Source organism: Mucilaginibacter sp. P2_A5 (assembly GCF_056404995.1).
The window spans coordinates 57,672-115,342 of sequence record NZ_JBFUCY010000021.1 but is presented as its reverse complement, the minus strand read 5'-3'; the positions used below and the strand labels follow the sequence as shown (position 1 = coordinate 115,342).

Sequence of the window (57,671 nt, the reverse complement as noted above, 5' to 3'; positions counted from 1 at the left end):
GCCGGTACCAATGGGGCAACGCAAAACTACAAATCGTTCACCAGTTTGTATATCAGCAAAAAGTTTAATCAAACCAAAATGTCCATATTGTTTTTGAACGACAACTTCGGTAAATACCGCCTCGATTCTGTAGGCAGCGCAACTGCCGGGTATGTATATGGCAGGCGGTTTGTGCCAAATGGCGCAGCTGATACTTATAATTATGGTATTAATAAACGCTATACCTATGGGTTAATGCTGAGCCCTACTATTGGCAATGCCTCGGGTTTTGGCAAAATAGCTATCCAGGCAGCTTATTACCGTCAATCGGGTAAAGACAGGGATGGCAAAACCATGGGTGCTTACCACTATACTGTTGCGGCAACTTACCAAAAAGATCTTTTCAGCGTAACACCAGGTTATGATGTATTATCCGGTACAACCGTTGCCGATCAGGCATTAGGGAAAAACAATTCGTTTGATCCGTTGTACGGCACTCCTCATAAGTTTTGGGGCTATATGGATTATTTTTATGCTGGCACCGGATCGCCTAAAGGTGGTTTAAGCAACCCTTACATCAAATTTAAATATACCGCCAACTCCTTTGCTTTAGGCCTCGATCTGCATTCCTTTTCATTGAACCAGGATATGAAAAAAGCAGACGGCACAACTATTAAAAGAAACCTGGGTAAAGAAGCTGATTTACAGTTTAGCTATAACATGAACAAGTTTACCAATATTGAATTGGCTTACTCGTTGATGAAAGCTACAGACAGTATGCCGTTTGCCAAAGCACAAGCCGTAAACGATGCTACTGCTGCAACCTTTAATAAAACAGGTACCTGGGCTTATGTAATGTTAAAATTTACCCCCGACTTTTTTTACAGCAAACCGGTAGCTATTAAACAATAACTAAATCATTAAAACTTAAAATGCCTGCAATGAATATACACATACAAAAATATTACAAGCCCATACTATTATGGTGTTTGTGCGCTTTACTTTTGGTAAGTGGCGCTGCTGCCAAACCACCAAAAAGAGTAGTTAAGCTGGGCTTTATCCCGTTAACAGACTGTGCCCCGCTGGTAATTGCAAAAGAAATGGGCTTTTTTGCCAAATATGGTGTTGATGTGCAATTATCAAAAGAAGCATCATGGGCGGTTATTCGCGATAAAATATTAAATGGCGAACTGGATGCTGCGCACTGCCTGTTTTCGATGCCGTTTTCGGTTTACACCGGTATTGGTGGTAAAGCAGGATCGGAAATGAAAATTGCCATGATCCTTAATAACAACGGCCAGGCCATTACCTTATCGAAAGATTTTTGCGGGCTGGTTGGTTTCCGCGACTTGAAAAAGGTAGCCGGCGCAATTAAAGAAGTAAAAGCCCGTAAGGAAGTAACTTTTGCTATGACGTTTCCGGGCGGCACGCACGATATATGGTTGCGTAACTGGCTGGCAGCTTGCGGTGTAAATTCAAAATCGGTGGGTATTATCACCATACCGCCGCCGCAAATGGTAGCCAACATGAAAGTTGACAATATGGAAGGCTTTAGCGTAGGCGAACCATGGAATGGTGTAGCCGCAACACAGGGAATTGGGTTTACCCAAATATCCAGCCAGGACATCTGGAAAAATCATCCGGAAAAAGCGCTGGTAGCCAACAAGGCTTTTGCCGAAGGCGATAAAGAGGACCTTAAAAATGTAATGAAAGCCCTTATTGAGGCCTGTAAATGGCTTGATGTAATGAGCAACCGCAAAAAGGCAGCGCTTTTATTAAGCAAACCCAATTATGTGAATGCCCCGGTACAGGTTATTGAGGCCCGGTTAATGGGTTCAACAGAAATTGGTTGCGACCTGGGTGTGCAAAAATACAAGGATGATTATATGTTGTTTTACAACAATGGCGCTGTAAATACACCAAAACTATCATACGGTATTTGGTTTATGGCCCAGTACATGCGTTTTGGAATGATCAGCAGCGCTCCGGATTATTCGGGAGTAGCGCAAAAATTAATCCTGGATGATTTATACGCCGAGGTTGCTAAAAGCATGGGAGTACCTGTGCAGGAGGATATGAAACCTTTTAAAACCAACCTGGAAACCATTGTTTTTGATCCGAAGAACCCGGCGCCATATATAGCCGGTTCAAAAAAATAGTTTGAATAGTTATTTAACATGGAAAAAACCTGCCGGGCTTATATGGCCCGGCAGGTTTTACCAAAACATTAAAATGATATGAAGCAATTATTTTCAGTAAAAACGGCCCTGTCGGTAGGCTATTTCCTGGCAGGCATGATCATTATGGGCGGTATATGGGCTTTAATAGCTAAGCTCACTAAAAACGAAATTCCTGCGCCATCGGCTACCTGGACTGTTTTTAAGGAGGTAATACAGCATCCATTTCAAAACGATGCCGACCAGAAAGGGATAGGCACCAAACTGCTAAGTTCGCTTAGCCGGGTAAGCATTGGTTTTGGTTTGGGCAGTTTATTTGCAATACCCATTGGCTTAATTATGGGGAGCAGCAAAATAGCTATGCGGGTTATTAACCCGATGGTGCAAATTTTAAAACCTGTTTCGCCCCTGGCCTGGTTCCCATTAGGGCTGGCCATTTTCCAGGACTCGCCAAAGGCCAGCATTTTTATGATTTTTATATGCTGTTTGTGGCCCACTTTAATCAATGCGGCTTTCGGCGCCGCGCACATTCCGCAGGATCATAAAAATGTGAGCAAGGCCTTCGGTTTTTCAAAGTGGAAATACCTTACCAAAATATTATTGCCTTTTAGTTTGCCCCATATTGTTACCGGCTTAAGGCTATCAATAGGTATTGCCTGGATGGTAATTGTTGCCGGCGAAATGCTTTCGGGAGGAATTGGCCTGGGCAACTTTGTTTGGGAAGAGGGATTTAACGGAGGAAGCGTAGCAAAAATTTTAGTAGCTATTATAATAATAGGAGTAGTTGGGTCATTGCTGGATAAGTGTTTTACCTGGTTACAGCAAAAATTCTCGTACGCGGTTTAAAAATTAATTATCATTTATTAAAAACTTAATTTTATGAGTAACACGTCAATAATTGCACCACCAGAGGATGACATTACTGCAACTGCTGAAATTATTTTGGAACAAGCCGCCAATGCGCCGGTCAGCATCCAGATAAATAATGTGACAGTTAGTTTTAAAACGCCCAAAGGAATATATACCGCTGTTAAAGAAATTGATTTAACGGTAAAAAAAGGCGAAATAGTAGCGCTGATAGGCCACTCCGGCTGTGGCAAATCAACCCTGATGAGCACCATAAGCGGCATGGTTAAACCAACAAGCGGCGAGGTGTATGCCAATGGCAAAAAAGTAAACTCGCCGGGGCCCGACAGAGGAATTGTGTTTCAAAATTATTCCCTGCTTCCGTGGCTTACGGTTTATAAAAATATTGAAGTAGCAGTTGGCGCCGCCCTAAAAGAGGTGCCTGCTGCAGAGCGGGTTAAATTAGTGGAAACTAATTTAAGAATGGTAAATCTTTGGGAGCATAAAGATAAGTTGCCCGGCCAGCTTTCGGGCGGTATGAAGCAACGGGTGGCTATAGCCCGCGCTTTTGCTATCAATCCCAAAATATTATTACTTGATGAGCCTTTTGGTGCGCTTGATGCCTTGACCAAAAGTGCCATGCACGTTGAACTGCTGAAACTATGGAACCTTGATCATCGCGAAAAAACCATTGTAATGGTTACGCATGATATTGAAGAAGCCATTTTTTTGGCAGACAGGGTAGTGGTTATGAACAATGGCCCTGCGGCTACTATAAAAGAAATTGTAGATGTACCATTGCCAAGGCCGCGTAATAAAAAATTTATAGTACACGATCCTATGTATATGGAAATTCACGACCGCTTATTGAATTTACTGATTGATAAGTTTTCTATAGATGACGAAGAACATTAATAATATACCAACCCCCAAAAAACGATAGCATGAATACTACAACAATGAAGCAACTTACCAAACTGAATATATTTTCGTTAAAGGGCGTGCAGATGCGCACCTTCCACACCACATGGCTCATGTTTTTTGTGTGCTTTTTTGGCTGGTTTGGCCTGGCGCCACTGATGCCAACCATCCGTGCCGAACTGCACTTAAGCAAAGGGCAGGTAGGTAATACTATTATAGCATCTGTAGCTGCTACTATTATAGCTCGCCTTATTATCGGTAAGCTTTGTGATACCTGGGGACCACGCAAAACAGCAGTAAGGTTATTGCTTATAGGTTCATTGCCCGTTTTTTTAGTGGGATTGGCGCATGATTACACTTCGTTCCTGTTGTTCCGCCTTGCTATTGGCGTAATAGGTTCGTCATTTGTGATTACACAGTTTCATACCTCTATGATGTTTGCACCTAATATAAAGGGTACAGCCAATGCTGTAACAGGTGGTTGGGGTAACCTGGGTGGTGGTATAACTAATATGGTAATGCCGTTAATATTTGCCGCCATAGTTGGTGCAGGTTTTACCAAAGCCGAAGCATGGCGTTACGCCATGATAGTACCGGGTGTATTGATGCTGATCATGGCATTTATATATAATAAATATACCAAGGATACGCCCAACGGTAACTATGACGAAATAGGGCATACCAAAACCAGTTCTTCAAAAACGGATTGGTCTATTTTGGCCGACTGGCGCGTTTGGGCCTTAACCTTATCATACGCCATGTGCTTTGGAATGGAAATCACCTTTGATAACGTAGCCTCGTTGCACTTTGTCGATACGTTTCATTTGTCGCAAAGCTCGGCTGGTTTTTGGGCGGGTATTTTTGGCTTCATGAACATTTTTGCCCGTGCGTTGGGTGGTATCGTATCTGATAAGGTTGGCGGTAAATTCGGCATGCGCGGTAAAGGCTTATTGCTTGCCGGTGTATTGCTATTAGAAGGTGCAGGGCTTGTGCTGTTTGCCAGTTCTGGCAACCTAACGACTGCTATAATTTCCATGCTTTCATTCGCGCTGTTCCTTAAAATGTCAAATGGCGCTACTTATGGTATTGTGCCGTTTATCAACAGTAAAAATGTAGGTATGGTAAGTGGTATAGTTGGCGCCGGCGGTAACTTGGGTGGCATGCTGTTTGGCTTCTTGTTTAAATCCAGTACCATCACTTATGTACAGGCATTTACCTATATCGGCATCGCGGTTATGGTAGTTGCTGTAATTGTATTGATCACCCGTTTTCAAAAACAAACCGCATCAAAAGAAGTTGAAGAGCCGATGGTTGCGGTAGCTTAATTAAGCTCAAAGCAGAAAGCTAAAAGCCAAAAGCTTTTTAGCTTCAATTACAAATAAAAGCAGAATCGCTTAAAGCCTTTGGCCTTAAGCCTTCTGCTTTCAGCACAAAAAAAATGTCGATAAATAAACGCTCTGTTAATACATTAAAAAGTACCTGCTGTTATTGCGGGGTGGGTTGCGGCGTTGTTATTAATAAAGAGAAAAATGGCAGCATCACTTTAGAAGGGGATAAAGATTATCCTGTAAATAAAGGGATGTTATGTAGTAAAGGGCTTAACCTGCACTACACCGCCAATGATAAAACCGACAGACTATTGTACCCGCAAATGCGCTATAACAAAAGCATGCCCATGCAAAGGGTAAGCTGGGATGATGCACTGGAGCGTACAGCAGCCGTTTTTAAAACTTTCATCAACAAATACGGACCCGATTCGGTTGCGTTTTATGCTTCGGGGCAATGCCTTACCGAGGAGTATTATGTGATAAACAAGCTGATGAAGGGTTTTATAGGCAGTAATAATATCGACACCAATTCGCGCCTGTGTATGAGCAGCGCGGTAGTGGCTTACAAAGTAGCGCTGGGCGAAGACAGCGTACCGGTTTGTTATGACGATATTGAACTGGCCGATTGTTTTTACGTTACCGGCGCCAACCCGGCCTGGTGCCACCCTATTTTATGGCGACGGGTTGAGGCACACAAAGCTGCCAATCCCAATGTTAAAATTATAGTGGTTGATCCGCGGGCTACTGATACCTGCAGCATTGCCGATTTGCACCTGCAGCTAAATCCCGGTACGGATATTACACTTAACCACGCCATTGGCCGGGTATTGATAGAAAATGGAGACATTGACGTTGATTTTGTAACCAAACATGCCGATGGTTTTGAACAATACAGCAAAATAGTATTTGAACGTACACTGGCCGAATCGGCGCAGATTTGCGGCATAAGCGAAAGCGATATTAGACTGGCTGCCAAATATATCGGCGAAGCCAAAGGTTTTATTACCATGTGGACGATGGGCTTAAACCAAAGCTCCATAGGCGTGAACAAAAATTTAAGCCTGATAAACCTCAATTTAATAACGGGGCATATTGGTAAACCAGGTTCGGGCCCGTTATCATTAACCGGGCAGCCAAACGCTATGGGCGGGCGCGAAGTAGGTGGCCTGGCCAACTTGTTGCCTGCGCATCGTAACCTGGCCAATCCTTTGCATAGGGAAGAGGTACAAAAGTTTTGGGGAGGTGCCCAAATAGCCGCCAAACCCGGCCTTACCGCCACCGAAATGTTTGAGGCACTGAATGATGGCCGCTTAAAAGCCATCTGGATCATGTGCACCAACCCGCTAACCAGTTTGCCAAACGTGCGCCTGGCCGAAGAAGCGCTTAAAAAAGCGAAATTTGTAGTGGTACAGGAGATCAGCAGCAAGCCCGAAACTTTGGCGTATGCCGATGTGATACTCCCCGCCGCCGCCTGGGCCGAAAAGGAAGGCACCATGACCAATTCTGAAAGGCGCATCAGCTATTTGAGTAAGGTGCTTGATCCCCCCGGCGAAGCCATTCCGGATAGCGAGATTATTTGTCGCTTTGCCAAAAAAATGGGTTATAAGGGTTTTGATTTTAAAAACGCCGCCGAAATTTATACCGAGCACGCGAAACTAACCACTAAAACCAATATCGACATCAGTGGACTAACCTACGAGATCATCAAACAGCAGGGATCGGTACAGTGGCCTTATAAAAAACGGAATGTAACTATAGGTACCCCCCGCCTGTTCACCGATAAAAAATTTTATACCGAAAACGGGAACGCCCAAATCAGCGCTGTTCCGGATACCCTCACCAGCGAAATGCCTGATGAGGATTTTCCATTTATACTCACCACCGGCCGTATCCGCGATCATTGGCATACCATGAGCAAAACGGGTAAGGTGAACAAGCTTAACCAGCACATTAAGCAATCGTTTATGGAGATAAACCCGCTTGATGCTGTTGCGTTAAACATACAGGACGGTGACGTTACCATCATTAAATCTCGCAGGGGCGAGGTGAGTGTGAAGGCAAAAATATCCCCGGAAATAAAACAAGGTGTTGTTTTTGTGCCCATGCACTGGGGCAAAATACTCAATAACGATTTGCACCGCATCAATAACGTTACCAATGATGCGGTTGACCCGATGTCGAAAGAGCCGGATTTTAAATATTGCGCGGTAAGCGTTCAAAAATATAAAAAGCCTTTTCAGCGTATAGTAGTGGTAGGCGCGGGCGCAGGTGCGCATGGCTTTGTACGGTCATACCGGGAATTGAATAAGGATGATGAGATAACCATTTTTAGTAAAGAAGAATATCCTTTTTATAACCGCGTAATGCTGCCCGACTACATAAGCGGCGAACAAAGCTGGGAGCAGCTGATAAAAATGACCGATGAGGAGGAGCCTGAATTTAAGATAAGATTATTACGCGGTGTTAGCATCGAAAAAATAGACCGTGCAAATAAGTATGTGCTGGATAGCCGTGGGGTAAAAACCTATTATGACGTGTTGTTGCTGGCTACAGGCAGCCGGGCGGCCATCCCTAAAAACGTACCATCCTTGCAGGGTATTTTCAGCATGCGCAGCCGTAATGATGCCGACAACTTTAAAAAGCATATGCCAAAAAACGGGCATGTGGTTATTGTAGGTGGTGGTTTGCTGGGTTTGGAGATGGCTGCTTCCCTGCGCGAAATGGGGATCACGATCACCATTATTCAGCGTACATCACGGTTTTTGAACCGCCAGCTGGATGAGTTGGGCAGCCGTTTGCTGCATGAGGAAATGGCCGACCAGGGCTGCGATATTTTTTATGATGACGAGGTGCAGCTGTTTTACGGCCGTAATAAACTAACCGGTATCGGCCTTAAAAGCGGTCGCAAAATTGATTGCGACGCCATGATATTGGCTATCGGTACAACCCCCAACCTGGAGATTGCTAAAGACTGCGGGCTTGACATTAAACGAGGTGTTATTGTAAACGAGCGGTTACTCACCAGCGACCCTAACATATATGCCATTGGCGAAATAGCCGAATTTAATGGCACGCTGTATGGCATTACCGCCGCTGCCGAGCAACAGGCTGCTGTAGTTGCCGGCTACATGAATGGCGATATTGGCAGCTACTATAAAGGCAGCCTGTTCATGAATATTATTAAAATTCATGGCTTTGATTTATGCAGTATTGGCTTATCAGAGTGCCCGGATGATAGGGAGTACGAAGAGATAGTATTTATTGATAAAGCCAAACGCTATTATAAAAAATGCATTATTCACCAGGATAAACTGGTAGGCACTATTTTAATTGGCGATAAAGGCGAATTCCAGGAATTTAAGGAGTTGATAGCCAACAAAACTGAACTGAGCGACAAGCGCCTCAAACTGCTGCGCAGTGGCAAAACCGCCGAGCCTGTTTTAGGTAAACTGGTATGCAGCTGCAATAATGTGGGTGCCGATAACATACGCAATAAAGTGGCCGCCGGCTGCACCCAACTGGCCGATGTTTGCAGCCAAACCGGGGCAGGAACAGGCTGTGGGTCATGCAGGCCGGAAGTAAAGCGGCTGTTAGAAGAGGTTTTGCAACAGCAATTAATAAAGGTGTAAGCAGATGGAAAAAAAGCAACTGATTAAAATAAACCTGCCGGGTGGCGTAGCTTCTGCCGGCGATTTTTACGAAATGCTTATCATTGCGCAAAATGCGGGTGCCGGGCAAATTCGCTTTGGTAACAGGCAACAACTTTATTTTGAGGTAGATGCCGAGCAACTGGAAGACCTGGAGTTTGATATGCTGGGCGCCGGGATTGATCATGAAATTAATAGCGATCAGTTTCCCAATATCACCAGTTCCTATATCGCGGATGGGATTTTTAATCATGAAAACTGGCTGAAGGAAGGGGTTTATAAAGATATTTTCGACTTGTTTGATTATCAGCCTGAGTTAAAAATAAACCTGGTTGATAGTAACCAAACCTTTGCCCCTTTTTTTACCGGCAATTTTAATTTTATCTCTTCGCCGGTAAGTAATTACTGGTATTTGTATATCAGGTTTCCTAAAACCAATATCCTGTATTGCTGGCCTGTGCTGGTTTATTCGGATGATATCCCGGCCATGTGCAAGGCCGTACAACAGGTAATATTTGCCAATAAGCCACTGTTTTATGACCAGGGCGAAGTTAATGCCGATTTGTTGTATCAACTGGTGGCTGCCAATAACCAGTTTGTTATCCAGCAGATAGATCAGCCACTAAATATTCCAGATTTTCAACTGCCGTATTATGAAGGCTTTAATAAACAAGGTAATAAACACTGGCTGGGAATTTACAGGCGCAATGAATTATTTGATATCGAGTTTTTAAAGGAGATTTGTAACCTGTGTATGCAAACCAGGGTTGGGCAGTTGTATATCAGCCCATGGAAATCGTTGCTTGTTAAAAACATCGAGGCCAAACACAGGCCGCTGTGGGGCAACCTTTTGAACAAATACCGGGTAAACATACGCCATGCCTCAAATGAATTGAACTGGCAGGTAGAAGACCTGTGCAGCCAATGCCTCGATCTGAAACAACAGCTGGTACGCGAATTTGAGGAAGCTGACCTGCGCACATATCGACTCAGTTTCGCTATTAAGCGGTCGCCAAAATCGGGAATCTACGGCTCCATCATGATCCGCGAGCGCAAGCCCGATGAATTTGAAATTGTGCACACCCGCGATTTTAACCATAATACCCGCGAATTTGTAGTGTATAAGCAAGGCGTAACCAAAGCCGACCTGGGCCGCTATTTGATTGCGCTTTGCGATTTGTTTTATGAGCAGCAGAACAGCATTGTTCAATCGGCCACAGTAGTAGGCAGGGAAGACATTAATAAGCCGGTTAATCAAAAAGTAGTGCACCAGTGTAAAAACTGCTTCACTATTTACGACGAAGCATACGGCGACGAACTAAACGGACTTGCGCCTGGCGTGCCCTTCACCGGGTTAAAAAGTTTTGAATGTCCTATCTGCGGCGCCGGTAAAGAGGATTACAAGGAGCTGGTTTGCGTGGCGTAGCTTATGGTATATTTATCTCAAAAGCCCCATTAATATATTATCGATCACTCACTATTCACCCCTCACCATTCACTATTTAACTACCAATCAGGTAGATTATCTAAAAAAATGTGCATATTTGGGGTTCAAAATTTATTATCTAACAAATTAACACGCGATGAAGCATCCGAAAGGGGTTTCATTACAATTAAAAACAATTAAACAATGAAAGTCGCAGTAGTAGGTGCTACTGGCTTAGTAGGCACCAAAATGTTGCAGGTTCTGGCAGAACGCAACTTCCCCGTTACAGAATTAATTCCCGTAGCTTCCGCAAAAAGTATTGGTAAAGAAATCACTTTTAAGGGTAAGCAGTTTAAGGTAGTTTCTGTTGAGGATGCGATTAAGATGAAGCCGGACGTTGCAATTTTCAGCGCCGGCGGCAGTACTTCATTGGAGCAGGCACCGCTTTTTGCGGCAGCAGGCACTACAGTTATTGATAACTCATCGGCCTGGCGCATGGACCCAACTAAAAAACTGGTTGTACCCGAGGTAAATGCCGATGTATTAACCGCAGACGACAAAATTATTGCCAACCCAAATTGCTCAACTATTCAAATGGTAGTGGCGTTAAAACCATTGCACGATAAATATAAAATTAAACGCGTAGTTGTATCTACCTACCAATCGGTAACCGGTACCGGCGTAAAAGCTGTTGACCAGCTGTTTAACGAGCGTAAAGGTATTGATGGACCAAAGGTTTACCCTTACACTATCGACCTGAACGTGATCCCTCAAATTGACGTGTTTACCGACAACGGTTACACCAAGGAGGAAATGAAAATGATCCTTGAAACCAAGAAGATCATGGGCGATGACAGCATTAAGGTAACTGCTACCACCGTTCGCATCCCGGTTATGGGTGGTCACTCGGAGTCTGTAAACATTGAATTTTTACATGATTTTGATCTGGGCGAAGTACGTGAGTTGTTAGCCAATTCGCCGGGTATTGTGGTGGTTGATGATACCGCCAACCTGAAATACCCAATGCCGCTTGACGCGCACGATAAAGACGACGTTTTTGTTGGCCGCCTGCGCCGCGATGAAAGCCAGGACAATACATTAAATTGCTGGATAGTATCAGATAACCTGCGCAAGGGCGCTGCTACCAATGCCGTGCAAATTGCAGAATATTTAGCGGCTAAGCATTTGATTGGTGCGCCGGTTGAAGCGTAATTATTAGTGAGTGGTTGATTGGGTTGATTAGGTGAGTGGTTTTAATCGCTGTTAACCAATCAACCATGCTCTTAATCAACTTAAAACATAAAAAAAGGGATAGTCGGTTGGCTATCCCTTTTTTTATGTAAAAGCTGCCACTAATACGGCCAACCCTGCCCGTTAAGTAACCGCTGCCTCATAATTAAGTAAAAAGATGTTTATTAACATAATTTAACGGGCGATCTACGTTAACTTATTACGTTTAATAGCGTCATTTGTATTTGAATTACATTATTTTATTTCACAATGAAAACTAAGATAATTATAGCAGCCGTTGCCGTTTTGGGTGGTTTGTACAGCGGTGCGGTTAGCGCGCAGCAAACCGCCTTACTTGCCGATCAAAATCCGCGATATAAAGAAAGCCAGGCTAAATATGCCCGTGGAGCTGATAGCCAAACCAGCTTACAAGGCACAACCATACAGGATACCTACAAAGCTTATGACTGGTATGAAGCCAAGCTGGAGCGCCGCCGTCAGAACCGCGAATGGAGGCACCAGGAACGCATGAATGGTTACTTTGATTATACACCATCATGGGGATTTTACGATAACTACTATTCGCCATCAATTAACTTTGGCTTTGGCAACCGCTGGGGGCGCGGGTACCGGGGAGGCCGGTCTAATATCGGAATTGGTTTCGGCTGGTAATAAACAGCAATCGCACAATCTAACTATCATAATTTAACAACATACTATCAATGAAATTTAATAGCATTTTAACAATTGCTGCGCTTGCAGTATCAACACTTTTTGCTGCCTCATGCTCAAGGCAGGTGACACGCGTTAGCACCGATCAAACTATAGATGTAAGTGGCAACTGGAATAACAGTGATTCAAGAATGGCCGCCGAAGAACTTACCGGCAAAATATTAGGCGCAAGCTGGATAGAAACCCATCAAACCGAGCACCAGGGCAAAAAACCGGTGGTTATTGTGGGCTTTGTGCAAAACAAAAGCCATGAACATATTGATGCCGAAACGTTTTTAAAGGATATTGAAAGCTCATTTATTCAAACCCAAAAAGTACGTTTGGTACAGGGTGGCAAAAAACGCGAACAGCTGCGTGCCGAAAAAGCCGACCAGCAAACTAATGCCACAGTATCAACCATGAAACAGTTTGGTTTGGAAAATGGCGCCGACTACATACTGCAAGGTTCTATCAATTCAATAGTCGACTCGCATAAACGTCAAAAGGTTGTTTACTACCAGGTAAACCTCGAGCTTACCAATATTCAAACTAATGAAGTGGTTTGGATAGGTGAGAAAAAAATAGCCAAATACGTAAAAAACTAAAGCAAGTTGCCCCTTAATATGCTCCGGCATATTAAAGGGCCTGCATTTTATAATGATAAACATACGCAGGTATTTTTTTAGTGCATCATCTGTTATCGGGATGATGTTTTTTTTATTGGGTTGTACAACCTATAACCAAAGCCTTACGCCCTATTACAAAAATGTGTATGCAGGTAACTATGCCCAGGCCGAAAAAGACCTTGATAATAATGGCCTTATCCAAAAGCCACGCAACAAGCTCCTGTACCTGATGGAAAAGGGCCGGGTAGCACACCTTAACGGCCAATATGAATTAAGCAACAGATACTTTAACAATGCCGATCAACTGCTTGATAGCGGCTTAAACGGTGTGGCCGATGCGGCTGTTGGTTTGCTGGTTAACTCCATGTCGCAAACCTACAAGGGCGAGGATTTTGAAAAATTCATGGTCCACTATTACAAAGCGCTGAATTACCTGTATCTGAATAATATTGAAGATGCTATTGTTGAGGCGCGCCGCATTACCCTGCAGGCGCAGGAACAGGGCGATAAATTTAACAATAAGGACAGCCGCTACTCCAACGATGCTTTCGCATTGATGTTCCAGGGCATGCTTTATGAACGTAATAATGACGTTAACAACGCCTTTATATCATACCGCAACGCCGCCGAGATCTATTTAAAAAGTCCCGATCAAACTTATTATGGCACCCCAATGCCGCAGGGATTAAAGGAGGACGTGATCAGGACGGCCATGCTGAATGGCTTTACAACCGAGGCCGACCAGTTTGAGAAAACATTTGGTATTCAATATGCCGCTAATAAACCCACCGAAGGCGGGGAGTTGATCCTGTTTTGGGAAAACGGCCTTGCGCCGGTTAAAACCCAGGCCGATTTGTTTTTTAGCCTGGTGAGACACAGTGACGGCGGTTTGTTTTTTGTAAACGGGGCTGGGTTAGAGATTCCTTTTAATTACAGCGGCGACAGGAATGGAGTAAACCTAAAATCGGTGGAAAGCCTGCACGTGGCATATCCTAAGTATGTTGCCCAAATGCCTTATTATTCAAACGGCAGCGTGACAGTTAATGATCAACAGGTAACTTTTGAAAAAGCCGAAGATATTAATGAGCTTGCTTTTAAAACGCTGCAACAGCGCAGTTTAAAAGAGTTGGGTAAGATACTATCCAGGCTTGCCGTAAAAAAAATGGCCGAATATGGCTTACGTGCCGCAGCCACAAGCGATGGTAAAACAAATGGCCTTTTAGAAGGGCTTGGATATGGCGTACAACTTTACAGCCTGTTGTCTGAAAAGGCCGATACCCGTAACTGGCAATCGCTTCCTTCATCTATTTCTTATGCTCGCGTGCCATTACAAAAGGGTGTTAACAAAGTAAGTATCGCCCTGAAAAACGCCCAGGGCGTTACCGAAACCAAAACAATTGAGATACAAGGCAACGGAACAACGCAGTTTTATAATTATGCAACGCTGAGATAGGCCACGTATTTATAACTATATTATTTAAGCCGACAAATGGCAAGGGAATCGCTTTTAAAGAGGAGGCACCTACGGAGCCCTGATTTTTAGGTTTTTTCATGCTATAAACACGCGACTCCTACGGAGTCAATGGCACACATTATTTCCAACTCCAGCGGAGTTACGTGTTTATAGCACGATAAATATTCATTGTTTGGCTCCGTAGGGGCCTCCTCTTTAAAAGCGATTCCTGCGAAAAATGGGGATGAATGACAATTATCCCTATTTTTATTTACGATAGTTTGATTGCTCTGGCGTTCTCAATCCATCTGCTGAGTTTGAGTTATATTTAAAAATGGAAAACATAAACTTTTCTGACTTAACACGAAGTATTATTCAATCATCGGGAAGGTTAGCCGTTCAATTTAGATATAGTTTCGTTGAACCCGAACATTTGCTCTTAGCTATCATAGATGAATGCATAAAAATCCGGATAAAAATGTCGTACTTAAAATCTTTAAGCACTTCAAGGTTAATTTATTTGAATTAATTGAAGATGTCGAGCGTACTTTTGATTCGCCTAATATCCCTATTGCGGATAGAAAAATACCTTTCACAAAAAAGACGGAGTATATTTTAAAACTTACACATGTAGAAGCTAATAGATGTCATAGCATTAAGATAGAAGCAGAACATGTTTTTCTCTCGTACTTGCGAGCTGAAACCGCTTTTTCTGAAAAGACATTGAACCACAAGTATAATTTGATTTATGAACCTGTTAAAGATTATGTAAAAAATATAGTTTAACATAGCGCCTGGAAAGGCAGAACCAAGTAATAGTTATAATTTTCAACTATTATTTATAATTGCACGCTATTTTTTACTAACTTGTTACCAATGAAAGCCTTTAAGCTCGTCGTTGTTTTTTGCTGCTGTTTTATCACAGCCAATCTATCTGCACAAACTATCAGCAGTCCCAAGGCTATTGAGGCCGATCTGCTCCGTATTTTTAACCGGGTAAATTATTATGGCAACCACAAAAAGGAATGGAAGGCTGTTGATTCGCTCAAAAAGATGAACAGCATTTTTGCCTTCAAGCTTAAATATTACACATCCAAATACCCTTTTACTATCGATATAAAATTCACTTCGCTGGTAAAAGCGCGCCTGGTTATCGCCACTTCGGCAGATGGTATGTTCCGTACTTATTCCTGGGATACCAGGCTGGGCAACAGTAGGTATGATTTTGATAACATATTGCAATACAAGGTTAACGGCAAAACATTATCGCTGTTAAAAATGGATACGCCGGGCAAGGAAGCTTACTGGTTTCCGAAGATTTATACCTTTACGGCCAATAACAAAACCATGTACCTGGCCGTGTACAATTCGGTAATATCGGCAAATAAAGCCGGGCAGGGCATCCGGGCTTATGCCATTGAAAAAGGTGTATTGAATGGCCGCGTACCTATGGTAAAAACCCCTACAGCTGTATTAAGCCGCCTGTATTATGAATACAACCTGCAATCGGTAGCCGACTGGGATACTTTCCCGAGTATCACATTTGATAAGGCCACACAAACTATCCATACCCCGCTGGTTGATTACAAAGGCAATATGACCCGTAAGTTTATCACCTATAAATTTACCGGAAGGTTTTTTGAGAAAGTAAAGAGTTAGCGCCGGGGCCTTTTACTATCTTTGAGATGTAAATTATGATCTCATTCGCCCACCGTGTTTTTATGGAAGTTGCTGCCAATTTGAGTTTCTCAAAGGCTGCACAGGTGCTGTTTGTAACACAGCCCGCTATAAGCAAGCATATTAAGGCTTTAGAAGATCAGTATAAGGTGCCCTTGTTTGAGCGCAAAGGCAACAGCATCCTGCTTACCGAAGCAGGCAATAAACTGAACGAATACCTGCAGCAAGCTACCGAAATTGAGCGCAAAATTGAATATGATTTGTCGGTACTCAGTAACCTTTCGCAAGCGGCGGGCCATTTGCGCTTAGGTGCCAGTACTACCATAGCGCTCTACATTTTACCATCTATACTGTCGGGTTTTCAGCGGGAGTATGCTAATGTGGATGTACAGTTGGTAAACCGTAATTCCGAATATATCCTGAACGCCCTGCTAAACCACGAGGTTGATATAGGCATCATCGAGGTTGATAATAAGCTCACCACGGTATCCTACAAGCCCTTTATGAGCGATGAGGTGATCCCGGTATGCTCGGCAAAGAGCCCGCTGGCCGGTAAATCGTTAACTTTAAAGCAGTTTGTAAAAACACCCCTGGCCGTACGCGAGCGGGGTTCTGGTACGCTAAACGCGGTTTTAAAGTCGCTGTCGGCGCTGCATATAAAACCGGCCGATCTATCGGTAAAAATCCGCCTTGGCGGCACCGAAGCACTTAAAAACTTTTTACTGGCCGATCAGTGCCTGGGCTTTATGCCCCGCCCCTCCATCATTCGCCAGCTGGCCGAAGGCGACCTGGTTGAAGTGCCCATCGAGGGCCTGAAAATTACCCGCGATTTCTTTTTCATCCGAAGAAAAGGAACGGAAGATTATGGGTTGACGAGTAATTTTATCAATTATGCGTTGGGGCATATAGCTGATAAATAGCACCTTAAAACTTTCCTTTTTATTATTTAAAAATATCTGAAACCATCAGCTTGTTGGCCTGTAGTTATAGTTGTACTTAATTTAATTTATTAATAATTAAAAATGCAATTATGGCAAGTTTAAATGATCGTAAGGTAGCTATCCTTACCGAAGAAGGATTTGAGCAGGTTGAATTAACAAGCCCAAAAGCAGCCCTGGAAGCGGCCGGGGCAACAGTGCACGTAATATCGCCAAAAGGAGGCAAAATAAAAGCCTGGGACAAAACCAATTGGGGTATTGAAATTAATGTAGATAAACAACTGAGCGAAGTAAGTCCCGATGATTATGATGCATTGGTTTTGCCCGGCGGCGTATTAAACCCGGATAAATTAAGGCAAAATAAAGATGCGGTGGCATTTGTATCGGCATTTTTAGACGAAGGCAAACCGGTAGCAGCTATTTGCCACGGTCCTCAATTGCTGATTGAAACAGGGTTGATCAGCGGTCGCCGCCTTACTTCGTACCCATCCTTAAAAATCGACCTGATAAATGCCGGAGCGGATTGGGTTGATGAAGCAGTCGTGGTCGACAATGGCCTGGTAACCAGCCGTACCCCTGCCGATCTGGATGCCTTTAACCGCAAAGCCATTGAAGAAATTGGCGAAGGCGTGCATCACGGGGCTTAAACCCGATATGATTAAGATAAGCACAAATAATATCGAATAATGAATGTTGAATCTCCAATACCGAGGTTTTACTTCATTATTCGATATTGGACATTCAGTGTTCGATATTTAAATCGTTTATAATTCCTTGATACTTTAATGTTTGTTGCCAAAACCAAATTCGCGGTAAGTATCAGGCATGGAGCCGTTATTGGTAAAAGCGAAGGTATAGGTGGTTCCCCAGCTTTCAAAATCGGCGTTTTTATCTTTTGATGCCTCAATGTGAACCGAGCTGAGCATATAAATGCCTTCGCGGCTTAGTTTGAAAAAGATAAGCCCGTTACTATCGGCACTTAGTTTTTGAGGGTAAACGTTACCATTTATGGTTTTTACGTATAAAATTACAACGGCTTCCTTTAACGGCTTACCATGGAAAAGAACTTCGGCCGTTACGTCATCGCCATAGTCGGATTTATAAGGATTTTGTTTGATAACAATTTCGTAATCCTCGTTCAGGGGTTTATCAAAGTCCCGGTCGTTTGGTTTATCAACAGATACCAGCGTTTTTAAAAAACGGGTTGTTTTTTCTACAAAATATTGCTGGTTGTTGGCTTTTGCTTCTTCGGCAATCTGGTCAAGGCCTTCGCTGCTCAGGTATTTCAAAAATTTGTTCCTTTCCGATTCAACATTCTCGCTTTTAATAACCTCAATGGTGGCCAATCCCGGGCTTTCCAGCTTATAGTTTAATATGTTGGATGCTGTATCTTTGGGCAATTTGCTCAAGTCGGTCTGTTTCTTTCCTTCGTACAATACAAATTTTGAGATCTTGGCGCCATCATATTTGTATTCTCCCTCTTTTGCAAATTCGTTGCCGCTTAATAGGTGCAGGTTAATGTTATCGCCTTTTTTCATATAGAAGCTGCCTGGCAATAAAAAGAAATCTTGCGCGTAGGCCGTAAAACTAATGATCAACAACACCGCCAATATTAAATATACAAATCGTTTCATCGTTTTTAGTTAGGAATTACCAAACATACAAAGTTTAAGTCGAAAATATTGTTTTTTGGCCTCGTTGATGGCTTAGCCATTTAAAAACTTCAGTAGTTTTACCATATGATTTTTGATCGTAAAAACCTTGATAACGACACGTTACTGTCTTTTTACAGAAAACTGTTGCTGCCACGCATGGTCGAGGAGAAGATGCTCATCCTGTTAAGGCAGGGCCGTATTGGCAAATGGTTTTCGGGTATAGGGCAGGAGGCCATTGCCGTGGGCAGTACCCTGGCCATGGCCGATGATGAATATATTTTGCCCATGCACCGCAACCTGGGTGTTTTTACAACACGCAATATCCCGCTTTCGCGCTTAATGGCGCAATGGCAGGGCAAACCCTCGGGCTTTACCAAGGGGCGCGACAGGTCTTTTCATTTTGGCACGCAGGAGTACAAAATCATCGGGATGATATCGCACCTGGGGCCACAGCTTGCACTGGCCGATGGCATAGCGCTGGCCGATGTATTGTCCAATCAGCATAAAGCCACCCTGGTTTACACCGGCGAAGGCGCTACCAGCGAAGGCGATTTTCATGAGGCCTTAAACATTGCCGCGGTGTGGAACTTACCGGTTATTTTCCTTATAGAGAACAACGGTTACGGCTTATCAACCCCAACCAACGAGCAATACCATTGTAACCAGCTGGTTGATAAAGCCATAGGTTATGGCATGGAAGGCCGCCGCATTGATGGCAACAATATTTTAGAGGTTTACCACACCATAACGAACATTAAAAACAGTATCCGCGAAAATCCGCGCCCGGTTTTGCTGGAGTGCATGACCTTTAGGATGCGTGGCCACGAAGAAGCTTCGGGAACTAAATACGTGCCGCAAAACTTGTTTGAGTGGTGGGGCGCAAAGGATCCGCTGGCCAATTTCGAGAAATATTTATTAAATGAGCGCGTACTGTTGCCCGAGTGGATCCCGGTGATCAGGAAAGAGTTCACCGCACTTATCGAGTCGGAATTTGAAAAGGTTTACAGCGAAGCTGATATAGTGCCGGATATAGAAACTGAGGTAAACGATATGTACCGGCCTTACCGTTTCCCGGCAGATCAGCCACCAACAATCCCGGCAACCAATAAACGATATATAGATGCCATTAGCGACGGCCTGCGCCAGGGGATGCGCAAATACCCCAACCTGGTAATTATGGGGCAGGATATTGCCGAGTACGGCGGCGCTTTTAAAATAACCCAGGGCTTTGTGGAAGAGTTTGGCAAGGGACGGGTGCGTAATACGCCCATTTGCGAATCGGGCATTGTGGGCGCTGGGATGGGGCTGGCGCTTAACGGCTACAAGGCCATTGTTGAAATGCAGTTTGCCGATTTTGTTACCTGCGGATTTAACCAGGTTATTAATAACCTGGCCAAAACCCATTACCGCTGGGCGCAGGCCGTTGATATGGTAGTGCGCATGCCTACCGGTGCGGGTACGGGTGCAGGCCCCTTTCACTCGCAAAGTAACGAGGCCTGGTTTACAAAAACTCCGGGGCTGAAAGTGGTTTACCCCGCCTTCCCGACCGATGCCAAGGGCCTGCTGCTGGCCGCTATTGACGACCCCAACCCGGTTATTTACTTTGAGCACAAATACCTGTACCGCAGCATTAGCGGCGAAGTGCCGGATAATGATGTGCTGATAGAAATTGGCAAGGCCAATATTGTACAACAAGGCGAAAAGGCTACCATCGTCACTTTTGGTTTGGGCGTTCACTGGGCGCTGGAGTATGCGGCCAAACATCCTGAATTATCCTTAGAGATCATCGATTTACGCAGCCTGCTGCCATGGGATAAGGAAGCGGTAGAGCGAAGTGTGCAAAAAACAAGCCGTGCACTGGTATTACATGAAGATACCCTCACCAGCGGCTTCGGCGCCGAAATAGCAGCCCATATTGCCGAACATTGCTTTAAATACCTGGATGCCCCGGTAATGCGCTGCGGCAGCCTGGATACAGCTATCCCCATGAATAAAGCGCTGGAAGACCAATTTTTAGCGAAGGCAAGATTGGAAGAAATGATGGAAAAATTGCTGGGGTATTGATTTTTTTGTCAATTGGTAACTATTTGACTGTCAGCGCCAAAGTGTTCCATGTGTGGAAATGCTAAATTGTTAAAGAGTTGATTATCAATACCAAGGCGTTCCAAAGCGTTCCGGGCGCTCCGGGCGTTTCAGTGGAACGCTGCAAGCATCATTTGCAAAGGTCTTGACTCTTGATTCTTATCTCTTGACTCTATTCCCCCTACTTCCACTTCAAACTCTTGATCAAAACCTCCACATCTTTTTTAATAAAGTTTAAGGCAGGCTGAACCGAATCAAGACGTGGCTCGTTGTTAAAGTAAAGCGCTCCCCGCAGGTAATTTTTTGTACTATCGGTAAGGAAAAACTGGGCCGACGATGCAGCGTTGCCGTCAATGGTATAGTAAATGCCGTATACCTTACGCTCGGGATAGGCAATAATGCCCTCATCAATAGATGTAGCCTTTATGGTATGCTTAAAAGCGAAGGTGCGGGCATCCTCCACCAACTGATTAAACTCTTTTTTGGTGGTTACCGGCTGATAGCTCAAATGCAGCGTGGCATGAAAATCAGGAAATTGCATGTTTACCCAGCAGGGCTTTGCATTGCTGCTCCGGTCGGGCTCAATAACGGCGTATTTGGGGTAAGTAAAAGTATATGGGCAGCCGCCGGTATATTCCCGGTATTCCTTTTTAGGGAAAACAATACGGGAGTAGCCACGTGGCTTGGGCGAGTAATCATGATTGCCGCCACAGGCTGCAAAAAGAAACAGCGCCAAAACTATTAATGCTGCGTATCTCATACGCGCAGGTCTTTAGTGTTCCATATCTCCCATGATTTTTCGGCCTGGAGTACCAGCATTTCGTAACCGTTTTTGGTGGTTGCGCCCCTTTCGCGGCCTTGTTTTAAAAACAGGGTTTCCTCGGGGTTGTAAATCAAATCGTACAGCAAATGCTCATCGGTAATGGCTTCGTAGGGTATTGGCGGGCATTCATTAATATTGGGCGATGTACCTACCGGTGTAGTGTTGATAATGATTTTATGTTGTTTAATATGGTGTGGCTTCAGCTCGCTAAACAGTAAATGATCAGGATGTGGTTTGCGGGTAACGGTTTTGTATGTAATACCCATATTTTCCAATACACACCTTACCGCTTTTGCCGCGCCGCCATCGCCCAAAACCAATGCCTCATCGTTGGTATTATTAATGAGTGGCTTTATCGACATCTCGAAACCATATAAATCGGTATTATAACCTTCCAGCCTGAAATCGTGCCCGGTAATGCCAACCTCGCCTGTAAATGCTGCCTGTAGCGGGCTTTCGGCGCTTATACAAATGCAATTTACCGCGCCAGCAGTACGGGCATCATGCTCAATCCAGTCAAGGTAGGGTATAATGGCAACTTTATGGGGAATGGTAACATTCAAGCCAACCAGGTTAGGATTTTCGTCAAGCAAATCCTGCAGGTCTTTAATATGCTCCAGCGGGTACAGGTCGTAAACAGCATCTTCAATGCCTTCGGTTTTAAATTTCTCGGCAAAATATTTCTTCGAAAAAGAATGCGAAAGCGGATAGCCTATCAGCCCGTAGTGTTTCATGTGTAAGTTATTTAGTATCGCCTAAAATAAAAGCCTAAAGATATACACAGAAATGGTAACTGCTATATCCAAAATCAGAATAGGATATTATCAGTGAACGCGGAATTTAAGTCCAAGGCCATTAGTAACTTTATCATAATTGAAATAACGGCCAGGGAAACACGAACTGCAGAAGAACCAATGATGTAAAATCAAGACAGCTGCAAATCAGTTTTGTCTTGATCCTTGACTCTTACTTCTTGATTCTTATTTAAAAATCCAGGAAATGATCAAAAGTATCGCTCCGGATACCCAGGCGTAATGTTTCGAGCGGGATGATATCCGCCGGGGCTATGTTGCCTAAGCTTACGTTGGCGCCAATCAGCTTAATAAACCAAACCTGCTGGGCTTTTTGCGGGGCTTCCCAAATGATGGTGCCTTCGGGTATTTGGGTAAGTATCTCATCAACCAGGCCCTGCCTTACTTCGCCCGAATCGCGGTAAATACCCACGTTACCACTTTCGCGGGCCTCGGCAATAACTTTCCATGAACCGGCTTCAATTTCGGCGTTCATAAGCTTTATCCATTTGTATGGCGCGAAAATCTTTTGTACATCTTTTGAGCCAACTTCAGATATTACCGTAACCTGTTTGGCCAGCTTGCGGATGTAGTCGCATTTAACATCATGTTCAATAGTGATTGATCCGTCTGATACCTCGCAATGCTCCAACTGATATTTATCCAGCAGGCGGCAGTAATCATCAAACTGGTTACGCACAATAAAGGCCTCAAACAATGTACCTCCAAAATATACCGGGATACCGGCTTGTTTATAAAGCTTTATCTTTTCATCCAGGTTTGGGGTAACGTATGATGTGGCCCAGCCCAGTTTTACAATATCGGTATATGTGCCGCCAACCTCAATAAAATCCTCAACCTGCCTTAAACTTAAACCCTTATCCATAACCATAGTAATGCCTTTATCGCGGGGTTTAGCTGTACGTTCGGGTAAATTATTGATGGTATAATTCATATTGTTGTTTGGTTATAGCCTATAACTAAAAGTACTAACGCCGGCAAAGGTCGTAAAAAAAATTCATAGGAAAAATGAAGGAAATGTTAAATAAAAAATAGAAGTGGAGATGCCCGGTTTTCATCGGTGCCTGTTTTCATCGCTGTTCAAATAGGACTGCGCGTTTCAAATTGTGCAGGCGATAGCACCTATCGTGAAAAAGGGTACGCGATAGTCAGGCCTTAAAAAAAATGCTGTTTCAGGTAATTGTTGCGATCGCCCGTTTATCATACCCAACCGCAGGCGGGAACCTTAGTTTTACCCTGAAGGTTAGGCGAAATATTTTCATAATATTTATTTGCTATAAAATCATTGTTAAAAATGTAACAAAAGTGTTGAACTTATATTAAAGTCTTAAAAACAATTGCTAAAAGTTGTACTTTTAGCAATTGAACTAAGGCTTAAAAAACTAAATATTATTCTTAACTAACAGGGTTTTGTATTTTTTTAGCACACTATCAATAACTTATAATAAAAAATTACCTAAATCTTATGTTATGCAAAAAAAAATTTCACTGCTTTTCTCCATATTGTTGATCTCCGTTAGTGCTTTTTCACAAAGTATTTCAACGGGGACCTATGCCGAAGATGTTGCAAGGAGAAACCAGGTTTCCGGGCAAAGCGGTTATTCGGCCTCGTTTACTATCCGGCCATTGGAAAATATAGCCGATACATCGCTAAGAAATTTGATAGCAAGCAGAATGTACTCAAAATTTAATGTTATGGGTATGCCATCTGGTATACGGCTGCTTCCATTAAACTGGTTAAATGAATATAATGTAAATCGTCCGTACGGCTATAATAATAGTTCGATGTATCCAAATAAAGGTTACCAAAGCATGCTTAGTGGGGGATTTTTATTAAACGCGGGCATTTTAACAGTGCAGGTAAAGCCCGAACTGGTTTATGCACAAAACAAAGCTTTTTCAACCTTTGCCGATGTACAGGCAAACAATAATTCTCCGGCGCTTATGAATGCTTATTTTGGTACAATAAATGGCATAGACGCGCCCGAAAGATTTGGAAATAATTCAATAAAACATTTGTACCCCGGCCAATCAAAAATAACGTTAAGTTATAAAAGCGTTGAAGCCGGGGTTTCAACAGAGAACTTATGGTGGGGCCCCGGCATAAAAAACTCCATTATGATGAGCAACTCAGCACCAGGTTTTTTACACTGGACATTTAATTCGGTAAAACCGGTTAAAACAATAATTGGCTCGTTTGAATGGCAAATAATAGGTGGAAATTTAAAACAATCGGGCTTTGCGCCGGATGATGTAACCAAGCTGGTTTATGGCGGCAATCTGTACAGCCCCAAGCCTAAAGTTACCCGGTACCTTTCTGCCTACACTATTAACTGGCAACCTAAGTGGCTGAAGGGACTATATTTGGGAGTTACCAGTTATGATTACCTCGATAAGGATTCTGTTTATAACAAAAAGAGTTTAGCACGAAGGATATTTCCGGTAATTACAGGGTCCTCGGCAAAGGCAAATGATATTACAAACGCCACAAACGGAGATGGACAGGATTTTGCATACGCATTTAATATAAGGCAGCTTTTGCCCCTATACCAGGCCGAAATTTATTTTGAATGGGCCCGGAACGACAGAAGCGGTGGAATTAACGATTTTATTCAGGAGCCGGGTCATTCAGCGGCCTACACGCTTGGCGGCAGAAAATTATTGGGGTTAAGCAATCGCGCCTATTTACAAATAAAAGCCGAAATAACATCGCTGCAAAGGTCGCCGACTTATTTATTGAGAGATGAACCTACCTGGTATGAACACCTGCAAAGCCCACGGGATGGGTATACAAACAGTGGCCGGTATATTGGCGCCGGCATTGGGCCCGGTAGCAGCAGCTTTATGCTTGATGTTAGCTATCTAAAAAACTTAAACTCATTTGGGGTTACACTTGAAAGGCAATTGCATAATAATGATTTGTATTATAGCGCTTACGCCGGCACAGGTACTTTTGACTTACATTGGGTGGATCTTTCAAGCACTTTTTACGGTCATATAAAGTTGAATAACTACCTGCTTTCGGCAGAAATTACGCCTGTTTATTCTCTAAATTATCAATACAAAAGCAGTGAAACCTTTAATTTGCATGCACGGCTTAATATTACCTATTACTTTAACTAATTGACACTGTCGCTGTTATTTATCGTTTTTAAAAAACAGACTTGACTTTTAATTAAAAAAGATCATTGTTCTTAATAATCCCAATTTAACTTACTTTTGCAAAAAAAGTAATATCACCTATACCAATATCGTTTTAACGCCATTAATGGTTACTTATGAATAGATTTCGCTTCCGTATATTTTTGATTGTTTTCACCATTCTTTGTTGTTCAGTTAAATTCGTTTCTGCTCAAACCAATCTTCAAAATATATCTTCAATAAACATTGATGATGTTTCAGACCAGCAGCTAATCCAACTCCTGCAACAAGCACAAAATGCCGGTTTAAGCGATGCTGATTTAATACAGCAGGCGCAAAACAGGGGCATGTCGGCCAGTCAGGCCCAAAAATTACAGTTGAGAATAAAAAATATTCGCAGCAAATCAGGTGTATCGTCAACAAATGCGGCTGATAGCACCACTACGCAAGGCCGTCAACTTAATTACAAGCCAGATAGCGTTGATTCCTTGTCAGCACAAAGGGACATATTTGAAAGTCTTAAGCCTAAAATTTTTGGCGCAGATATTTTTAAAAATAAGAACAGTTCATTTGAACCCAACCTTAAACTTGCTACACCTTTAAATTATATTGTTGGGCCTAATGACCAGCTTAACATCAACGTTTATGGTAACTCATTGGTAAATTGGAAACTTGAAGTATCTCCCGAGGGTAATATCAACATACCTGGCGTGGGCATTTTAAATGTTGGCGGCAAAACCATTGAGCAGGCTTCCGTAGCCATAAAGAGCAGGCTTGCAGCTAACAATTACGCTGTTGGGCGCGGCACAAGTGTTCAGGTGACACTGGGAAATATCCGGAGCATCAAGGTGATTATTATTGGGCAGGTTTCTAAGCCAGGTACCTATACCTTGCCGTCGCTTGCTACGGTTTTCAACGCGCTTTATTTGGCGGGCGGCCCAACTGATAATGGAAGTTTAAGGCAAATAGAAGTAGTCAGAAATAACCGGATCATCAGGCATCTTGATGTTTACGATTTTTTGGTTAAAGGCGATCAAAAAAATAATATAGGGTTGCAGGACCAGGATATTGTGCGTGTACCTACATACCGCACAAGGGTTGAGCTTGCCGGGCAGGTGAAAATTCCGGCACTGTTTGAGGTTTTACCAGGCGAAAGCCTTGACGACATTATAAACTACGCCGGCGGCTTTACCGATAGCGCCTATACTGCCCGTATAAAAGTATCACAGATAAGCGACCAGCAAAGAAAAATCACAGATGTTTTAGAGGCCGATTATAAAAACTATATACCCTTAAGGGGCGACAAATACACTATTGAATCGGTTATTAACCGGTTTGAAAACAGGGTGGTTATTAACGGGGCGGTTTTTAAGCCTGGCGATTACGAGTTGCAAAACGGGTTAACTTTATATCAGCTGATTGAGAAAGCAGCAGGTTTAAAAGAAGACGCTTTTACAGAAAGGGGCACCATTACGCGCCTGAAGCCTGATAATAGTACCGAAATGGTAGGTTTTAATGTAAAAGATGTAATGAATAAAACAGTGAATATTCCATTACAGCGCGAAGATATTATTAACATATCGTCAATTTTTGATTTACGTGATAAATACGTAGTCACCATTAATGGTAGTGTAAGGAAGCCGGGGAAGTTTGCCTTCTCGGAAAATATGAAAGTAGAGGACCTGATTTTAAAAGCGGGTGGCTTTGCCGAGGGCGCCAGCACGAAGCGAATTGAAGTGGCCAGGAGAATATCTAATGCCGATCCATCATCTAAAAGCAGTTCGGTTGCCCAGGTTTTTAGTGTGAACATTGATGGTCCGTTAAAGCCGAATGATGCCAATTTTGTGTTGACACCATTTGATATTGTATCGATATATAGTTTGCCGGGGTACGAAAAGCAAAAAACAGTTAAAGTTGAAGGCGAAGTATTGTATCCGGGATCATACACCATTAAAAATAAAAACGAAAAAATATCAGATTTGATAGCACGCGCGGGAGGGCTTACTGCATCGGCCGATGTTGAAGGCGGGTCATTAAAAAGAGAAAACATTGCCATATTGGGTGTTGATAAGAATAAAGCTGATACCGCGGCTTTTACCCTGGAAAGGATGGCGCAGGCCAACAGGCTTAAACGTGCTTACAAAGATTCGACAACCAATGCCGATACGCAACAACGCAACAACTATGTAGGGATTGACCTTGGTGCGGTTTTAAAAACACCAGGTTCGAAAAGTGATTTATTGCTGGAAGACGGCGATATTATAAGGGTGCCTAAACAACAGCAAATTGTTCGTGTTAATGGCCAGGTGCTTTATCCAAGCGCGGTAGTATATGACAGTTCAAAATCGTTTAATGATTTTGTATCTAACGCCGGAGGCTATGGCCCCGATGCATTAAGGAGAGGGGCATATGTAGTATACCCGAACGGTACGGTAAAGGGCACCAGGAAGTTTTTGTTTTTTAATAGCCATCCGTCGGTGAAGCCGGGAAGTGAAATTTATGTGCCGAAAAAGCCAGAGAGTAAGGGGAATTCTGTACAAACAATATTAGGGCTTACGACTGGTCTGGCATCATTAGGAGCCATTATTTTGGGAATCTTAAGTTTAAATAAGTAGTAAAAGCAGCATCAAACTCATTCATGACGCATACAAGTAACGGCAGCCCTGACGAAATATCGGTAACAGAGTTTGTAAATAAATTTCGTGTAGTTAGTAATTATTTAAAAAGTAAACTACTTATCATACTAATAGGCGGGGCTTTAGGAGGCATATTAGGATTAGCCTACGCAATAATCAAAAAGCCTATTTATACTGCATCATCTACTTTTGTATTAGATGATGGAAGTAAAGCTGGTGGATTAAGCCAATACGCAAGTCTTGCATCTATAGCAGGTATTGACATAGGCGGCAGCGGTGGTGGCGGCATATTTCAAAACGATAACATTCTTGAGTTATATAAGTCGCGCCTGATGGTAGAAAAAACGCTACTGAGCGAAAGTGAATTTGCCGGTAAAAAGCAATTATTGATTGATAGATACATCAGTTTTAATCATTTACGGCAAATTTGGAAAAATGATGACGGTATTGATAACATAACATTTTCAGGCGATCCGGGTAAGTTTAGTATAAAACAGGATAGTATCATCTCTAAAATTGTTGAGGCGCTTAATAAACAATCACTTTCGGTTAGTAAACCCGATAAAAAGTTAAGTATAATAAGGGTTGATGTAACAAATAAAGATGAACTTTTTGCGAAAGCGTTTAATCTTAAGCTTGTTGAAAAAGTTAATGAGTTTTATACCCAAACCAAAACAAAAAAGAGTGAGCAAAATATTCGTATACTACAGTTTCAGGCCGATAGTGTAAGGAAGGTATTAAATGGTTCAATTGGTGGTGTGGCCTCGGCAATTGATGCGTCTCCTAACGCAAACCCGGCGTTGCAGGTATTGCGCGTACCTTCGCAAAAAAAGCAAATTGATGTACAGGCAAGCACTGCTATATATACAGAGATAGTTAAAAATCTTGAGCTTTCAAGAATGGCTTTAAGGCAGGAAACGCCTTTAATACAAATGATAGATAGCCCTAAATTGCCGCTTGAGAAAACCAAATTCAATAAGGCCGTTGGTTTTTTGGCTGGTTTTTGGCTGGCGTTGGTAGCTGTAGTAATATTGCTTTTAGTTTATAGGGCTTATAAAAAAAAGTATCAGAATTAAGGGCCCATGAAAATCAATGTTATTTTACCCCACGTTATACGCAAACCGGGTGGGGGCACAAAAATCATGTATGAGTTTGCTAATCAGCTTAATATTTTAGGGCATGATGTTGTCGTATACAATTGTATGGAAACATCGTTTTTTAAGCTAAAGAAATCCCGTAATCTATTGCGGAAGGTCTACTTTTATTTCTTCAAGCATCCGGCATGGTTTAAACTGAACAGTAATATAATATCGGCCATTATAGATAAAGTAAATAACAAAGATATAAGGGACGCTGATGCGATATTTTTTACTGGTTGGTCATTGGCGCATGACCTTCAAATATTAAATGCTGCAAAAGGGCAAAAGTTTAACCTGATACAGGACCTTGAATTTTGGACCGGGAACAAACAAGACATTCTCGATTCATATCTATTCAAAAATATAGTAAAGCTTACTTATTCAAATCACATCAAAAAATATATCGAAGAATTTGGTGAAAAAATCCATAAAATATCCATAAGCGTAGACAGGGGGCTTTTTAAAATAATATCGCCTATTGATTCGCGGGATAAGGATAGCATTTGTATGATGTACTCAACTGAGGAACGAAAAGGATCTAAGTACGGCTTGGAGGCCCTGATTCAATTAAAGCAGCAAAATCAAAGGCTAAAGGTTCATTTGTTTGGTACATCGGCCGGGCCTGCCGCTTTACCTGCAGATTTTCACTATCATCAAACGCCTCCCAATTTGGCACACATCATGAATAGTTGTGCTATATTTTTAACTCCCAGCCTGTGGGAGGGATATGGTATACCAGGTATAGAGGCTATGAATTGCGGTTGCGCGGTTGTTTGCTCTGATGCAGAAGGCCATCTCATGTATGCAAAGGATAACGAAACCGCGATAATTTTTAAATCCGGCGATACAAATGAAATTGTTAGTGCATTATTAAAATTATTAAAAAATGATACCGAAAGATTGAGGATTGCAAAAAATGGAAATCGATTTATTTTAGATCAAAAATCGTGGCAAGGTTGTACAACCGAACTGGTGGAAGTGTTTGAGCTTAATAAATAGGTTGCTTTTATAAATCATCTATTAAATTTTACCTACGTACTCAACTGCTAACTTAAACTGCTTTAATTAAAAACATATTGAAATTTACGTCCAGATTAAATCAGTATTTTAAAAAATCAAGTATCTCTATTACTATCGGGCTTGGTGCGCTTAAAGTTGTCAAAGCGGTGTTAACGTTAGTTATCATTATTTTATCGGCAAAATATTTTGGAGCGTCATCTGATAGGGATGCCTGGCTGGTTGGAGTGTCAATTATAACGGTATTTATACAGCTTCTTTTTGGGCCGGTTAATGAAACGTTTATCACCAAATATATTCATATCCGCGAAGAGGAATCAGAGCAAAAGGTTAATGACGCAACCAACTCGCTAATTTCTACAATAATTATCATATCGTTAATTATCAGTGTTTTGGTTTATTGTTTCTCGCAAAATCTGGCAAATTTATTTGCTCCCGGTTTTACGCCAGCGCAAAAAAATGTACTGGTTTCTATGATTAATATTTTAATTCCCTCATTGGTCATGCTTGAGGTTGTTAATATCTGGAGTTCAATTTTAAATGCCTATAAATCATATTTTATCCCCGATTTATTTTCTTTTATCTCCCTTACGCTCAACATTGTTTTAATAATAGTGCTGTCGCCATCTATAGGTATTTATTCATTGATTGTATCGGCTTATGTAAGTTCCATGTTGCTGCTTGTAATATTATACAAGGAGCTTAGATTTAAATTTAACTACAAGTTTAGGCTTGTAATGCCGAGTTTGCAGCTGGTAAAACCGTTTTTTATTTTTGCGCTGCCGTTATATGTCAATTATTTGTTTTCTCAGGCCGATACCATTATTGAGCGGAACTTAACAACAACCAAGGGGACTGGAAGCATCTCGATGCTTGATTACGCCAGAAAGTTTACAGAACTGCCAACAGGCCTTATGATTGCCGTGGTAACCACGGTGCTAACCCCGCTGCTATCATTATATGCTGTAAAGAATACGCGTGAAGAACTGATGCATGAGACTCAGAAATACTTTCGGTTTACAGCCTTGCTAATATTGCCAATAGCAATTATGCTCATAATTGTACCGGGCGAAATTGTTGAAATTATATTAGTAAGAGGAAAATTTGTTGAACAGTACGTTGAACCTACAAGTTTATTATTGCGATGGTATGGATTGGGGTTATTTGCTGTGATATTTTATGTGGTTTACACACAACTACTGATAGCGCAAAAAAGGGTTTACTTTTTTTCAAAAGTTGTTATTTTAACTTATTTGGTAAAAATATGTTTTAACCTGTTTTTTAATAAATATTTTGAGCTAAATACTTTTCCAATTTCTTCAATGCTATCTAACCTTGTTATGGGGCTTATATTGATGTATTTTGGCTTAAAAGAATTTCGGAAAAAGATGCTTACCGATGCTTTTTTAGTATTGGTAATATTTTTAGCCCTATCGGTTGGCGGTTACTTTTTACGCGATTATCTGAAACCGTATTTAAAAAACAATTTAATAATGGTTTCGGTCATTTTAGCATTCATTTTTTTTACTGAACTGGGGCTTATTTTGTTGTTGAATATGGAGGAAGCCAGGGTAATTAAAAGATTTTTCAATTCATCGTATAAACGGATTTCGTTAAATGGGAAAAAAGATAAAAATTATTGAGTGTGCAGATCAGTTAGGCTTGGGGGGAACAGAATATGCACTTCAATTATATTGTAAATATTTAGACAAAGAAAGGTTTGACGTTACCGCTGTAGGCCTTTATAAAGGTGGTGAAAGAGAAAAACTAATTAGTGATCTGGGTATAAACGTAGTAGTGTTAAATGGTGATTTTGAAAAATTTGAAACGCTTATACAGCAAACGGATGTTTTTCATTGGCACGGTTATGGCCAGGTTGATAATAAACTTTTTGCTTTTTTAAATAAAAACAAACCCCGGTTAATTATACAAACCAACGTTTTTGGTCATTTTGAAAAATCACGCTATTATGATTTAATTGATTTTGACCTGTATATATCAAAAATGATTTTGGTAAGGCGTATGAAGCTTGACAAAGCTTTTGCAGATCAGTATGCCTATAAACGAAAGGTGTTGCCTTACCCTGTTGATATCGATTTTTTAAAAGGCAAAGATATTGAACCAGATTTGCAGGAAGTAATTAAGTTTAAGCAAATCCACAACATTGCCGATTGTTTTGTGGTTGGAAGAGTAGGTCGTGCCGATGATCATAAGTTTGATGTAATAACCCTTATCGCATTTAAAGAATATCTTAAATATAACAGTGCGGCTAAATTTTTACTTGTAGGTGCCACAAAAAACATGAAGGCAGTTATAAAAAAGTTAAAAATAACCGATAGCGTGGTAATCTTAAACAATACATCGGATATGAGGCAGCTTTTAACCTACTATAAAGCTATGGATGTGTTTTTGGCCGCAAGTAACATAGGTGAAAGTTTTGGAATGGTTATGGCCGAGGCCATGAGTATGGGGGTACCGGTAGTAACTATAAGTACCCCTGCCAAAGATAACGCCCAGGTTGAGGTTGTTGATAACGGAGTTACCGGATTTGTATCGTATCGTTTAAAAGAAACAATAGCCCAGGCTATTAATGAAATAAGCTCAAAGCCATTATTGGCCAAAGAAATGGGAAAAAATTCCATTGATAAAATTTCTCATTCGTACAACGCCCAGGCAATTGTATATAGCCTTGAGCAACTGGTATTTGATAAATTAGGTGTTGAATTTGAAAAAAAACCGAGTTTAATTGTTGACTGGGGCGAAAATCTTAAGATTGATTACAAAAAGAGGTGTAATGAACTATTTGGCGAAATTGATAATTTAGGTAAAGTAAAAGTATGGTACTATCAAACCCTGGCGTTTAAAGTTTACAATAAACTTTCGGGCATTATCAGAAAAAAACTTTCATGAAAATATTATTTATTAGTAGTGCCGGTCAGCCAGATTATCTATGTGATTCTTTATACCACGGCTTAAAAGAAAAGTATGGTAATGATGTAGAATCTGTTAATGACATGTGGTATATGTACACCACCTTGTTGCCAGATGAGCAGCAATATTTATATGGAAAAGGCTTTTCTTTATATGGCCTTTTGAATACCCAGGTTAAAAATGTACCATCAATAACCGAAATTGCCGATAGGATTGAAAACAATTATTATAGATACATAATTTATGGTGCTGTACAACAGTGTAAATTGTTTTTAAAAGAGGTATTTGATAACTATCCTTCCAATAAAATTATATTTATTGACGGCGAAGATAGGACATCTGTGCTTCCTCAATTGGTAAGCAAGGGGTTTTATTTTAAAAGAGAATTAGTAAGCACTCAAAAGAACTTATACCCAATCAGCTTTGCAATTCCGGCTAAAAAAATTGTCGATAACATTCCTCATAAAAGCCGGGATTGGGCTGTAAACTACCCTGGAAAACTTAATACATATATTCACAAAACAGAAGAATCATATTACGCCGACTATCGAACATCCAAATTTGCAGCTACGTTTAAAAAGGAAGGTTGGGATTGCCTTAGGCATTATGAAATATTAGCAAACGGCTGCTTGCCGTACTTTAAAGATTTAAAGGGTTGTCCTGCTAACACACTGACCAATTTTCCAAAGGATGTATTGCTGGATATAAAAACAAAGATTGAAAGTAAAACGCCTTTTTCTGATGAGGCATATAATCGGTTAGTCAATTTGTTATTAGATTATGCACGGAGAAACTTAACAACCGAAGCTTTGGCAGACTATGTTATCAAGGTAGCTTCAGATAATAAGTTGGAAGAAAATAACAAACCAATCAAAATACCCCTGGATGATGCAGTACAGAAGGCTGATTTTGTTGATCAGGTAATAAATAAAGTAAAATCGCCGGTACCGGTAATAATTCACCACGGGTTGTCATCGGCTCAGGAATTAAGGTTTTTGAAAAAAAACAACTTTATGTTATATGTCAATTCAATGTTCAAATCGGCATTAAATGATAATTGGCCAAATGGAGTTACCGTAAGGTGTAATAGTGGCGATGATATGCCTGTAGTTGCCGATGTGATTATTTTAGATACCGTATTGCCCTACCAGGAGAATATTTTAGATTACATGCAAAATGTTATAAAATTGATGCGGCAGGACACCAAGCTAATTATTGCAGTGCCCAATTACAGGAGCTTAGGAACTGTTTTAGGGTTTATGAAAAACGATTTAAAGTTTGGGCGCTTAACGCTTGCAAAAAGTTCGCAGGTTAATTTCTATTCTAAAACTTCACTAATTAAGTTTCTAAACTCCTTTAATCTGCAATATAAAAGAGTTCTTGGCTATAGCTTTGACGAAACACATCCAATAAAAAGAATGTTAAACAAGACGGCTTTTTTACAGTATTTCACCTGTAAAAAAATACTGATTGAAGCGGAGTTAAAACATGAATAAAGTATTCATTGTAGTAGTAAATTATACCAAATACAAGGATACCATAGAGTGTCTAGAAAGCGTGTTCAAATCGTCATGCCAGGATTTTCAGGTTATTCTTATTGATAATTCTCCTGATGATATTTCTGAAAATAACATCCGTAACTGGCTTAACGGCCAAAACAACGATGATATAGAAACTTTATTTCCAGAATTGGTTTATCCGTTAGTAAAAAAGCCTATCCCTTATAGATATAGCAAAGAAGAGGAGCTTAACGATATGCCTGGTTTAAAAAACGAGCGCTTATTATTTGTCAGGGCTGCTAATAAGGGTTTTGCCGCTGCTAATAATTTAGCTTTTAACTACATATTAAGGCAGGCTGATGAATCTTCTTTTATATGGGTGTTAAATAACGACACTGTTATTGCAAGAGATTGCCTCGAAAACTTAATTGGATTTTATAAAAATGGGGAGGCCGACACCATATTAGGGAGTAAGCTTAATTTTTATTATAAAAAAGAAGTATTACAAGCGGTGGCAGGCAGATATAACAAGTGGTTAGGTAGTACCCATCACGTTGGCGAAGGCGAAATTGATAACGGACAATATGATAATTTTAGAATGAACCCGGATAATTATATAGTTGGGGCATCAATGTTTTTGCCATTTTTGTTTTTGAAGAAAGTAGGGTTGATGAATGACGACTATTTTTTGTATTATGAAGAGTTGGATTGGATTTTGGCAAGTAAACAAAAGGGGTTTAAGCCGGCATTACAGACCAATGCGATTGTATATCATAAAGAGGGCACTTCAATTAATGGAGCTTCTTTCGGCGGCAAAAATAACGACAAATCTCTTGCTGATTATTATTCGATAGTAAATAGGCTCAAGTTTACAAAAAAATGGTATCCCAGCTGTTTATATACAGTTATACCCGGAGTTATTTATGCGTTATTAAAAAGGCTTGGTAAAGGTAGGTTTGCATTTGTAAATAAAACTGCCAAAGCAGTTATTAAAGTTTTGACAACTGATTATCATAGTGACAACATGAATAATGGGTAATTTCATTCTCTTTATTTCATTAACAATTTTAGCAATCGGACCGCTAATAATTTGGCCAAGCAGATACAACATCCCCATGTGGTTAAATGTTGGTTTTGTGTTCGTAGCTTATTTTGTTCCGTTGTTAATGTTAAGCGATAATGAAAATTACAACGGCGAAGTTTTTGATCTGTTTTATAAAATAACAGTTTTGGGTGCGTTTTGCTATTTGGTTGGCATACTGCTTGGTAACTTTTTGCCTCTTATAAGAATGCCCTTAAGCTTTGTGATCAGAAGCGATGAGTTTTACGAAAAAAGATTTATAAAGCTTACTCAGATATTTTTGATAGTTGGCATAGTGGGGATGTTATTAAGCTATCTGCTGATGGGCTTTGTGCCCGCCTTTGCAAGTGACCCACTTAACGCCAAGTTTTTTAGAGGACCATATCAGGCTCCTTACATGAGGGTTGCGGTTTTATACCGGGTTGCTAATCTTATTTTAATTAATGCTATCGCTTTTGGGTTTATATTGTTTTATCTAAAAAGAAGCCTGTTTAATTTTTTATTAATTATACTGGCGTCATGTGTATTGTTATCGACATTAAACCGAGGTACAACAGCATTTGCGTTATTAACAGTTATTGGTTTGGTATGTGCCAGTAAGGGTAAAATATATTCATGGCTGTTTGTTATCATAAATTCCCTAACCATTATTGTTGGCAGTATCTCTTATTATATTATAGGGCTTATTTTTGGTATAGATCAGTTTACAGATCTGTACTCTGAAGATTCCATATGGACGCTTATTGCCTCCGGAGCGCCGGATATATCAGATCAGTTGCAGTTTTTAAAAATGTATTTGCTTAATCCGGAACTCACCTATGGTAAAACTTTTTTGGGAGGGTTGGTGCCGGGACATTATAAATGGAACCCCTCGGTTTGGGCGCTAAGTGTTATAAGCCCTGATACCGATCTAAATGACATTACATCCGGGGGCTTGCGGCTACCGGTATCAATATGGGGATATACCTCGTTTTCCTGGCCTGGCGTAATTATGGTAAGCTTAATATCTGGGCTAATAATCGGATATTTTACCAAATACCTTAAACACTGGATGAGAAATCGAAACATGGCTAAAAATATTGTAGCTATTACTTTTTATAGTTTAATTGGGCTGCAATTTTCGGGCTTTTACGTTTTCTCTTACATGTTTTTTCCGCCACTTATTGTTCTCTTTTTTTACATTTTTATCCTGAAGAAGTAAGAATGAATATCGTCATCAACGCCCGTTTCCTTACCCAAAAACTTACCGGGGTACAACGTTTTGCCATCGAAATTGCCCGGCATTTAAAAGCGTTGATGCCATCCGCCAAGTTTGTTGCCCCATCAAATATAATTCATCATCAGTTGGCTACCGAACTTGGCGTAACTATAATAGGCAAGCGTACTGGTGCTGCCTGGGAGCAAATTGACCTGCCCCTGTATTTAAAAAAAAATGAGAAGCCATTTTTGATCAACTTGTGTAACGTAGCGCCGCTTTTTTATAGCAATCAGGCCATAACGTTGCATGATGTTGCTTTTTTAGTCAATCCCGTTTGGTTTAACAAAAATTTCGTACGCTTCTATAAATTTCTGATCCCGCGAATCGCTAAAAAGGCCCAAATTGTTTTCACCGTCAGCGATTTCTCTAAGTCGGAAATCGTGAAGTACATTGGGATTGATCCTCGAAAAATAAAAGTAATATATAATGGAGTATCAGACCTGGCGATTCCAAAATACACCGGGGCTGGTTACGGGAGGTATATTTTAACGGTTGGATCTATAGATAAAAGAAAAAACATCCTGAATCTTATAGAAGCATTTAAGTTGACAACAAGCAAATACCTCAAACTTATTATTGTTGGCGATGTTAATTCAATTTTCAATAACCGGGGTAATGAAATGCTGAAAACCAATGGGAACATCATATTTACCGGCCGTGTTGATGACGCTCATTTAGCAGGTTTATACATGCAAGCACAAATGTTTGTTTATCCAAGCCTATATGAAGGCTTTGGGCTTCCTCCTATAGAGGCTATGCAATACGGCTGCCCTACCCTTGTTTCTGACATTCCCAGCTTGCGGGAAGTTTGCGGCGATGCCAGTTTATATCTGGATCCCCTGGATACAAACGACATATCGAAAAAGATAGAATTATTACTTAACGACGAGGATTTGCGTAATAGCCTCGTTGAAAAGGGCAAGCAAAACAGTAACAGGTTTAGTTGGAAAGTGTCGGCTAAGCAAATTGTCAATACAATAGAAAATTTAATTATTTAAACTTGAAAGTAGCATTAGTACACGAATGGCTTACCGTTATTGGCGGCTCAGAAAATGTTTTTAAAGAAATAGCCTCACTTTACCCGGATGCCGATATTTTTACATTAGTTGCGCGGGATGAAACTATCAAGGCACTGGCTCTTAGCAATCATAAGATAACAACATCATTTATTCAAAACTTACCGTTCGCAAAAACAAAATACAGGTCATATTTGCCACTGTTTCCCCTTGCGATAGAACAATTTGACTTATCGGGATACGATCTGGTCATTTCATCTTCTCATGCTGTGGCCAAGGGGGCGTTAACCAGTTCAAACCAATTGCATATTTGTTATTGTCACTCTCCGATAAGATATGCCTGGGACCTGCACCATCAATATTTGAAAGAGTCCGGATTAAATAAAGGGATAAAGGGATTTATCGCAAAATATCTGCTTCATCGTATCAGGGCCTGGGATATTATTAGTACCAACCGTGTTGATCATTTTATAGCGAATTCAAACTATATCGCTAAGCGAATCAAGAAGATTTACGGCCGCGAAAGCACAGTTATTCATCCTAATGTTGCAACAGAAGATTTCTTGCCGGTTTATAAAAAGAGTGATTATTACGTCACCTGCTCGAGGTTTGTGCCCTATAAAAAAATTGACCTGATTGTTCAGGCGTTTGCCCAAATGCCGGATAAAAAGCTCTTTGTTATTGGTGATGGCCCTGATTTTAAAAAAGTGAGCAGATTAGCAAAATCAAATACTATATTATTGGGGCATCAACCATTTAATGAGTTAAAAAGATATCTGGCAGAGGCAAAGGCCTTTGTTTTTGCAGCCGAAGAAGATTTCGGCATTTTACCGGTAGAAGCACAGGCTTGCGGCACTCCGGTTATCGCCTATAAAAAAGGGGGGGTTTTAGAAAGCGTCATCGAAAATAAGACCGGGATATTTTTCGACGAGCAATCAGTAGAATCAATTAAATCGGCGGTTGAATGGTTTGATGTTAATAAATCGCTATTTAATTACAACGAAATTGTTACACACGCGGCCCGGTTTTCAACCGACAGGTTTAAAAAAGAGATTCTGAACTATATCATCAGCAGGAAGGTATAAGAGGGGCGGTTTTTTTGAAATAATAAATAATTAAAATTGTATTGTAGCGTTTAAGGATTAACATTCGTATTTGTAGTAATCGTTATCATTTTGGCATAATTAGTGCATTATAAATGAAAAAGTATTACATTTGCGTATCCTATCCTTAACCCTTATGAATATACGTTACTCAAAACTCTTACCCGTAATCACGTTTATCAGTGATTTAATAATATTAAATATTTGTATACAATTTGCTCATTTATTGGTATTTAACTACTTTTCTAATGAGATAAGCTCGTCTGTCTTTTTACTTTTGGTTAATATGGCGTGGATTTCCATTGCCTCTTTAACCAAGAATTATGTGATTCAACGGCCATTGGTATTTAGCAATAGCATTAACAGAATTTTATCGTCCCTTATCTACCATTCGTTAGCTGTGCTTGGCGTAGTATACTTTTTCAAGTTTTATCAAGTAAGCCGTTGGGAAATGTTTTTTACTTACTTGCTGTTTTTTACCTTAATAGTTATTGAACGATCACTGATTTTTGCGGGATTAGACTATATCCGCAAAAAGGGGTTTAACATTAAGCATATTCTTATAATTGGGAATGAAGATATCGCGCACAGGGTAAAAAAATCTTTTGAAAAGCAGCCGGAATATGGCTATAATTTCGTGGGTAATATAACAGAAGAATCGCTTGGTAAAATGACGAGGCAAATGTTATTTGATAAAATTATAGAAACAGAGGTAAAAGAAGTGTTTATATGTTACAGGGCACTTGACCAAAGTTTACTTAAAAGCATTGTTGATTTTGGCGACCAAAACGCAATTAAAATTAAGTTTGTTTCTGATTTAGTGCTTGAAAACAGCAGTGCAACTATTATCAATTACAAAAGTTTTCCGGTAATTCAGTTGTCCAATTCAGTTGAACTTAGCCTTAAAATAATTGTTTTCAAACGGTGTTTTGACATTCTGTTTTCATTGTTTGTAATGGTTCCCGGGTTCCCGGTATTTGTATTGTTGATAATAATAACAAAATTGACATCAAAAGGACCTGTGTTTTATGCGCAGGAAAGAATCGGAAGAAATAATAAGCCCTTTAAAATTTACAAGTTTCGGAGTATGTACGTTAACTCCGAATTATTGGGGCCTCAATTATCGAGTGATCACGATCCGCGAATTACCAAATGGGGGCGGATAATAAGAAAGTCCCGATTAGACGAACTTCCTCAATTTTGGAACGTACTAAAAGGAGATATGTCAATTGTAGGACCAAGGCCCGAGCGCCAGTTTTTTATTGAACAACTCATAGAAAGATCGCCAAATTATAAAAAGTTATTACGCTTAAAACCCGGTTTAACTTCAATGGGGCAAGTGAACTATGGTTATGCAGAGAATGTTGACCAAATGTGCAACCGTGTTCGTTATGATTTACTTTACCTCAATAACATAAACCTGAATAGTGAAATTGGCGTAATTTTAAAAACTATTAGGGTAATGACGCAGTTAAAGGGTAAATAATAGTTTCTGGTATTGCGTTTTATTTTACTCAAATTGAACATAAAGCCATTAGCCGTCATTACATTTAGCCCGCCTTTGTTCAATTTCCAGGCCGAATAGGATTGTTTATTTTCAATATCAACAAACAGTCAGAGCGTACACAGGTGGCGACATATGCACGCCTTAATTGCATTGTTATAATTGTCAAAAAAACAATTATAACAATGCCGGAAACCTTCGGTAATGTCGCAATGCAATGCTTTAAAAAGAGTAACAAGTTTTTATTTTTCTAAAAAAGATATATATTTGTTAATAATTGTTTAAAAAACAATTATTAATTATTAACCTCAAAAAATTAAACCTGATGTTTTTTAAGCGTGTTTTGCCTGCAATATGCCTGGCTATGTTGTTTACTGCTGATTTGACCTATGGTCAGAGTGCTGCCGTTCCGGGTGTTCAAAAGGCGAAGATCCCCACGGCAAAACCTATCAGCAAGGATTTGTTTGGAGTGTTTTTTGAAGACCTGAGCTACGCGGCCGATGGCGGCCTTTACGCCGAACTTATTCAGAACAATTCATTCGAGTACAGCGCGAGCGACAGGAAAACATGGAACCCGCTAACCAACTGGGAGTATACTACCGAGGGTTACGGTTACGGCACAATATCTGTAGAAACAGCCAAACCCCTGCACCCCAATAACCCGCACTATGTGCAGCTGAATATCGACGATGCCGGGCAGCAGGGCGTGGGTATTACCAATGCCGGTTACGATGGCATCAGCATTATAGCAGGTCAAAAATATGATTTCTCCATCTACGTAAGGCAAATATCGGCCAAACCTGTTGGTATGCAAGTGGAACTGCGTGGAGACAAGGGCGCGGTATGCGGTACATTTTCATTCCAGACCCAGGCCGGCCCATGGAAAAAGTATACAGGAACCATTACCGCCACAGAAAGCGCCGATTCGGCAAGGCTTACTGTGCTTGGCAGGCAACATTCGGTATTGGCTATCGACGAAGTTTCGCTGTTTCCGCATAATACCTTTAAAAACCAGGCCAACGGGCTGCGGGCCGATCTTGCTCAGGCCATAGCCGGCCTTGAACCTAAATTTCTCCGTTTTCCGGGAGGCTGCCTGGTGCACGGCGATGGCGTTAATAACATATACCGCTGGAAAAATACCGTAGGCCCCGTTGAGCAGCGCGTACAACAGCGCAACATCTGGAACTACCACCAAAGCACCGGCCTGGGCTTTTATGAATATTTTAGATTTTGCGAGGATATTGGCGCCAAACCGCTGCCCGTAGTGGCGGCCGGTGTAAGCTGCCAAAATTCGGGCGGGACTTGGCGCATAGGCGGTACCGGCCAAAAAGGAATCCCTTTGACCGAAATGAAAAGCTATATCCAGGATGTGCTCGACCTGATAGAATATGCCAACGGGCCTGCAACCTCGGTTTGGGGGGCTAAACGGGCCGCAGCCGGCCATCCAAAACCATTTAACCTGCAGTATGTGGGTATTGGCAATGAAGACAAGCAAACCAATGATTTCAGGGACCGCTTTAAAATGATATACGATGCCGTACGTGCAAAACATCCCGAAATTACCATTGTGGGCACGGTAGGCCCCGCACCCTCGGGCGAAGATTACGACCTTGGATGGAAGTTTGCCGACCAGCTATCTGTGCCTGTTGTTGATGAGCACTTTTACGAAAAACCCGAATGGTTCCTGAAAAATAATAGCAGGTATGACAGCTATCGCAGACCAAAATCAAAGGTATACATCGGCGAATATGCATCCTGGGGCAATACCCTTATCAACGCGCTTTCAGAAGCCGCTTTTATGACCAGCCTTGAACGTAACGGCGATATTGTGCAAATGGCATCCTACGCGCCGCTGCTAGCCAATCTTAAACATACCTCGTGGAACCCCAATCTCATTTATTTTAATAACAAAACCCTGGCACCTACGGTAAATTACTATGTTCAGCAATTATTTTCGGTTAACCAGGGCAACAAGTATATTCCCGGGATAATATCATTTAACCAGCCCGGCGCCCGCGCCGATTCAACGCTGGCTGCATCATGCGTGCAAAACAGCAAAACCGGCGATATTATTTTAAAAATAGTTAATGCCGGTCCGCAGTCCGCAACTGCCAGCGCAAATCTTTCCAGTCTGGGCGCTGTGGCGACTAAGGCCACAATTGAAGTACTGCAAGGCCAGCCTACTGACAAAAACACCATTGATCAACCCAAAAATATCGTACCGTCGCGCGCTGAAATCAGTGTAACACAACTGGGCAATTATGTCGTACCGCGTTATTCATTAAGTGTGATACGCATCAGTTTAAAAGGAAATTAGCATATGATTGAAACTTTCGTGATTGCTGGAAATGACATGGATTGGTAGGCCTTGGAATACGAGAACTACCAACCTGTTTACGTTGTGCCGGGCTATGAGAAGTTGAATTTTCAACTGTGGATGGGCCTGTCATTGGCAGCTTGCCGAAGACTCGCCCGGGAGGCCTTTGCCTTCAATGCTTCGACAGGCCCAGTAAAACAATCCTTTTTACAACCTCATACCGGGAAACGCATTATGCACTCCCACATGCAGAAAGAAGCCTTCTTATTTATTAAAAACGCGCATTATTTCATAATTACATTATCTTTAGCTTTAATAAACCTGAGGCTATGGATTTTTTTATCGTTGTTTTACTGATACTGATTATTGTTTTAATTGTAAACAACAAAAGCAGCGTTACCCGCCATATAGAAGCGCTCGAAACCCAGATACTGGAATTAAAGCGAATGATTGAACATTTGCGTGTATCCAAACTGACGGAAGAACTGACCAAACGCGAAGAGGTAGCTAAACCTGTTATCAAGGATATTCCCGTTGTAAAAGCCCCCGAGCCACCCGTTTTACCGGTTCCACCAGCAATAAAACCTGAGCCGGACCCCGTTAAGATTGAAAGACAACCCAAGGTGATCAGCGATATCATACCGGCTATTAACCGTCCTGTAAAAACAACCGCACCAACATCACCTGTATCCGAAGAACCACAACTTTCCTTTTTTGAACGTTACCCCGACCTGGAGAAATTCATTGGCGAAAACCTGGTTAACAAAATTGGTATCGCCATATTGGTACTGGCCATTGGCTACTTTGTAAAATTCGCTATCGATACAGGCTGGATAGGCAAAGGCGGTCGGGTGGCGATCGGCATCATCTGCGGCGCCATTTTAATAGGCATAGCCCACTGGCTGCGCAATAGCTATAAAGCTTTTAGCTCGGTACTGGCCGGTGGTGGTTTGGCTGTATTTTATTTTACAGTAACGCTGGCCTATCACCAGTTCGGAATGTGGGGACAAACAACTTCGTTTATTATCCTAATTGTTATTACCATTTTCGCGGTGTTGCTTTCATTGCTATATGATAAGCAAGAACTTGCGGTTATAGCGCTGGTTGGCGGTTTTGCCAGCCCGTTTATGGTGAGCACGGGCAAGGCCAATTACGATGCCTTGTTTATTTACCTGCTGATACTGAATACCGGCCTGCTCATCATTGCCTATTATAAAGCATGGCGAGTGCTCAACATTGTGTCATTTGCGTTTACGGTCATTGTATTTGGAGGGGTGCTGTACTCGCTTACAGCGCCAACCTACCATTACGGGTTAATTTACGGCAGCATATTTTATGTGCTTTATTTCGCCATCAATGTCGCCAATAACGTTAAGGAGAACAAAAAGTTCATTGGCTCGGATTTTAGCATCCTGCTTATCAATACAGGGCTTTATTTTGCGGCAGGTTTGTACCTCTTAAAGGCCATGCACGAGGAGCAATTCCGCGGGTTGTTTTGTGTGAGTTTGGCAGTGGTAAACCTCATCCTGTCATACATCCTGTTCCGTAACCGTAAGGTTGATGCCAATATATTGTACCTGCTTATCGGTATTACGCTCACCTTTATTTCGCTGGCTGCGCCTATTCAACTGCGCGGCAATAATATAACCCTGTTCTGGGCTGCCGAAACGGTGGTGCTTTATTGGTTGTATCTGCGCTCGTCAATCAAATTAATGAAGCTTACCTCGCTTATTTTATGGGTAGCTATGTTGATGAGCCTGCTGATGGACTGGTACAAGATTTATCCCGGTCACCTCATCAGGCTTACCATTATTGCCAACAGTGGTTTTATTACAACATTGGTAGCCGCTATCAGCTCGTTCCTGTTATCGGTATTGGTAAACCGAGATGATAACGAAGACGCCGTTGGTATAAAATTCAGTAAACACATATTCAGTACCGTGGGCCTGGCGCTTTTATTTTTAAGCGGATTGTTAGAGATAAACCACCAGCTTTTAAATCGCCACCCAGGTACCGATCTTAATATTTTATACATGATGCTGTATACCCCAGCATTTATTTATAGCTACTACCTGGTATCGATAAAAGTACCAGCCGTTAAGCTTAACGATAATATCCGGATAGGTGTGTTAATGGTTTGTGTTACCGCTGACCTGGTAACAATGCCAAAGTTTTTTGGCTTGCTTACAGATATGCTGAGCACCGGCAAACCGCCATCGGGCCATTTTGCAGTGCATTGGATAAGCGCGGGATTAATCGGCCTGCTGTTTTACCGGATCATTCGCCTTTGCCAAACCACTATGGACGATGGCATGAAGACGCTTTTTACCTGGATCCTGAGCGCCGGTATCGTAGTGTTTTTAAGCCTGGAGTTTTGCCTGCTGAGCAACCTGGTTTTTTACAGCAATATGCACTCGATCGAACGGATTGAAACGGTGTATGTTAAAACCACGCTGCCCATATTATGGGGTTTGCTATCCTTCGCGCTTATGTGGCTGGGCATGCGCAATAAAATACGTACCATGCGTATTGTGTCGTTAACCCTGTTTTCGATCACGCTGCTCAAATTATTTACCTATGATATTGTAAATATTCCGCAGGCGGGCAAAATAGCGGCCTTCTTTTGCCTGGGTGTATTGCTGCTTATTATATCCTTTATGTACCAAAAGGTTAAAAAAATTATTGTTGATGATGAAACTGCTAAAAGGAAGGAAGACTAATATAGCCTTAACCGTTTTTTTGTGTGGATTGATGGTTACGGCATCGGCACAAAAAAGCTTTAAATATAAGGCTGCCCTGCAACAGGTAGATAGTACGGGTTTTTACCGCATCAACCTGAAGCCTGGCTTTGTTGCCAAAGCTAAAGGGGATATGGCCGATATCAGGATAGCCGATGCTAAAGGCAACTTTGTTCCCTACATACAGGCGGGCAGCCTGCCACAAAAAAATCAGCAAAGCTTTGTGGTTTTTAATAAAATAAATGCACGCCTGCCCACGGATACAGGCACTACCTATATTGTTGAAAATAAAACAGGACTTGCACTCGACCGGCTCTGGATAAAACTGCAAAATACCGCGGTAAGCCGCAAGGTAAACCTGGTGGGCAGCGATGACCTGCAACAATGGTTTGCCATACAGGAAGATATCCCCTTACAAGAGGCCGTTCAAAACAGCGCGGGCGCCTACATGCAGTCGCTGTCGTTCCCGGCCAGTAGCTATCGTTATTTAAAGATGCTGGTTAATGATAAAAACAAAACGCCCATCAAGTTTTTGCAGGCAGGCATTTATACCGAATATGCCAAAACACTGGCTTATACACCCATCCCTTCGCTTCAGTTTACGCAAGCCGATAGCAACAAAACTACCTTCATCAACATAAAACTAAACGACAATTACCAGGTAAACAGGCTGCATTTAAATATCAGCGCGCCTAAATATTACAGGCGGAACATCACCGTTTACCAAATCGCCGGCAATTATAAGGAAGCCGTTGCCGAAGCTGAATTAAATTCAACCAAAAACACCGACCTGCTGTTTTCTGCAAAGGCCGGCCAATTGTTATTACAGATAGCCAATGGCGATAACCAGCCATTAACCATTACCGGCATTAATGCTTACCAAACCGACCAGTACCTGGTAAGTTATCTTGACGGCAAGCAACACTTTCGCCTTTTGGTTGGCGATTCAACCGCGCAGGCGCCAGAATACGATCTGAAGTTTTTTGCCGATAGCATAAAAGATAACATCCCTACAATCAGCCATGATGCCGTTGTTAAAAACAATGTGGCTTTACCGGCCCAGGCAAAAGCCGGCAAGGATTATACGGTATTGATTTGGGTAGCCATTGTAGTTGCGTTGGCCTTGTTGTTATTGCTTACGTTGAAGATGACGAAGGAGGTGGGGAAGAAGGTGGGTGATAAGAATAACTGATTTTAGTTGATTGTGCGGTTTATTTCGGCAGCCTTCTCCGCTGAGTTTTCCAGATCGCCAATATCAATTTGATCCAGCAAGCCGACAGCGCACCGGCAAGATGCCTGTGATGACACAGGCACCGGAAAAAGCATAGCCGGGCGTGTCTTCGCCAGCGTTCAAAGCCGGTGCATCTCTTAAATCAGAACTCCCCATAGGGCAGCCCGTTTTTTAATGCACCCTGCAAAAGTGTTCCACCGGAACGGTGGAACATTGCGGAACGCTTTGGAACGCATCGTGTCTGATAATCAACAACTTGCATTTTATCGCAAACGCGGTGTGGAACACTATAGCCTTTGATTATCAGTAGCTTAGGTATCTGGCAAAATATATCACCTGTAAACTTTTTTCAGGACGAGACATCAAGCTTGTTTGAATACTGAAGCTATTAATTCATTGTATATTACTTTATTGAATAGGTAATCAATGTGTTAGCTTTATGCATTCTGCTCTTAGCTCCGATAACCTAGTCTGTCGGGTTATCAATCACCAACTTACTCCAGCCTTTTGAGCCGGCGTTTTTGATCTCCTTTTTTTGGGCTTCCATCGCTTTTTTAATGCGGGTGCTGTATGCCCAGCACGTACTTTGGCGGATGGACAGGATCTCGGATAATTTATGGGATGATATTTTCCCTTTAGTAGAGTACATCAAAAAGATCATATAAAAAGCCTTATTGATGGGAATACGGGTGTTTTGTAAAATGGTGTAAGCAATTACCGATTCTTCGTAACCGCACTTGGAGCAGCGGCGGCTGTAGGGTAAATGCCCGCCACCGTAATGGGTACCGTTACATTTGCGGCAGGCATAGCCGTTTTCCCACTTCAGGTCACTCAGGAATTTAAAACAGGTTTCCCGGTCGGGATAGATCCTGCTGAACTCCTCAAAATCAACCTCGGCCGACATAACCCTATCGTGTGTTACCTTCTCAATATCGTTATGCAGGGTAACATTATCCTTCTCCAGCAGCACGTTCATACGCGAAATTTCTTCGGCCTGCTGCTGCAGTAATTCGTTTACAGATCGCAGTTCTTCGTTCTGGTCGGCTATCATCGATGATTTTTCGACCAGTTCTTTGGTACGTTCCTGTACCTGTTCTTCCAGGCGTTTGTTTAGCACGTCTTTTAGTTCCTCGTTCTGCTTCATCTGCTTAATGATGGCCACCTGGGCATCATCCTTTTCTTTTTTCAGAATGCGTACCTTGTCGCCTATGGCAAAAGAGATGAACAGCATTTCGGTAATAAAACAAACGCTCAGGCTATAGTAATCAAACTCGGTAACCGGCAGCCACCACATGTTTAAGGCGATACAGCTTTTGATGATAAAACCCGTGAGCAAAAACAAATACCCGATCACAAAAAAACGGGCCGGCTTGTACCCTTTGGCCCAGGTATAGCAGCCTGCATAAAATGCCAGCAGTAGCGGAATAAACTCAATTATCTTGTAATTAAACCAGCTGTTGTTTATGGTGATACAGGCCATAAAAAACAGGCAGCGCAGGGCGATAACCCAACTTGTAACTTTATATAAACGGGGCGCGTTTACTTTTAAATTGAGCAGGCTTTGGGTAAACAGCACCGCGAATATACTGGCGGCAAACAAAGCAATGCCGTAAGCATACTGGTTCCAGCCGGGGTTGTTGGGCCAAATGTATTGGTAGGCAATACCATCGGCACACATTTCATAAAGGCCAATGCTGATGTTGTAGGCAATGTAATACAGGTATTGCACCTTGCGCATGGCAATAAACATCATGAGGTTATACAGGCCGAAAACCAGGATCATCCCATAAAAAACACCAAAAAAGAAATACTCATCCAGCGCGTAACTGATAAACCAGCTCACAGTACGCAATACCATAATTACGTTAACCGAGTGGTGCGACCTGATGCGGACGTAATAAACCGCATAGCCTGTTCCCGGGTTATTTAAATTAAGGCTGAAGTTTTTATGGTGATAAAATCGTTCAGAAAACGGGCGGCTGCTCCCTAAAAGCACAGGAATATATTTATTACCGCCGATAGGCGAATAAACGGTAATACTATCAATGGTTTGATCAAAAAACTCCAACAGCCAGCTATTTTTAGTGGCGGGGTTGCCGCCAATTTTAATACGGTACCAATAGGAGGAATTTACGTTCCGGGTAACCGGAGTTGGCTCGGGGTTTACCTTGAAACGGTTATCAAAAGTGGGCAGGCCATTGCCGGTAAACTGCAGGCGGCCGGTAGTATCTTCAAAATAATAAACCTGGTTGTATTCAAATATATGCTGCTTAACATGATCATCCAACCGGACAATAGTTTGGGCTGAAACAGGGATAATAAAGTAAAAAACAGATAGTATAACGGCAGGAAAAAATCTCGTTAAAAGTTTATACATACGCAGGTAAAAGGGGTAAGTATCTTTCGTACCCGCAGCTTGGTTTTGCGGGCACGAAAGCTGTTTAATTTGGTTAGCGTCAGGCCGGGTACAATGATAATATATTTCTTTTTATAATCCTATTAAAGGTATATAATACAGTTATTTAATGTGATTTTTATCAGGTTTAAACGTAATTTTTACCTATCTTTTTATAGTTTTTTATAAAGTAAACAAACTTACCTGACATATATAAAAATCACCTCCGTGGCAACCATACTCTTTGTAAATTTTCATTCGGCCGGCATCAATCAATTAACCGCTTAACAAGTTTATATTTGCAGTGTTTCGGAGGCCCAACAATGTGGTTAAGCTATCAAAAAAAGCTAATTAACCAGGCTTTACCTACAAATAAAACCGATACCAATGAAGCATAAAAATTACAATAGCAAGCCATTTAAAATTGTTTTTATGGCCATTTTCATTATCGTACATTTACCTGCTTTTGCTCAAAATGTGAGGGTTGCGGCAGCTGCCAACCTGCAATCGGTTATTGAAGTATTGCAATCGGATTTTAAACAAAAAACAGGGATAAGTATCGAGCCCATCGTTGGTTCCTCCGGCAAACTGGTAGCGCAGATTAGCAACGGGGCTCCGTTTGATGTATTCTTATCCGCCGATATGAGCTTCCCCGAAACGCTCTATAAAGGGGGCTTTGCTACCAAACAACCAGTGGTGTATGCCAGTGGCAGTCTTGTTATTTGTAGTTCGCAAAACATTGGGTTCGAGAATTGGGAGCGGCTATTGTTAACTGCGCGGGTAAAGAAAATAGCCATAGCCAACCCGGCTATAGCCCCCTACGGCAAAGCCGCCGAAGAGGTTTTGAAATATAAAGGCATTTTAGATGAAGTAAAATCAAAAACCGTTTATGGCGAAAGCATATCGCAGGTTAACACTTATATTACCACAGGCGTGGCCGATGTTGGTTTTACAACCCAATCATTGGTAAAGGATATAGGCGCTAAAACGGCACTTTACTACAAAGTGATAGCCCCTAAATACTATAAACCTATTTTACAGGGCATGGTGTTGCTGAAGCATGGCGCGCGCAACCCCGATGCCGAAAAATTTTACTGGTATATATTAAGCCCGGCGGCCAAAAGTATTTTTGCAAGCTATGGCTACCGTATGCAATAACCACTATTTTTGTTAATGGACTTATCCCCAATATGGCTCACTTTAAAACTGGCAGGTATTACCACTGCGCTGTTGTTTATTGTGGGTGTGCCTTTTGCCTGGTGGTTATCCAGGGGGCGGTCGTTTTTCAAGATCATTGTGGAGGCTATCATCACCATGCCATTGGTGTTGCCGCCATCGGTATTGGGCTTTTATTTGTTGCTGGCTTTTAGCCCGCAACGTGGGTTGGGCAAATGGTTGCATGATAATTTTGATGTGCAGCTTGTATTTTCGTTCCCCGGCCTGGTGCTGGCATCTGTAATTTATAGCATGCCTTTTATGATTGGCCCGGTAAAATCGGCCTTGCAACAGCTGCCTGCCGCGCTGGCCGAGGCATCGTACACCTTGGGTAAATCGCGCTGGCAAACATTTAAAAGCGTGTTGCTGCCCAATATCAAGCCATCGTTGCTTACTGCCGTTGTACTTAGCTTTGCGCACACATTGGGCGAATTTGGGGTAGTGCTGATGATAGGTGGCAATATTCCCGGCGTTACCCGCGTGGCCTCCATAGCGGTTTATGATGCGGTAGAGAAAATGGACTATGCATCGGCCAATAACTACTCGCTCATTTTATTTTCGATAACGTTTGTAATGGTGATAGCTGTTTTTGTATTTAATAAATATCAAGCCAAAAGCCCTTTAGGATGATCAGTATCAATATAGAAAAGAAGCTAAAGGCCTATCACGGGCAGCAGGTATTGCATATTGATAAACAATTTGCAACGGGCAGCATCACCAAAATATACGGGCCATCGGGCTCGGGCAAAACAACCTTTTTAAAAGTGATAGCAGGCCTGATCAACCCGGAAAAAGGGGCTATCAAAGCTGATAAGGAAACCTGGTTTAATGCGGAATTAAAAATCAATCTATCAACCCAAAAAAGAAATATCGGTTTTGTTTTCCAGCAGTATGCCCTGTTCCCCAATATGACCGTGAGGCAACACCTGGAATATGCTACCGCTGATGCAGACTGGATAGAGCGCCTGCTATCACTGGGCAAATTAGAATCGCTGCAAACGCATAAACCCGATTACCTGTCGGGCGGCCAGCAGCAGCGCCTGGCCATATTGCGGGCATTGGCAACCAAGCCCCGGTTACTTTTAATGGACGAACCCTTTTCGGCCCTGGACGCTAAAATGAAAACCGATTTGATAGCCGGATTGAAAGTTTTGCTGAGAGAATTAAATATAACCACTATCATAGTAAGCCACAACCCGCAGGAGTTAGACGGCTGGGCCGATGATGAAATGGTATTCGGTTAAGTCGAAAGTCTTAAGCCGGAAGCCTCAAGCCCTTTTTTGCCCGGTAGGTGCCCCGCTTGTTTTAATGTAAATGCGATTTCCCTGACTTAGAACTTAAGACTTTCGACTCAAGACTTACCTTTATATTCTTTATACCAATCAATGTAACCCACGGTTGCTAAAACAAGCAAGATGACATATAAAACCGCAGTTACATATAGGTTTTTGTAGATGTACAGTGGCACGTAACAAATATCTACAAACACCCAAAGCGCCCAGTTTTGAAGGATTTTTCGGGTCATCAGCAATTGGGCCATAAAGCTTACCGATGTGCAAAAGCCATCTATATAAGGCACCGTGCTTGATGTAAAATATTGAAGATACAGGCCCAGCAAACCCGATAGGGCCAGGGTAACCAATATTACGACGGCGTACTCTTTGCTGTTAAGGCTAATTACAGGCTTTTCCTGCCGCTCTTTTTTCCGCAGCCAAAAATACCAGCCATAAACGCCTGTGCCCAGGAAATAAATTTGCAGGTAAGCATCGCCAAATAAACCGCTCTGGAAAAACACCACCATGTAGGCTGTTACTGCAATAATGCCTGCCAGCCAGTTCCATATATTTTGCCGCGCCGCCAGGTAAACGCAGGCAATAGTGGTAACGGCCCCAATCCACTCCAGGTAGCTGGTTTGTTTTATGCCCTGTATAATTTGCTGGCCGATGAAGAGGTGCTGCATTTACCTCAAATATATAAAAGCGTTAGCAGTTTTGGGGAGGCTGTGGCCAAGCGGGGGAATAACTGGTGTTAAATGGATAATGACAACCGGGAAACTTACGAAGTTTTAAAAACTTCGTAAGTTTTAAAAAGCGAGACTTTATTTATATCTCCACCACAACCTTCCCCACAACCCTGCCACTTTCCAGCAAGGTATGCGCTTCACCCACCTGCTCCAGTTGAAAAATTTTGGAGACATGCGATTTGATGATGCCTTTTGCTAAAAGGCCGGCAATGATTTTCATATCTTCTCCACTTGGGTAAACCAGTACATTGTGACCATGTACACCTAATTCCTGCGCTTTTTGCAGCAATTCATCGTTAAAAGTGTGCACGATACAAATTACCGCGCCGCCTTTTTTCACAATGTGAAGGGATTGCTCCGTATTTGCGCCGCCAATAGGATCAAATATAAAATCAATGTCGCTTACTACCTCTTCAATTTTTTGCACTTTATAATCTACATGCTCATCGGCGCCTAATGATAAAACAAAATCCTTATTGGCTGCGGATGATGTGCCAATAACATAAGCCCCTAAATGTTTGGCCATTTGTACCACATAATGGCCAACGCCGCCCGATGCCGCGTGAACAAGCACCCTATCGCCTTTTTTGATATTTACCTTGGTGGTTAACACCTGCCAGGCGGTAAGTGCGGCAAGCGTAGCTGCAGCGGCTTCGTTATGACTGATGTTTGCGGGTTTTATAGCCAGTTCAGATGGTTTGGCAACAACATATTCTGCATAGGTTTTGCCTAACGCGGAGAAGTTGATCATCGAGAACACTTCGTCGCCAGGCTTAAAACCGGTAACGTCGCTGCCAGCATCGGTAATTATGCCCGATATGTCCCAGCCTAAAATTACGGGCAGTTCCATTTTGATGCGGCCGGCGGCACCTTTGCCCTGGCGGGTTTTAAAATCAACCGGGTTTATGCTGATGGATTTTAGCTTTATCAATACTTCATCAGCATTGATGGTTGGCACGGGTATATTAACGGCTTCAAAATTTTCTATACCGCCAAATTCTTTTAAAATTATTGCTTTCATTTTTATTCTGTTTTTAATAAAGCAAATATGTACCAATAAAAATAATTAAATTGGTATATGTTTTCTATAATTTGGTATTTTTGCCTTATGGTAAAGGAAAATCTGTACGAACCGTTTTCAATTGCTTATCTAACATTAGATAAATGCCCAAAGTTTGGGCACCAGCATAGTTTTTTTGAATTAATTTATGTGATATCGGGCACAGGCAGGCAATGCATCAACAAAAACCATTTTGAATACCGGGCCGGTCATATGTTTTTGATAACGCCCGAGGACTGCCATTCGCTGCATATTGACAGTACTACCGAGTTTTTCTTTTTGCGTTTTAACGACATCTACCTCAAAAATAGCGGCTTGCTACATGAAAACATCCAGCGGTTGGAATACATATTGCACAACGCCAACCACCAACCAGGCTGCATTCTTAAAAACCTGCCTGATAAACGCCTGGTTGGGCCAATAGTGGAAGCCATCGTCCGCGAATATGAAAATAAGGACATTTATAACAAGGAGCTTATTCAGCAGCTGGTAAATACACTGATCATCGTAGTGGCCCGAAACATTGCCCGCTACCTGCCAGAGCAGTTAAACATGGGCACCGAAGAAAAAGCGATGGATATTTTACAATACGTACAAAGCAATATCTATTATCCCGAAAAACTAAAGGCCGATGTAATTAGCAATACCTTCAGGATATCCGAAGCTTATATGGGCCGTTACTTTAAAAAGCATGCCAGCGAAACTTTACAGCAATACATTATCAATTATAAAACCAAACTGATTGAGCACCGCCTGCAGTTTAGCGATAAGCGCCTGAATGAAATTGCCAACGAGTTTGGCTTTACCGATGAAAGCCATTTTAACAAATTTTTCAGAAAGCAAAAAGGTAACAGCCCTAAAGAATACCGCAAAACGATACAATTGCCACGTGCATCGTAACCAGGTGTAACACTTTGGATTCACGGGCGTCTTACTGCTGAATTCTGATTACATTAGCTGATATGATCCTTAAAACCCGGTGCCTGCTTGTCCTGCTTTGTTTATCATCGATCGCCTTTGCACAGTCTGCCGGATCCCGGAAGCCTGATTTTACCCTTGTTATATTAACCGAAACAGGGCAACCCGCCGAAGGCGCTACCGTAAAATTAATAAAGGATAATAAGCCCGTAAAATCGGCCATTGCAGATGCACGGGGAGCGGCCAGGTTTGATGTTATCCCTGCAGGTACTTATCTCTTCTCGGCCACTTATACAGGCTACAAACCACAGGCCAGCCGTACCTATAAGTTTCCGGACCATAATTATATAGATACCATTAAGCTTCAACCCTTAAATACGGCCTTGCAGGAGGTGAATATTGTGGCCCACGCTCCACTGGTACAGCAAAAAGATGGTAAAACCATTGTAAATGTTGATGCCTCGGTTACCAACACGGGCTCTACAGTACTGGAAGTGCTGGAGAAATCGCCGGGCGTTAGCGTTGACAGGAATGGAGGTATTTCGTTACAGGGCAAGGCAGGTGTTATGGTGATGATAGACGACAAACAAACCTATCTGTCGGGTGCCGATTTAAATAATTTATTGAGCAGCATGAGCTCGAGCCAGGTTTCGCAGATAGAACTGATTACCAACCCAACGGCTAAATATGACGCCAGCGGCAATGCCGGTATCATCAACATAAAAACCAAAAAGAATAAGCAAAAGGGATTTAATGGCACGTTTACCACATCGGTTGGGCAGGGTGTTTATCCTAAAAACAATAACAGCCTGGCACTTAATTTCCGTACCGGAAAAATTAATACCTTTTTCAATTACAGCATGAACCTGGTGCAATACCTCACCAATATATATGCACTAAGAAAATATTATGATGCCGGCAACAACATAACAGCCAAGCTCGATCAGCCTTCCTATTTTTCGGGCACATCGTTCAACAACACCATCAAAACCGGGTTAGATTATTCTGTTACCGACAAAACTACCATCGGCGTAGTATTAGGGGGCACGCTGGTTAACCGCAATGGGAACAACCGCGCGGTAGCAACATGGTTAAATACCAGCGATGTAGTTGACTCGGCCATATCAACCACCAACCACAACAAAAACCGGTTTAAAAACGGCTCGGTCAACTTAAACTTGCGGCATACACTCTCCCAGTCGCAAACGCTTGGGGCCGATTTTGATTACCTGCATTATAATATCCAAAGCGAGCAAAATTTCAATAACTCGTTGCTTGTACCTGGCGGTTACCAGGAACTGTCAAGAAGTGATATTCCTACGACCATCAGTATTTTATCCGGCAAGATTGATTACAGCATCAAAACAGATCAGCACGGTACTTTTCAATCAGGTTATAAATCATCTTACAGCAGCACCGATAACGCTGCTTTATATGAAAACCTGAATAGCGGGCTATGGGCCGAAGACTATAGTAAAAGCAACCAGTTTTTATACAAGGAAAACATCAACGCGGTGTATGGCACTTTTGAGAAAAAGTATACTAAAATAACCGCACAGGCCGGCTTGCGGTACGAGTACACCAGCTATAAAGCCCACCAGTTAGGCAATGTGCTGCAGCAGGACTCGGCTTTTAAAAGAAATTATGGCGGCTTTTTCCCCAGTGGTTTTATCAGCTACCAGGCCGATTCATCCCATAGTTTCACATTAACCGCCGGCCGCCGCATTGACCGCCCTATATTTCAAAACCTGAACCCTTTTTACTTTATCATTAATAAATACACCTACCAAACGGGCAACCCGTACCTGTTGCCCCAATACAGCTGGAATTTGGAGCTAAGCCACCAGTACAAAGGCCTGCTTACTACTACGCTGTTGTACAGCAATATTAAAAACTATTTTTCGCAGCTGTTTTTAAACGATGCCGCCAAGGGGATCCTGTTGTATTCGCAGGGGAATGTGGGCAGCACCCATAATTATGGCCTGTCATCAACGCTATCGGTGTCGCCGGTTAACTGGTGGAGCCTTACCTTTCAGGCTTTATACAACCACAAGCAATTAAAAGGCTTTAACGGTAATACCTATACCAGCCAGGCAGATCAATTGAACATAAATACTAATAACCAGTTCACCATTGCTAAAATTTACACTGCCGAGTTATCCGGTTTTTACACCACCAGGGCCCGCAACGATATACAGGAGCAATTATACCCAACAGGGCAACTATCGTTAGGCATATCAAGGCCAATACTTAAAAAGCGGGCTACCCTAAAATTCAGCGCGCGTGATATTTTTTATACCAACGCTATGGAGGGGCTTACCCAATTCCCCAATGCTACCGAGTATTTTAAGCTGACACGTGATACCCGCGTATTCACAATTGCGTTTATATATCGCTTTGGCAAATCATACAAAGTGGCCAGCCGGTCGGATGGCAGCGCCGGTGACGAGAAGGACCGGGTTGGGAATGGTTAACAGGAGCCAAAAGCAGAAGGCATAAAGCTTAAGGCTATTCGGCAATCGGGGAGTTAAAGTATACTGGTCGGGCAGGCATTATTTTTTTGCCTTCATTTCGCGCTTTTTTGGCGATATCATTTTGGTGATGGTTTTACCCTGAACAATATCTTTAGGATTTTTGACTTTGGCCAATGAGTTTTCCCAGGCCTGCTCAATTAAACCAGTTATGTAATCCTTGGGGAAATCATCAAGTTTGTTGACAAGCACATACCTATACTGGCTACCGTTACCCAATAAAAGTTTTTTCGGGTCGGCAATTTCTGATCCCCAGTAAAATCCGAAATGCACATTTTGATTGCCACTGCGGTAGACCGCTACCGAACAAAACGTTTGCCCTAATTTTTCTGTAGGCGACCAGCCGAAGGCCAACGCGTTGTAATTATCATAAATAAGCTCATTAGCCTGCGGGTATAAATCCCACACAAATTCGCGCAGCCAGATTGCTTTTTCACGCACCTCGGGCGAGAATTCGTACAGGAACCTGAGCAGGTCGGCTACTTCTTCTTTTGGCATGGCGGGCTGGTTTGGTATGTTAAATATATCAACATAAACCTTGCAAAGCAACAGGCGGGGCGGCATGGCGAAATCAAAAAAACTATAAA

Annotated in this window: 42 protein-coding genes and 1 pseudogene (1 of these 43 only partly in view); 35 read left to right on the top strand and 8 right to left on the bottom strand. The window is 41.9% G+C overall.

Annotation, left to right across the window (positions count from 1 at the left end):
• From AC1DXF_RS19245 to AC1DXF_RS19180, 14 genes are all read left to right on the top strand, one after another.
• Positions 1-891 carry the 3' portion of an alginate export family protein gene (locus AC1DXF_RS19245; RefSeq protein ID WP_477450323.1) on the top strand. The gene continues 717 nt to the left of window position 1, outside the view, so 891 of the gene's 1,608 nt are visible here — the last part of the coding sequence; the start codon falls outside the window, past its left edge; the stop codon is at positions 889-891.
• 29 nt (positions 892-920) lie between these two features.
• Positions 921-2,138, top strand: coding sequence for a CmpA/NrtA family ABC transporter substrate-binding protein (locus AC1DXF_RS19240; protein ID WP_477450322.1), 1,218 nt, complete (start codon positions 921-923; stop codon positions 2,136-2,138).
• A gap of 78 nt (positions 2,139-2,216) precedes the next feature.
• A complete protein-coding gene (locus AC1DXF_RS19235; protein ID WP_477450321.1) occupies positions 2,217-3,002 on the top strand; it encodes an ABC transporter permease in 786 nt (261 codons plus the stop codon).
• A gap of 33 nt (positions 3,003-3,035) precedes the next feature.
• On the top strand, positions 3,036-3,917 hold the full coding sequence (locus AC1DXF_RS19230; RefSeq protein ID WP_477450320.1) for an ABC transporter ATP-binding protein: 882 nt from the start codon (positions 3,036-3,038) through the stop codon (positions 3,915-3,917).
• Positions 3,918-3,946: 29 nt separating this feature from the next.
• Complete coding sequence (locus AC1DXF_RS19225) at positions 3,947-5,248, top strand: MFS transporter (protein WP_477450319.1); 1,302 nt, start codon at positions 3,947-3,949, stop codon at positions 5,246-5,248.
• A 113-nt stretch (positions 5,249-5,361) separates the two neighbouring features.
• Positions 5,362-8,880, top strand: a complete 3,519-nt coding sequence (locus tag AC1DXF_RS19220) for a molybdopterin-dependent oxidoreductase (protein ID WP_477450318.1) — start codon at positions 5,362-5,364, stop codon at positions 8,878-8,880.
• Positions 8,881-8,884: 4 nt separating this feature from the next.
• Positions 8,885-10,324: a rubredoxin gene (locus AC1DXF_RS19215; RefSeq protein ID WP_477450317.1), complete on the top strand. Its 1,440-nt coding sequence runs from the start codon at positions 8,885-8,887 to the stop codon at positions 10,322-10,324.
• A gap of 204 nt (positions 10,325-10,528) precedes the next feature.
• Positions 10,529-11,536 carry an aspartate-semialdehyde dehydrogenase gene (locus AC1DXF_RS19210; protein ID WP_477450316.1) on the top strand — a complete coding sequence of 336 codons (1,008 nt, stop codon included), beginning with the start codon at positions 10,529-10,531 and terminating at the stop codon, positions 11,534-11,536.
• 288 nt (positions 11,537-11,824) lie between these two features.
• Complete coding sequence (locus tag AC1DXF_RS19205; protein ID WP_477450315.1) at positions 11,825-12,226, top strand: hypothetical protein; 402 nt, start codon at positions 11,825-11,827, stop codon at positions 12,224-12,226.
• 50 nt (positions 12,227-12,276) lie between these two features.
• The gene (locus AC1DXF_RS19200) at positions 12,277-12,870 is read left to right on the top strand and encodes a penicillin-binding protein activator LpoB (protein WP_477450314.1); all 594 of its coding nucleotides are present in this window, start codon (positions 12,277-12,279) and stop codon (positions 12,868-12,870) included.
• A 52-nt stretch (positions 12,871-12,922) separates the two neighbouring features.
• Entirely contained in the window at positions 12,923-14,344 is a 1,422-nt protein-coding gene (locus AC1DXF_RS19195) for a COG3014 family protein (RefSeq protein WP_477450313.1), read from the top strand.
• An 876-nt stretch (positions 14,345-15,220) separates the two neighbouring features.
• On the top strand, positions 15,221-16,003 hold the full coding sequence (locus tag AC1DXF_RS19190; RefSeq protein WP_477450312.1) for a hypothetical protein: 783 nt from the start codon (positions 15,221-15,223) through the stop codon (positions 16,001-16,003).
• 35 nt (positions 16,004-16,038) lie between these two features.
• Positions 16,039-16,941 carry a LysR substrate-binding domain-containing protein gene (locus AC1DXF_RS19185; RefSeq protein ID WP_477450311.1) on the top strand — a complete coding sequence of 301 codons (903 nt, stop codon included), beginning with the start codon at positions 16,039-16,041 and terminating at the stop codon, positions 16,939-16,941.
• 110 nt (positions 16,942-17,051) lie between these two features.
• Positions 17,052-17,606, top strand: coding sequence for a type 1 glutamine amidotransferase domain-containing protein (locus tag AC1DXF_RS19180; RefSeq protein ID WP_477450310.1), 555 nt, complete (start codon positions 17,052-17,054; stop codon positions 17,604-17,606).
• Between the two features lie 135 nt (positions 17,607-17,741).
• On the opposite strand, the gene AC1DXF_RS19175 is transcribed toward AC1DXF_RS19180, so the two are convergent.
• Complete coding sequence (locus AC1DXF_RS19175; protein ID WP_477450309.1) at positions 17,742-18,593, bottom strand: DUF4198 domain-containing protein; 852 nt, start codon at positions 18,591-18,593, stop codon at positions 17,742-17,744.
• A gap of 105 nt (positions 18,594-18,698) precedes the next feature.
• Between AC1DXF_RS19175 and AC1DXF_RS19170 the strand changes: the two genes are divergently transcribed.
• A complete protein-coding gene (locus AC1DXF_RS19170) occupies positions 18,699-20,678 on the top strand; it encodes an alpha-ketoacid dehydrogenase subunit alpha/beta (RefSeq protein ID WP_477450308.1) in 1,980 nt (659 codons plus the stop codon).
• A gap of 199 nt (positions 20,679-20,877) precedes the next feature.
• Here AC1DXF_RS19170 and gldD read toward each other — a convergent pair whose 3' ends face one another.
• The 3 genes from gldD to AC1DXF_RS19155 form a co-directional block, all read right to left on the bottom strand.
• Entirely contained in the window at positions 20,878-21,456 is a 579-nt protein-coding gene (gene gldD, locus AC1DXF_RS19165) for a gliding motility lipoprotein GldD (RefSeq protein WP_477450307.1), read from the bottom strand.
• Complete coding sequence (locus AC1DXF_RS19160) at positions 21,453-22,253, bottom strand: shikimate dehydrogenase family protein (protein ID WP_477450306.1); 801 nt, start codon at positions 22,251-22,253, stop codon at positions 21,453-21,455. Before AC1DXF_RS19160 ends, gldD begins: the two co-directional genes overlap by 4 nt.
• A gap of 250 nt (positions 22,254-22,503) precedes the next feature.
• Entirely contained in the window at positions 22,504-23,265 is a 762-nt protein-coding gene (locus tag AC1DXF_RS19155) for a phosphosulfolactate synthase (protein WP_477450305.1), read from the bottom strand.
• A gap of 536 nt (positions 23,266-23,801) precedes the next feature.
• Here AC1DXF_RS19155 and AC1DXF_RS19150 point away from each other — a divergent pair.
• The 15 genes from AC1DXF_RS19150 (at position 23,802) to AC1DXF_RS19080 (ending at position 46,903) form a co-directional block, all read left to right on the top strand.
• Complete coding sequence (locus AC1DXF_RS19150) at positions 23,802-25,454, top strand: hypothetical protein (RefSeq protein ID WP_477450304.1); 1,653 nt, start codon at positions 23,802-23,804, stop codon at positions 25,452-25,454.
• A gap of 155 nt (positions 25,455-25,609) precedes the next feature.
• Positions 25,610-28,087 (top strand): SLBB domain-containing protein, encoded by a 2,478-nt coding sequence (locus tag AC1DXF_RS19145; RefSeq protein ID WP_477450303.1) that lies wholly within the window; start codon positions 25,610-25,612, stop codon positions 28,085-28,087.
• 23 nt (positions 28,088-28,110) lie between these two features.
• Positions 28,111-29,184 (top strand): lipopolysaccharide biosynthesis protein, encoded by a 1,074-nt coding sequence (locus AC1DXF_RS19140; protein WP_477450302.1) that lies wholly within the window; start codon positions 28,111-28,113, stop codon positions 29,182-29,184.
• Between the two features lie 6 nt (positions 29,185-29,190).
• Entirely contained in the window at positions 29,191-30,246 is a 1,056-nt protein-coding gene (locus AC1DXF_RS19135; RefSeq protein WP_477450301.1) for a glycosyltransferase family 4 protein, read from the top strand.
• A 77-nt stretch (positions 30,247-30,323) separates the two neighbouring features.
• Positions 30,324-31,907, top strand: a complete 1,584-nt coding sequence (murJ, locus tag AC1DXF_RS19130; RefSeq protein WP_477450300.1) for a murein biosynthesis integral membrane protein MurJ — start codon at positions 30,324-30,326, stop codon at positions 31,905-31,907.
• Positions 31,882-33,174, top strand: coding sequence for a glycosyltransferase family 4 protein (locus AC1DXF_RS19125; RefSeq protein WP_477450299.1), 1,293 nt, complete (start codon positions 31,882-31,884; stop codon positions 33,172-33,174). Before murJ ends, AC1DXF_RS19125 begins: the two co-directional genes overlap by 26 nt.
• Positions 33,171-34,691 (top strand): hypothetical protein, encoded by a 1,521-nt coding sequence (locus AC1DXF_RS19120; RefSeq protein ID WP_477450298.1) that lies wholly within the window; start codon positions 33,171-33,173, stop codon positions 34,689-34,691. Before AC1DXF_RS19125 ends, AC1DXF_RS19120 begins: the two co-directional genes overlap by 4 nt.
• A complete protein-coding gene (locus AC1DXF_RS19115; RefSeq protein ID WP_477450297.1) occupies positions 34,684-35,733 on the top strand; it encodes a glycosyltransferase family 2 protein in 1,050 nt (349 codons plus the stop codon). The genes AC1DXF_RS19120 and AC1DXF_RS19115 overlap by 8 nt, the downstream gene beginning before the upstream one ends.
• Positions 35,734-35,809: 76 nt before the next feature.
• Positions 35,810-36,976: an O-antigen polymerase gene (locus AC1DXF_RS19110; RefSeq protein WP_477450296.1), complete on the top strand. Its 1,167-nt coding sequence runs from the start codon at positions 35,810-35,812 to the stop codon at positions 36,974-36,976.
• Between the two features lie 95 nt (positions 36,977-37,071).
• On the top strand, positions 37,072-38,031 hold the full coding sequence (locus AC1DXF_RS19105) for a glycosyltransferase family 4 protein (RefSeq protein WP_477450346.1): 960 nt from the start codon (positions 37,072-37,074) through the stop codon (positions 38,029-38,031).
• Between the two features lie 2 nt (positions 38,032-38,033).
• Positions 38,034-39,134: a glycosyltransferase family 4 protein gene (locus AC1DXF_RS19100; protein WP_477450295.1), complete on the top strand. Its 1,101-nt coding sequence runs from the start codon at positions 38,034-38,036 to the stop codon at positions 39,132-39,134.
• A gap of 154 nt (positions 39,135-39,288) precedes the next feature.
• Positions 39,289-40,638, top strand: a complete 1,350-nt coding sequence (locus AC1DXF_RS19095) for an exopolysaccharide biosynthesis polyprenyl glycosylphosphotransferase (RefSeq protein ID WP_477450294.1) — start codon at positions 39,289-39,291, stop codon at positions 40,636-40,638.
• Between the two features lie 343 nt (positions 40,639-40,981).
• Positions 40,982-42,973, top strand: a complete 1,992-nt coding sequence (locus AC1DXF_RS19090) for an alpha-L-arabinofuranosidase C-terminal domain-containing protein (RefSeq protein ID WP_477450293.1) — start codon at positions 40,982-40,984, stop codon at positions 42,971-42,973.
• Between the two features lie 329 nt (positions 42,974-43,302).
• Positions 43,303-45,693 (top strand): DUF2339 domain-containing protein, encoded by a 2,391-nt coding sequence (locus AC1DXF_RS19085; RefSeq protein WP_477450292.1) that lies wholly within the window; start codon positions 43,303-43,305, stop codon positions 45,691-45,693.
• The gene (locus AC1DXF_RS19080) at positions 45,662-46,903 is read left to right on the top strand and encodes a hypothetical protein (RefSeq protein WP_477450291.1); all 1,242 of its coding nucleotides are present in this window, start codon (positions 45,662-45,664) and stop codon (positions 46,901-46,903) included. The genes AC1DXF_RS19085 and AC1DXF_RS19080 overlap by 32 nt, the downstream gene beginning before the upstream one ends.
• Positions 46,904-47,408: 505 nt before the next feature.
• On the opposite strand, the gene AC1DXF_RS19075 is transcribed toward AC1DXF_RS19080, so the two are convergent.
• Positions 47,409-49,319: a 7TM diverse intracellular signaling domain-containing protein gene (locus AC1DXF_RS19075; RefSeq protein WP_477450290.1), complete on the bottom strand. Its 1,911-nt coding sequence runs from the start codon at positions 49,317-49,319 to the stop codon at positions 47,409-47,411.
• Positions 49,320-49,724: 405 nt separating this feature from the next.
• On the opposite strand from AC1DXF_RS19075, the gene modA reads away from it, so the two are divergent.
• From modA to AC1DXF_RS19060, 3 genes and pseudogenes are all read left to right on the top strand, one after another.
• Entirely contained in the window at positions 49,725-50,495 is a 771-nt protein-coding gene (gene modA / locus AC1DXF_RS19070) for a molybdate ABC transporter substrate-binding protein (protein ID WP_477450289.1), read from the top strand.
• Positions 50,496-50,510: 15 nt separating this feature from the next.
• Positions 50,511-51,182 (top strand): molybdate ABC transporter permease subunit, encoded by a 672-nt coding sequence (modB, locus tag AC1DXF_RS19065; protein ID WP_477450288.1) that lies wholly within the window; start codon positions 50,511-50,513, stop codon positions 51,180-51,182.
• Positions 51,179-51,668: pseudogene (locus AC1DXF_RS19060) on the top strand (ATP-binding cassette domain-containing protein); the annotation flags it as partial. The gene modB and the pseudogene AC1DXF_RS19060, both read left to right, overlap by 4 nt.
• 235 nt (positions 51,669-51,903) lie before the next feature.
• On the opposite strand, the gene pnuC reads toward AC1DXF_RS19060, so the two are convergent.
• Both pnuC and AC1DXF_RS19050 read right to left on the bottom strand, forming a co-directional pair.
• Positions 51,904-52,512, bottom strand: a complete 609-nt coding sequence (pnuC, locus tag AC1DXF_RS19055) for a nicotinamide riboside transporter PnuC (protein ID WP_477450287.1) — start codon at positions 52,510-52,512, stop codon at positions 51,904-51,906.
• A gap of 142 nt (positions 52,513-52,654) precedes the next feature.
• Complete coding sequence (locus AC1DXF_RS19050) at positions 52,655-53,596, bottom strand: NADP-dependent oxidoreductase (protein WP_477450286.1); 942 nt, start codon at positions 53,594-53,596, stop codon at positions 52,655-52,657.
• 87 nt (positions 53,597-53,683) lie between these two features.
• Between AC1DXF_RS19050 and AC1DXF_RS19045 the strand changes: the two genes are divergently transcribed.
• On the top strand, positions 53,684-54,535 hold the full coding sequence (locus AC1DXF_RS19045) for a helix-turn-helix domain-containing protein (RefSeq protein ID WP_477450285.1): 852 nt from the start codon (positions 53,684-53,686) through the stop codon (positions 54,533-54,535).
• A gap of 62 nt (positions 54,536-54,597) precedes the next feature.
• Positions 54,598-57,027 (top strand): TonB-dependent receptor domain-containing protein, encoded by a 2,430-nt coding sequence (locus AC1DXF_RS19040; RefSeq protein WP_477450284.1) that lies wholly within the window; start codon positions 54,598-54,600, stop codon positions 57,025-57,027.
• Positions 57,028-57,105: 78 nt separating this feature from the next.
• Here the strand turns inward: AC1DXF_RS19040 and AC1DXF_RS19035 are convergent, their stop codons facing one another.
• The gene (locus AC1DXF_RS19035; RefSeq protein WP_477450283.1) at positions 57,106-57,582 is read right to left on the bottom strand and encodes a hypothetical protein; all 477 of its coding nucleotides are present in this window, start codon (positions 57,580-57,582) and stop codon (positions 57,106-57,108) included.
• Positions 57,583-57,671 lie beyond the last annotated feature (89 nt).

Excerpts from the sequence above, each read along its gene's own strand:
- AC1DXF_RS19125 (WP_477450299.1), top strand. The coding sequence starts at position 31,882 with ATGGGAAAAAAGATAAAAATTATTGAGTGTGCAGATCAGTTAGGCTTG.
- AC1DXF_RS19220 (WP_477450318.1), top strand. The coding sequence starts at position 5,362 with ATGTCGATAAATAAACGCTCTGTTAATACATTAAAAAGTACCTGCTGT.
- AC1DXF_RS19240 (WP_477450322.1), top strand. The coding sequence starts at position 921 with ATGAATATACACATACAAAAATATTACAAGCCCATACTATTATGGTGT.
- AC1DXF_RS19185 (WP_477450311.1), top strand. The coding sequence starts at position 16,039 with ATGATCTCATTCGCCCACCGTGTTTTTATGGAAGTTGCTGCCAATTTG.
- AC1DXF_RS19195 (WP_477450313.1), top strand. The coding sequence starts at position 12,923 with ATGATAAACATACGCAGGTATTTTTTTAGTGCATCATCTGTTATCGGG.
- AC1DXF_RS19085 (WP_477450292.1), top strand. The coding sequence starts at position 43,303 with ATGGATTTTTTTATCGTTGTTTTACTGATACTGATTATTGTTTTAATT.
- AC1DXF_RS19155 (WP_477450305.1), bottom strand. The coding sequence starts at position 23,265 with ATGAATTATACCATCAATAATTTACCCGAACGTACAGCTAAACCCCGC.
- gldD (WP_477450307.1), bottom strand. The coding sequence starts at position 21,456 with ATGAGATACGCAGCATTAATAGTTTTGGCGCTGTTTCTTTTTGCAGCC.
- AC1DXF_RS19110 (WP_477450296.1), top strand. The coding sequence starts at position 35,810 with ATGTGGTTAAATGTTGGTTTTGTGTTCGTAGCTTATTTTGTTCCGTTG.
- AC1DXF_RS19150 (WP_477450304.1), top strand. The coding sequence starts at position 23,802 with ATGCAAAAAAAAATTTCACTGCTTTTCTCCATATTGTTGATCTCCGTT.
- AC1DXF_RS19230 (WP_477450320.1), top strand. The coding sequence starts at position 3,036 with ATGAGTAACACGTCAATAATTGCACCACCAGAGGATGACATTACTGCA.
- AC1DXF_RS19105 (WP_477450346.1), top strand. The coding sequence starts at position 37,072 with ATGCCATCCGCCAAGTTTGTTGCCCCATCAAATATAATTCATCATCAG.
- AC1DXF_RS19080 (WP_477450291.1), top strand. The coding sequence starts at position 45,662 with ATGATGAAACTGCTAAAAGGAAGGAAGACTAATATAGCCTTAACCGTT.
- AC1DXF_RS19115 (WP_477450297.1), top strand. The coding sequence starts at position 34,684 with ATGAATAAAGTATTCATTGTAGTAGTAAATTATACCAAATACAAGGAT.
- AC1DXF_RS19135 (WP_477450301.1), top strand. The coding sequence starts at position 29,191 with ATGAAAATCAATGTTATTTTACCCCACGTTATACGCAAACCGGGTGGG.
- AC1DXF_RS19170 (WP_477450308.1), top strand. The coding sequence starts at position 18,699 with ATGATTTTTGATCGTAAAAACCTTGATAACGACACGTTACTGTCTTTT.
- AC1DXF_RS19040 (WP_477450284.1), top strand. The coding sequence starts at position 54,598 with ATGATCCTTAAAACCCGGTGCCTGCTTGTCCTGCTTTGTTTATCATCG.
- AC1DXF_RS19190 (WP_477450312.1), top strand. The coding sequence starts at position 15,221 with ATGAAAGCCTTTAAGCTCGTCGTTGTTTTTTGCTGCTGTTTTATCACA.
- AC1DXF_RS19120 (WP_477450298.1), top strand. The coding sequence starts at position 33,171 with ATGAAAATATTATTTATTAGTAGTGCCGGTCAGCCAGATTATCTATGT.
- AC1DXF_RS19050 (WP_477450286.1), bottom strand. The coding sequence starts at position 53,596 with ATGAAAGCAATAATTTTAAAAGAATTTGGCGGTATAGAAAATTTTGAA.
- AC1DXF_RS19225 (WP_477450319.1), top strand. The coding sequence starts at position 3,947 with ATGAATACTACAACAATGAAGCAACTTACCAAACTGAATATATTTTCG.
- AC1DXF_RS19140 (WP_477450302.1), top strand. The coding sequence starts at position 28,111 with ATGACGCATACAAGTAACGGCAGCCCTGACGAAATATCGGTAACAGAG.
- pnuC (WP_477450287.1), bottom strand. The coding sequence starts at position 52,512 with ATGCAGCACCTCTTCATCGGCCAGCAAATTATACAGGGCATAAAACAA.
- modA (WP_477450289.1), top strand. The coding sequence starts at position 49,725 with ATGAAGCATAAAAATTACAATAGCAAGCCATTTAAAATTGTTTTTATG.
- modB (WP_477450288.1), top strand. The coding sequence starts at position 50,511 with ATGGACTTATCCCCAATATGGCTCACTTTAAAACTGGCAGGTATTACC.
- AC1DXF_RS19210 (WP_477450316.1), top strand. The coding sequence starts at position 10,529 with ATGAAAGTCGCAGTAGTAGGTGCTACTGGCTTAGTAGGCACCAAAATG.
- AC1DXF_RS19095 (WP_477450294.1), top strand. The coding sequence starts at position 39,289 with ATGAATATACGTTACTCAAAACTCTTACCCGTAATCACGTTTATCAGT.
- AC1DXF_RS19045 (WP_477450285.1), top strand. The coding sequence starts at position 53,684 with ATGGTAAAGGAAAATCTGTACGAACCGTTTTCAATTGCTTATCTAACA.
- AC1DXF_RS19090 (WP_477450293.1), top strand. The coding sequence starts at position 40,982 with ATGTTTTTTAAGCGTGTTTTGCCTGCAATATGCCTGGCTATGTTGTTT.
- AC1DXF_RS19035 (WP_477450283.1), bottom strand. The coding sequence starts at position 57,582 with ATGCCAAAAGAAGAAGTAGCCGACCTGCTCAGGTTCCTGTACGAATTC.
- AC1DXF_RS19075 (WP_477450290.1), bottom strand. The coding sequence starts at position 49,319 with ATGTATAAACTTTTAACGAGATTTTTTCCTGCCGTTATACTATCTGTT.
- AC1DXF_RS19160 (WP_477450306.1), bottom strand. The coding sequence starts at position 22,253 with ATGAAACACTACGGGCTGATAGGCTATCCGCTTTCGCATTCTTTTTCG.
- AC1DXF_RS19235 (WP_477450321.1), top strand. The coding sequence starts at position 2,217 with ATGAAGCAATTATTTTCAGTAAAAACGGCCCTGTCGGTAGGCTATTTC.
- AC1DXF_RS19205 (WP_477450315.1), top strand. The coding sequence starts at position 11,825 with ATGAAAACTAAGATAATTATAGCAGCCGTTGCCGTTTTGGGTGGTTTG.
- AC1DXF_RS19200 (WP_477450314.1), top strand. The coding sequence starts at position 12,277 with ATGAAATTTAATAGCATTTTAACAATTGCTGCGCTTGCAGTATCAACA.
- AC1DXF_RS19180 (WP_477450310.1), top strand. The coding sequence starts at position 17,052 with ATGGCAAGTTTAAATGATCGTAAGGTAGCTATCCTTACCGAAGAAGGA.
- AC1DXF_RS19215 (WP_477450317.1), top strand. The coding sequence starts at position 8,885 with ATGGAAAAAAAGCAACTGATTAAAATAAACCTGCCGGGTGGCGTAGCT.
- AC1DXF_RS19175 (WP_477450309.1), bottom strand. The coding sequence starts at position 18,593 with ATGAAACGATTTGTATATTTAATATTGGCGGTGTTGTTGATCATTAGT.
- AC1DXF_RS19145 (WP_477450303.1), top strand. The coding sequence starts at position 25,610 with ATGAATAGATTTCGCTTCCGTATATTTTTGATTGTTTTCACCATTCTT.